The sequence below is a fragment of the Deltaproteobacteria bacterium genome, from assembly GCA_016874775.1.
Lineage (GTDB): Bacteria > Desulfobacterota > Binatia > Bin18 > Bin18 > VGTJ01.
In genome coordinates this window covers 1-57671 of record VGTJ01000009.1, presented here as the reverse complement: position 1 = coordinate 57671, position 57671 = coordinate 1, and the positions used below count along the sequence as shown (strand labels likewise).

The 57671-nt window shown below is 53.3% G+C and carries 50 protein-coding genes and 3 pseudogenes (1 of these 53 running past the window's edge); 28 read left to right on the top strand and 25 right to left on the bottom strand.

Going from position 1 to position 57671, the window contains the following annotated elements:
• Positions 1 to 415: the 5' portion of a class I SAM-dependent methyltransferase gene (locus FJ147_02685; GenBank protein MBM4254783.1), read on the bottom strand. 362 nt of this gene lie to the left of the window's left edge; only the first 415 of its 777 coding nucleotides appear in the window; its start codon is at positions 413 to 415; its stop codon lies beyond the left edge, outside the window.
• A 103-nt stretch (positions 416 to 518) separates the two neighbouring features.
• Here FJ147_02685 and FJ147_02680 point away from each other — a divergent pair, with 103 nt between their 5' ends.
• Positions 519 to 1166: a class I SAM-dependent methyltransferase gene (locus FJ147_02680; protein ID MBM4254782.1), complete on the top strand. Its 648-nt coding sequence runs from the start codon at positions 519 to 521 to the stop codon at positions 1164 to 1166.
• Here FJ147_02680 and FJ147_02675 read toward each other — a convergent pair.
• Complete coding sequence (locus FJ147_02675; GenBank protein ID MBM4254781.1) at positions 1163 to 2365, bottom strand: hydroxylase; 1203 nt, start codon at positions 2363 to 2365, stop codon at positions 1163 to 1165. The two genes, FJ147_02680 and FJ147_02675, sit on opposite strands and share 4 nt — an antisense overlap.
• A 223-nt stretch (positions 2366 to 2588) precedes the next feature.
• Between FJ147_02675 and FJ147_02670 the strand changes: the two genes are divergently transcribed.
• Entirely contained in the window at positions 2589 to 3176 is a 588-nt protein-coding gene (locus tag FJ147_02670) for an OsmC family protein (GenBank protein MBM4254780.1), read from the top strand.
• A gap of 19 nt (positions 3177 to 3195) precedes the next feature.
• On the opposite strand, the gene FJ147_02665 is transcribed toward FJ147_02670, so the two are convergent.
• Complete coding sequence (locus tag FJ147_02665) at positions 3196 to 3486, bottom strand: hypothetical protein (protein MBM4254779.1); 291 nt, start codon at positions 3484 to 3486, stop codon at positions 3196 to 3198.
• A gap of 616 nt (positions 3487 to 4102) precedes the next feature.
• On the opposite strand from FJ147_02665, the gene FJ147_02660 reads away from it, so the two are divergent.
• Genes FJ147_02660 through FJ147_02650 form a run of 3 tightly spaced genes read left to right on the top strand, consistent with a single transcriptional unit; the run spans position 4103 to position 6890 of the window.
• A complete protein-coding gene (locus tag FJ147_02660) occupies positions 4103 to 4480 on the top strand; it encodes a VOC family protein (protein MBM4254778.1) in 378 nt (125 codons plus the stop codon).
• Positions 4481 to 4486: 6 nt separating this feature from the next.
• The gene (glpK, locus tag FJ147_02655) at positions 4487 to 5989 is read left to right on the top strand and encodes a glycerol kinase GlpK (protein MBM4254777.1); all 1503 of its coding nucleotides are present in this window, start codon (positions 4487 to 4489) and stop codon (positions 5987 to 5989) included.
• Positions 5990 to 6023: 34 nt separating this feature from the next.
• Positions 6024 to 6890, top strand: coding sequence for a dienelactone hydrolase family protein (locus tag FJ147_02650; GenBank protein ID MBM4254776.1), 867 nt, complete (start codon positions 6024 to 6026; stop codon positions 6888 to 6890).
• A 159-nt stretch (positions 6891 to 7049) separates the two neighbouring features.
• On the opposite strand, the gene FJ147_02645 is transcribed toward FJ147_02650, so the two are convergent.
• On the bottom strand, positions 7050 to 8138 hold the full coding sequence (locus FJ147_02645) for a hypothetical protein (protein MBM4254775.1): 1089 nt from the start codon (positions 8136 to 8138) through the stop codon (positions 7050 to 7052).
• A 306-nt stretch (positions 8139 to 8444) separates the two neighbouring features.
• Here FJ147_02645 and rfbA point away from each other — a divergent pair, with 306 nt between their 5' ends.
• The 6 genes and pseudogenes from rfbA to FJ147_02615 all read left to right on the top strand — a co-directional run bounded on the left by rfbA (position 8445) and on the right by FJ147_02615 (position 17728).
• Positions 8445 to 9338: a glucose-1-phosphate thymidylyltransferase RfbA gene (gene rfbA / locus FJ147_02640; protein MBM4254774.1), complete on the top strand. Its 894-nt coding sequence runs from the start codon at positions 8445 to 8447 to the stop codon at positions 9336 to 9338.
• Entirely contained in the window at positions 9325 to 9891 is a 567-nt protein-coding gene (rfbC, locus tag FJ147_02635) for a dTDP-4-dehydrorhamnose 3,5-epimerase (GenBank protein MBM4254773.1), read from the top strand. Before rfbA ends, rfbC begins: the two co-directional genes overlap by 14 nt.
• 167 nt (positions 9892 to 10058) lie before the next feature.
• A pseudogene (locus FJ147_02630) lies at positions 10059 to 10804 on the top strand (ABC transporter permease).
• A pseudogene (locus tag FJ147_02625) lies at positions 10794 to 12213 on the top strand (ABC transporter ATP-binding protein). The pseudogenes FJ147_02630 and FJ147_02625 overlap by 11 nt, the downstream one beginning before the upstream one ends.
• A 2433-nt stretch (positions 12214 to 14646) precedes the next feature.
• Positions 14647 to 16253, top strand: a pseudogene (locus FJ147_02620) (glycosyltransferase family 2 protein).
• Positions 16254 to 16264: 11 nt separating this feature from the next.
• The gene (locus FJ147_02615) at positions 16265 to 17728 is read left to right on the top strand and encodes a hypothetical protein (GenBank protein ID MBM4254772.1); all 1464 of its coding nucleotides are present in this window, start codon (positions 16265 to 16267) and stop codon (positions 17726 to 17728) included.
• Here FJ147_02615 and FJ147_02610 read toward each other — a convergent pair.
• The 6 genes from FJ147_02610 to FJ147_02585 form a co-directional block, all read right to left on the bottom strand.
• Positions 17725 to 18453 carry a class I SAM-dependent methyltransferase gene (locus FJ147_02610; protein MBM4254771.1) on the bottom strand — a complete coding sequence of 243 codons (729 nt, stop codon included), beginning with the start codon at positions 18451 to 18453 and terminating at the stop codon, positions 17725 to 17727. The two genes, FJ147_02615 and FJ147_02610, sit on opposite strands and share 4 nt — an antisense overlap.
• A gap of 2 nt (positions 18454 to 18455) precedes the next feature.
• Complete coding sequence (locus FJ147_02605) at positions 18456 to 19439, bottom strand: glycosyltransferase (protein MBM4254770.1); 984 nt, start codon at positions 19437 to 19439, stop codon at positions 18456 to 18458.
• Between the two features lie 67 nt (positions 19440 to 19506).
• A complete protein-coding gene (locus tag FJ147_02600; protein ID MBM4254769.1) occupies positions 19507 to 19992 on the bottom strand; it encodes a hypothetical protein in 486 nt (161 codons plus the stop codon).
• On the bottom strand, positions 19989 to 21410 hold the full coding sequence (locus FJ147_02595; GenBank protein ID MBM4254768.1) for a hypothetical protein: 1422 nt from the start codon (positions 21408 to 21410) through the stop codon (positions 19989 to 19991). Before FJ147_02595 ends, FJ147_02600 begins: the two co-directional genes overlap by 4 nt.
• Positions 21411 to 21476: 66 nt before the next feature.
• On the bottom strand, positions 21477 to 22052 hold the full coding sequence (locus tag FJ147_02590; protein MBM4254767.1) for a hypothetical protein: 576 nt from the start codon (positions 22050 to 22052) through the stop codon (positions 21477 to 21479).
• A gap of 45 nt (positions 22053 to 22097) precedes the next feature.
• Entirely contained in the window at positions 22098 to 22613 is a 516-nt protein-coding gene (locus tag FJ147_02585) for a hypothetical protein (protein MBM4254766.1), read from the bottom strand.
• Positions 22614 to 22898: 285 nt separating this feature from the next.
• Here FJ147_02585 and FJ147_02580 point away from each other — a divergent pair, with 285 nt between their 5' ends.
• Together FJ147_02580 and FJ147_02575 are read left to right on the top strand one after the other, a co-directional pair.
• Complete coding sequence (locus tag FJ147_02580; GenBank protein ID MBM4254765.1) at positions 22899 to 23231, top strand: hypothetical protein; 333 nt, start codon at positions 22899 to 22901, stop codon at positions 23229 to 23231.
• Positions 23232 to 23456: 225 nt separating this feature from the next.
• Complete coding sequence (locus tag FJ147_02575; GenBank protein ID MBM4254764.1) at positions 23457 to 24455, top strand: aldo/keto reductase; 999 nt, start codon at positions 23457 to 23459, stop codon at positions 24453 to 24455.
• Between the two features lie 283 nt (positions 24456 to 24738).
• On the opposite strand, the gene FJ147_02570 is transcribed toward FJ147_02575, so the two are convergent.
• The 3 genes from FJ147_02570 to FJ147_02560 form a co-directional block, all read right to left on the bottom strand.
• Entirely contained in the window at positions 24739 to 26166 is a 1428-nt protein-coding gene (locus FJ147_02570) for an amino acid decarboxylase (GenBank protein ID MBM4254763.1), read from the bottom strand.
• 202 nt (positions 26167 to 26368) lie between these two features.
• Entirely contained in the window at positions 26369 to 26767 is a 399-nt protein-coding gene (locus FJ147_02565; protein MBM4254762.1) for an Hsp20/alpha crystallin family protein, read from the bottom strand.
• A gap of 36 nt (positions 26768 to 26803) precedes the next feature.
• Positions 26804 to 27253 (bottom strand): Hsp20/alpha crystallin family protein, encoded by a 450-nt coding sequence (locus FJ147_02560; protein MBM4254761.1) that lies wholly within the window; start codon positions 27251 to 27253, stop codon positions 26804 to 26806.
• 232 nt (positions 27254 to 27485) lie between these two features.
• On the opposite strand from FJ147_02560, the gene FJ147_02555 reads away from it, so the two are divergent.
• The 3 genes from FJ147_02555 to FJ147_02545 are packed head-to-tail and all read left to right on the top strand — an operon-like array spanning position 27486 to position 28562.
• Positions 27486 to 27800 (top strand): type II toxin-antitoxin system Phd/YefM family antitoxin, encoded by a 315-nt coding sequence (locus FJ147_02555; protein MBM4254760.1) that lies wholly within the window; start codon positions 27486 to 27488, stop codon positions 27798 to 27800.
• Positions 27797 to 28057 carry a hypothetical protein gene (locus tag FJ147_02550; protein MBM4254759.1) on the top strand — a complete coding sequence of 87 codons (261 nt, stop codon included), beginning with the start codon at positions 27797 to 27799 and terminating at the stop codon, positions 28055 to 28057. The genes FJ147_02555 and FJ147_02550 overlap by 4 nt, the downstream gene beginning before the upstream one ends.
• Positions 28058 to 28070: 13 nt before the next feature.
• Positions 28071 to 28562: a hypothetical protein gene (locus FJ147_02545; protein ID MBM4254758.1), complete on the top strand. Its 492-nt coding sequence runs from the start codon at positions 28071 to 28073 to the stop codon at positions 28560 to 28562.
• On the opposite strand, the gene FJ147_02540 is transcribed toward FJ147_02545, so the two are convergent.
• From FJ147_02540 to FJ147_02525, 4 genes are all read right to left on the bottom strand, one after another.
• A complete protein-coding gene (locus FJ147_02540) occupies positions 28559 to 29167 on the bottom strand; it encodes an arylamine N-acetyltransferase (protein ID MBM4254757.1) in 609 nt (202 codons plus the stop codon). The genes FJ147_02545 and FJ147_02540 overlap by 4 nt on opposite strands.
• Positions 29142 to 29459: an arylamine N-acetyltransferase gene (locus tag FJ147_02535; GenBank protein MBM4254756.1), complete on the bottom strand. Its 318-nt coding sequence runs from the start codon at positions 29457 to 29459 to the stop codon at positions 29142 to 29144. Before FJ147_02535 ends, FJ147_02540 begins: the two co-directional genes overlap by 26 nt.
• A 326-nt stretch (positions 29460 to 29785) precedes the next feature.
• Complete coding sequence (gene boxB, locus FJ147_02530; protein MBM4254755.1) at positions 29786 to 31210, bottom strand: benzoyl-CoA 2,3-epoxidase subunit BoxB; 1425 nt, start codon at positions 31208 to 31210, stop codon at positions 29786 to 29788.
• Between the two features lie 149 nt (positions 31211 to 31359).
• The gene (locus tag FJ147_02525) at positions 31360 to 33045 is read right to left on the bottom strand and encodes a benzoyl-CoA-dihydrodiol lyase (GenBank protein MBM4254754.1); all 1686 of its coding nucleotides are present in this window, start codon (positions 33043 to 33045) and stop codon (positions 31360 to 31362) included.
• A gap of 252 nt (positions 33046 to 33297) precedes the next feature.
• Here FJ147_02525 and FJ147_02520 point away from each other — a divergent pair, with 252 nt between their 5' ends.
• The 6 genes from FJ147_02520 (at position 33298) to FJ147_02495 (ending at position 37872) form a co-directional block, all read left to right on the top strand.
• Entirely contained in the window at positions 33298 to 34845 is a 1548-nt protein-coding gene (locus FJ147_02520) for a benzoate-CoA ligase family protein (GenBank protein MBM4254753.1), read from the top strand.
• 21 nt (positions 34846 to 34866) lie between these two features.
• Complete coding sequence (locus FJ147_02515) at positions 34867 to 35607, top strand: tetratricopeptide repeat protein (GenBank protein MBM4254752.1); 741 nt, start codon at positions 34867 to 34869, stop codon at positions 35605 to 35607.
• A 123-nt stretch (positions 35608 to 35730) separates the two neighbouring features.
• Positions 35731 to 36939 (top strand): cytochrome P450, encoded by a 1209-nt coding sequence (locus FJ147_02510; protein MBM4254751.1) that lies wholly within the window; start codon positions 35731 to 35733, stop codon positions 36937 to 36939.
• Positions 36940 to 36952: 13 nt separating this feature from the next.
• Positions 36953 to 37174, top strand: coding sequence for a ferredoxin (locus FJ147_02505; protein MBM4254750.1), 222 nt, complete (start codon positions 36953 to 36955; stop codon positions 37172 to 37174).
• A 152-nt stretch (positions 37175 to 37326) separates the two neighbouring features.
• Positions 37327 to 37572 carry a hypothetical protein gene (locus tag FJ147_02500; protein ID MBM4254749.1) on the top strand — a complete coding sequence of 82 codons (246 nt, stop codon included), beginning with the start codon at positions 37327 to 37329 and terminating at the stop codon, positions 37570 to 37572.
• A 45-nt stretch (positions 37573 to 37617) separates the two neighbouring features.
• The gene (locus FJ147_02495; GenBank protein ID MBM4254748.1) at positions 37618 to 37872 is read left to right on the top strand and encodes a hypothetical protein; all 255 of its coding nucleotides are present in this window, start codon (positions 37618 to 37620) and stop codon (positions 37870 to 37872) included.
• A gap of 7 nt (positions 37873 to 37879) precedes the next feature.
• Here the strand turns inward: FJ147_02495 and FJ147_02490 are convergent, their stop codons facing one another.
• The 5 genes from FJ147_02490 to FJ147_02470 all read right to left on the bottom strand — a co-directional run bounded on the left by FJ147_02490 (position 37880) and on the right by FJ147_02470 (position 45160).
• On the bottom strand, positions 37880 to 39079 hold the full coding sequence (locus tag FJ147_02490) for an efflux RND transporter periplasmic adaptor subunit (GenBank protein ID MBM4254747.1): 1200 nt from the start codon (positions 39077 to 39079) through the stop codon (positions 37880 to 37882).
• Positions 39080 to 39293: 214 nt separating this feature from the next.
• Positions 39294 to 40469, bottom strand: a complete 1176-nt coding sequence (locus FJ147_02485) for an ABC transporter permease (protein MBM4254746.1) — start codon at positions 40467 to 40469, stop codon at positions 39294 to 39296.
• A gap of 118 nt (positions 40470 to 40587) precedes the next feature.
• On the bottom strand, positions 40588 to 41763 hold the full coding sequence (locus tag FJ147_02480; GenBank protein MBM4254745.1) for an FtsX-like permease family protein: 1176 nt from the start codon (positions 41761 to 41763) through the stop codon (positions 40588 to 40590).
• Positions 41764 to 41847: 84 nt separating this feature from the next.
• Positions 41848 to 42549: an ABC transporter ATP-binding protein gene (locus FJ147_02475; protein MBM4254744.1), complete on the bottom strand. Its 702-nt coding sequence runs from the start codon at positions 42547 to 42549 to the stop codon at positions 41848 to 41850.
• Between the two features lie 106 nt (positions 42550 to 42655).
• Positions 42656 to 45160, bottom strand: coding sequence for a hypothetical protein (locus tag FJ147_02470; GenBank protein MBM4254743.1), 2505 nt, complete (start codon positions 45158 to 45160; stop codon positions 42656 to 42658).
• Positions 45161 to 45629: 469 nt separating this feature from the next.
• On the opposite strand from FJ147_02470, the gene FJ147_02465 reads away from it, so the two are divergent.
• From FJ147_02465 to FJ147_02445, 5 genes are all read left to right on the top strand, one after another.
• Positions 45630 to 46760, top strand: a complete 1131-nt coding sequence (locus FJ147_02465; protein MBM4254742.1) for a VCBS repeat-containing protein — start codon at positions 45630 to 45632, stop codon at positions 46758 to 46760.
• 141 nt (positions 46761 to 46901) lie between these two features.
• Entirely contained in the window at positions 46902 to 47273 is a 372-nt protein-coding gene (locus tag FJ147_02460; protein MBM4254741.1) for a hypothetical protein, read from the top strand.
• A gap of 90 nt (positions 47274 to 47363) precedes the next feature.
• Entirely contained in the window at positions 47364 to 48866 is a 1503-nt protein-coding gene (locus tag FJ147_02455; protein ID MBM4254740.1) for a fibronectin type III domain-containing protein, read from the top strand.
• Between the two features lie 164 nt (positions 48867 to 49030).
• Entirely contained in the window at positions 49031 to 50422 is a 1392-nt protein-coding gene (locus FJ147_02450) for a hypothetical protein (GenBank protein ID MBM4254739.1), read from the top strand.
• Positions 50423 to 50636: 214 nt separating this feature from the next.
• The gene (locus tag FJ147_02445) at positions 50637 to 52319 is read left to right on the top strand and encodes a right-handed parallel beta-helix repeat-containing protein (GenBank protein ID MBM4254738.1); all 1683 of its coding nucleotides are present in this window, start codon (positions 50637 to 50639) and stop codon (positions 52317 to 52319) included.
• Positions 52320 to 52412: 93 nt separating this feature from the next.
• On the opposite strand, the gene FJ147_02440 is transcribed toward FJ147_02445, so the two are convergent.
• Positions 52413 to 52802 carry a nuclear transport factor 2 family protein gene (locus FJ147_02440; GenBank protein MBM4254737.1) on the bottom strand — a complete coding sequence of 130 codons (390 nt, stop codon included), beginning with the start codon at positions 52800 to 52802 and terminating at the stop codon, positions 52413 to 52415.
• 162 nt (positions 52803 to 52964) lie between these two features.
• Positions 52965 to 55031, bottom strand: a complete 2067-nt coding sequence (tkt, locus tag FJ147_02435) for a transketolase (GenBank protein MBM4254736.1) — start codon at positions 55029 to 55031, stop codon at positions 52965 to 52967.
• A gap of 411 nt (positions 55032 to 55442) precedes the next feature.
• On the opposite strand from tkt, the gene FJ147_02430 reads away from it, so the two are divergent.
• Positions 55443 to 55880 carry a hypothetical protein gene (locus tag FJ147_02430; protein ID MBM4254735.1) on the top strand — a complete coding sequence of 146 codons (438 nt, stop codon included), beginning with the start codon at positions 55443 to 55445 and terminating at the stop codon, positions 55878 to 55880.
• Positions 55881 to 56520: 640 nt separating this feature from the next.
• On the opposite strand, the gene FJ147_02425 is transcribed toward FJ147_02430, so the two are convergent.
• Positions 56521 to 57501: a radical SAM/Cys-rich domain protein gene (locus FJ147_02425; protein ID MBM4254734.1), complete on the bottom strand. Its 981-nt coding sequence runs from the start codon at positions 57499 to 57501 to the stop codon at positions 56521 to 56523.
• Positions 57502 to 57671 lie beyond the last annotated feature (170 nt).

The following is a 57671-nucleotide window of genomic DNA, read 5'->3' as shown; positions in this document are numbered from 1 at the left end:
CCGACCATTTCTCTTTTCGTCCTGGCACTGCGACCAGGACATGCCCACCAGGGCGGACGAGCGAGGCAAGCTTTTGCAAAAATGCCACATCGTCATGGATATGTTCCATGACCATCATACTGAGGCTCAGGTCAACGTGCTCTTCGCTAGCGGCGATACTCCACACGTCGCCGTGGATGAGTTGGTATCGTCGCGCGGCAATGAAGGGACGTAAGGTTTCCGTAGCGAGGGCGACGGCCTCAGCAGAGAAATCGTAGCCAACGCCTGTGAGCCCGCGTTCAACTAATTTGTATGAGAGCCCACCAGCACCACAGCCAACCTCGACGAACGTACGTGCGTGCAAGCGATCAACCATATCGAACACTGCTTCGTAGAAACAGAAGGTGCCAGGTGGATCAATTCTGACCAGTTTCATGGCGACGATTGTGGACTGCTAGCCCTTTCTGACTTGATAATCAGTGAAAGGTGCTTTAAGAGACTCCTTTGCCAAAGTCAAGAATTGTTCGATACCAATGAGTATGAGTGGTCAGCGACACGCCTTGCTACAGCAAGTTGAAGCCTATTATACGGCGAAGGTTGTAGAACATGGACCGACGGCGCGAGGAGTTGATTGGAACTCCGAAGCGTCACAGCAGCTTCGTTTTCAACAACTCCTCCGGGTGCTTGATAGCGAACGAGGCCCTTTTTCTTTTAACGATATTGGCTGTGGCTTTGGCGCGTTAGCCGCATACCTGCAGACGAATTGCCAGGTGCCGTTTCATTATCACGGATTCGATCTTGCGCCGGCGATGATTCGCTACGCCCATGAGCAGTATGGACACCTGGCAAATTGTCGGTTTTCTGACGCGCCTGCATCGCTCACCACGGCGCACTATACCGTTGCGAGCGGGATCTTCAACGTAAAACTCTCAACCGAGCTGGAAGAATGGCGCACCTACATGCTTGATACGATCGAGCAAATGGCTCAGCTCAGTACGCGTGGCTTTGCTTTCAATGTGTTGACCAGTTATTCCGACCGCGAGCGGATGCGTCCAGATTTGTACTATGCCGATCCCGGTTTCTTATTCGATTACTGCCAGCGTCACTATTCTCGTTGGGTAGCGATTCTCCACGACTACGGATTGTATGAATTCACCGTGATAGTTCGTAAAGAGGAAAGAGGTTAAAGCATCGATGTTTCCGTTGGCTGTCCGATGAACACGCGCCCTGTCAGTTCATAGATCGGTGCGCTGAGGATGGCATGTTGGGTGACGACGTGGACATCGCGAAAGTAGCGCTGTAACGGATTGTGTGCCCAAATCGAGCTGGTCCCTGCGGCGTGATACATAAGGTCGATCGCCTGAGCGGCCTGGGTTGTGGCCTGGGTTGCGGCTAACCGTAAAAGGGCGCGTTGTTCCAGGGTCGGGGTTTCCTGGGCCAGAAGGCTATTCCATACGTGCTGTACGGTGTCGAACAGAAACGCGCGCCCGGATCGTAAAAGGCCTTCTGCCTGCGCGACCTGCATTTGCACGACCTCGCGTTCCGCCATACGCTTGCGGGTGGTGGTAAGGCGTTTCTTTGGGGCCATTTCCCGTAAGGTGTTAATTGCACCTCGGGCAATGCCTAACGCGACACTGGCAACAGAAACAGCAAGTAAGCCAAACATCGGAAAACGATAGAGTGGACCATCATGAAACGGATGGTCAGAGACAAGCGAAGCGTGGTATCCATTAGGAACGAAAACATCATTGGCGACGATGTCGTGACTACCGCTGCCACGTAACCCAGAGACCAGCCACGTATCTATAATTTCTACGTCGGTCGCCGGAAAAATCATCATCGTTGAGATCGTTTCCCCATTCTTGCCTTTTCTCGGTGTATCGCCATCAAAAATGATGCAGGTGCCCATGAGCCACGAACAATGCTGGCACCCACTGTTGAACTGCCAGTGGCCAGTGACACGATAACCACCGTCAACAGCGACGGCCTTGCCAGTTGGGGACAGCGCGCCACCCGTAATGACCTGAGGATCGCTACCATAGATGGTCCATGCAACCTGAGGAGCCAAGTAGGCGCTGACCAAGCCACCAGTTGCACCGATCATGATGCTCCAACCAACAGAGCCGTCGACTTTAGCCATTTCTTCAAAAACCTGCAGCGCGGTGACAGCATCGGTTTCCAGTCCACCGAGAGCCTGTGGAATCAATAAACGAAACAGACCAGCATGGGCGAACGATTTGACTAACGCAGGAGGAAGGCGACGATCCGCCTCGATTTGTTCATAGACTAAGCGAATGCGCGGGGCGAAACTCTGTGCGGTTTCCAGTAGAGAAGTTGGAGAGAGAGGTTCAGCGGACAGGGAGAGGGAGATGTCTGCGGCGGGCATGATAAGCTCCTTTACGACAGCACTAACGGCACGAGGGTGCCATGACGGGCGACGAAGTCAAGCAAGTGGATGACCGGAATTTCCCCTACTGTCCCTTCTGTAGTATAAAAACGCCCGACAGGGAGAGAGTCAGGTAAGGAGTTCAGGCGTAAATGTCCCACAAAAGGACTGTCATTCCCTGCCTCAGGAACAAAACCGGGCAGTTACGCGAAAGGAGCAGGCGATGAAAGAGCAACAGACGTATCCCGAGTATATTGGTGTAAGCGATGTCACAACTCGTTCCTTTGACCTCATGCGAGTTGAAGGATACATGGACGGACAGGCTTCGATCCTCTTTGATGAACCAAAAGGCTTTGACATCGGCAATCCGCCGGAATTACAAGGCCAGAGTCGCGGCTGGACACCGGTGCATGCGCAACTCGCGGCGCTCTCAGCGTGTACGTCGATCACGATTGCTGTCGCGGCGCGAGATCTGCGGTTTGCCTACAAAGGACTACGCACCAAGATTCGTTCGTTAATCGACATTCGCGGCTTTATGGCTGACTTCGATCGCCAGCCTGAATACTGTCAGGTCAACTACGATCTCTATCTTGATACCGATCAACCAAAGGAACGGATTCAGGCCTTGGCTGAGGAAACCGACCGCCGCTGTCCGCAACTCGGGCTGTTCCGCCGGGCACGTATTCCGATGATCATCTCATGGTATCGTGAAGGGGCGAGTGCGCCTGAATTTGTCCAGCGCGTGTATATTCCTGAAGGGGGGAAGACCCCAGAGGAGATGCTGGTGGCTGCGACTCAAGCTACGACGTAAGATGACGTGAGCGGAAAGCCTACGCCCGAAACGCCAAACGGATGGGGCGCACCTCGATATCGACCCATACGCCACCTGTGACATATGGATCGCGTGCCAGCCATTGGTCGAGCGCGGCACGAGTGGGAAAATCCATGTAGAGGGTAGAGCCGATCATTTCGCCGTTGTCATCGAGGATGGCGCCGCCGTTAATAAAAGTGCCGGCCTTTTTCATGTCCTGCACGCCATCGAGATGTGCCTGGCGTACGCGCAATCGGCGCGCTTTGGCGTCTGGGTCTTTGCCGTCATAGGCGATGACTAAGAATTCCATTGTGTCGCTCCTCAACGAAGGGGGAAAACTATAATGGTTTGTATTTGGGTGCAACTGCTTTTTTAGGTCGCAGGATTCTCGTGTGCGTCGGGGCGGCCTGATGTGGCCGTCCCCAACCGGGCAAGCACATTAGGTTGCTCCTACACTCTGGGCAATCAATAGTGTTCGGCACAAAACTTGACCAGCGACAGGAGGCTGCCAATCCTCATAAGGGTAGGTTTTTTATCCAAGCCTCAATTGGCGCAGATTTCCCGTCGTTAGGAGCCGCGTGTTCGTCATGCCCGCGCAGACGGGCATCCAGGAGCTTCACCCCTGAACGATTGCGTATTCTCCCTGGATTCCCGCATTCGCGGGAATGACGTCTCGTCGTTTCTCAGCGTAAAAGCCTACCCCCAAAAGGAGGGTTAGGGTGAGGGTGATGCGCGACGCAGTCAGTCACACCCATGCTTTCTCCCCTCATCCTGTCCTTCTCCCCTGCGGGGAGAAGGGACCCTTCTTCATACAGGCAGAGCGAGAGCCGAACAGTATTGTTGGGCAACCACATCGGGTTGCTCCTATACCATGAGATTGGTTCACCGCGCTTCTCGTGTGACTGTGGCTGGTGTACGATGCCGCCATGCCATCACTGATGCTTGATCACTTCGGTCTTGATGTTGCTGACCTCGATCGTGCCGAGCGGTTTTACACTGAAATTCTTGGGCTGACGACGGTACAGCGTTTCGGTCACCATCAAGTGCTGTTACAGTGTGGATCGTTGAATCTTGCGCTGTTCGAGCGACATGATCTGCCGCCACGCATTACTGATCATATTGAGAACCCGCTGGGCAAAGGGCATCATGCGTTCAAACTCAGTCGTAGCGAGTGGCAAACGACCTGTTCGCAGTTTGCCGCGCGTGGAGTACCGACCTACGGCCCTATCGATTGGGGAGATCACGACTGCCTGTATTTCCTTGATCCAGATGGCAATCTGCTCGAAATCGTTTCCTATCGGTAAATGCCTATGCGTGCTCGTTATGTTGCTGCGATCGATCAAGGTACTACCAGCACCCGCTTTATGGTGTTCGATCACTCAGGACGAGTCATTACGAGTGCTCAGAAAGAGCATCGGCAAATCTATCCGCAACCAGGATGGGTTGAGCATGACCCGCGAGAAATCTGGCAATGTACGCTCGACGTCATTCATGCCGGGCTTGAGCGTGAAAAAGTTACCACAGAGGACATTGTCGCACTTGGCATAACCAATCAGCGGGAAACCACGGTGGTGTGGGATCGCAAGACTGGCGAACCCGTATGCAACGCCATTGTCTGGCAGGATACGCGTACACTCGATCTCTGCAAACGCTTGCACTCGCAAGGAGTGGAAACGTGGCTTCGCGCACGAGCCGGTTTACCGCTCGCGACCTATTTCTCGGGCCCGAAGTTGCGCTGGATGCTTGAGAATATCCCTGGAGTGCGAGCGAAGGCTGAGCGTGGAGACATTCTCTTCGGCACGATCGATACTTGGCTGATCTGGAATCTCACTGGCGGTGTTCGTGGTGGAATACATGTGACTGATGTCACCAATGCGAGCCGCACCATGCTGATGAACCTTGCCACGCTGGACTGGGACCCCGAAGCCTTAGACGTCTTTGGGGTGCCGCGGGCTATGCTGCCGGAGATCGTCTCCTCGAGTGAGACTTCTGGCCTCTGTGGTGCACCACTGCCGCAGATTCCCATTGCAGGAGTCCTTGGCGATCAACAAGCCGCACTCTTTGGCCAGGCGTGTTTCTCTCCTGGAGAAGTAAAGAGTACCTACGGTACTGGTTGCTTCATGTTGATGAACACTGGACAGGCGATCGTTCCGTCCTCCGCCGGGTTACTGACAACGGTGGCCTATCAACTGGGGCGGACGCCACCAGTGTATGCGTTGGAAGGCTCGATTGCGGTAGCAGGGGCACTGGTTCAATGGCTACGCGACAATCTGGGACTCATCCAGAACTCAAACGAGATTGAGACCCTTGCTCGAACCGTTACTGACAACGGAGGCGTGTACTTCGTCCCGGCTTTCGCCGGATTATTTGCACCCTATTGGAGAAGCGATGCGCGGGGCGTGATTGTCGGCTTAACCGGTTATGTCACAAAAGGACATCTGGCCCGCGCGGTGTTGGAAGCGACCGCCTGGCAGACGCGTGAGGTGCTAGATGCCATGAATGTTGATGCTGGTATTCTGCTGCACGCAATGAAGGTTGATGGTGGGATGGTGCACAATGAGTTACTTATGCAATTTCAGGCCGATATTCTTGGCGTACCAGTGATTCGACCCACCTGTGCGGAAACGACGGCACTAGGAGCAGCATATGCGGCGGGGCTCACCGTTGGTGTATGGCGTACCACCGATGAACTACGGGCGAATTGGGGGAAGGATAAAGAATGGGCTCCGAGTATGGAGCCGAGCGCGCGCGAGAAAAACTACCACCACTGGAAACGGGCAGTGACACGAACGTTTGACTGGATCGAGGATTGACGCTGCTCGTTCATCAATGAAAGGAGGGGAGAGTATGAAGAAGACGCTCGATGTGCTGAGGGAAGGCCCGCATCTCACTCGCCGTGAATTCGTGTTAACTTCGCTGGCGACCGGCTTCGCGTTAGCCGTCCAACCCGTATCAGCGCAAACGATGATTATGACAGATACGGGCGGGCTCGACGCTGGCGAGGTCAAGATTCCGGTATCTGACGGACAAATTCCCGGGTATCACGCAATGCCAGCGAAGGGTGGTCCGTTTCCTGTCGTATTGGTCGTACAAGAAATCTTCGGCGTACACGAACATATCAAAGATATTTGCCGTCGTTTTGCCAAGCTCGGCTATTGTGCAATTGCTCCCGAAATGTACGCTCGACAGGGCGATGTGTCACAAATCTCAGATATCAACGAGATCATTGGTAAAGTCGTGTCGAAAGTGCCGGATAGCCAAGTGATGGCTGACCTCGACGCGACCGCGACCTGGGCGGAGAAATCTGGCAAGGGCGATGTTAATAAGCTAGGGATCACTGGCTTCTGTTGGGGTGGGCGTGTTGTCTGGTTGTACGCCGCGCATAGCCCACGATTGAAAGCGGGAGTTGCGTGGTACGGTCGACTGGTCGGACCCATGAACGACTTGACCCCTAAGCAGCCAGTTGATCTGGCGGCGCAATTGAAAGCTCCGGTCTTGGGGCTCTACGGTGGTGCGGACAGCGGTATTCCCAACGAGACCGTCGAGCAGATGAAGAAGGCCTTGCACGCGGCGAAAAGCCCGTCGCACATCGAGCTTTATCCCGAAACCCCGCACGGGTTTCACGCGGACTACCGCCCGAGTTATCGTCAAGAACCAGCGCGAGATGGGTGGAAGCGGCTGCAGGAGTGGTTCAAGAAGAATGGGGTGGTGTGAGGGGTAGAAGCGGAGAAGGAAGATCCGGAAGTTAGGAAATGGCAGTCATTGCGAGGAGCGGTACGCGACGAAGCAATCTCTGCAGGGAACAAAGATTGCTTCGCTGCGCTCGCAATGACATTCGTGTTGCAATTCTTGCTCTTGCTCTCCGATGACAGCTTAGCGTTTCGCACCAGCCTGCGCACGTTCGAGCGCTTCGACGCGCGCAGCCAAAGCCGCCAGTGCGTCCTGCTGGGCTTTGTTTGCCTGGCGTAACACGACAATGGTCTCGGTTTGGGTAGTAATCGTCTTTCCCTGATTTTGAATCGTGTCTTCTTGCTGGATGGTGTACAGCGTCAGTTCTTCAACTTTCTGCAACAGTGTCATCTGCATCTCACTGAGATTGATGCCATTGGCTTTGATATCGCGAGCCGAGGGGACAGAGGGCAGATGTTTCTCTTTTTCGATGTACATTGCTAACTGTTTGAGGGGAAGGAGTTTGTAGTCTGGTTCAAAAACATAGTCCGGGACATTGAGCTGAACACCGTTAGAGAAAAAGTTCCCTTCGGCAAGGATATTGCCCTGCACATGGAGTTTCTGTGTTGGGGTACCACCAGCAGAGACTCCCACCACCGCACCAAACTGGCCAATCCCGACATTGCCGTTACCAGCAACGATCATGGCTTGGGTATTATTCACTGCAAAACGGAGCGAGGGGTTAGGAAGGGCTGCGGAAGCATCAGGGCGTACGTTGAAGAACCCAGAACTGCGGCCAAAGCTCGAGCCGGAGTAACCGAAGTTAAACGCAGGACCCGCATTGGGGTTTGGGCCAATACCAGAGAACACGTCTGCCGTCACTGGACCGAAAATATGAATACTGGTGCCGTTACCGATAGGGGTTCCGGTACCAAATCCAACCGCTTGTGGACCAATGTATAGTGAGTTGCTCGGCGAACCTTTCTCAATACCAAAAGGGAGCGTAACGGCGGTCATATCAAATACTGAGAAGGTATCAATTGGGGGAGTACGTCCAATGTTACCGGCCAACCCCCACTGGGTTTTGGTTGGAGCTGGCGCGTCTTCAAGTTTGATCAGTGGCGCAGCATCCTTAATCTTAAAGTTGACGCCGGGAAAGAAACTCTCTCCGGTGACGCAACCCGCGCTGCCTGCGCAGAGTGGCCCCTGGATGATCAGCGGGGAACTACCAGGAAGAATGGTTTCTGTATCTGGGGCTGTTACTGGACCGAGACGGCTTGTCGCATATGCCACGGGGATTGTTCCAACACCTACGAACACTGCAGCGAGTGCAACATACTGCAGGAATGAAAAGGGACGACAACGGAAACGACGCGTAATTCCTCCTGAGCAAAATAAAAGCAAAAGTCGCGCATCGCTACTTTTGCTTTATTTGTCTATCATTGCGTGCTGAGACAATGGAAACAAGGGGGAGGTATGCTGTGTTTTGTTAGCTTTCACCGCTGTGGCATGCTATTCTCGCCCTTTGCTCGCCTGCTTCTGCCTTGACAGAGGAGACAGAGGAACATACAAACGGGCGCAACAACGTACAGGTTTCTTGTGATTACAAAAGGGATCATTCTTGCCGGTGGGTCTGGCACACGTTTGTATCCGCTCACTCACGTTGTGAGTAAGCAACTCATGCCAGTGTACGACAAACCGCTCATCTATTACCCGCTGTGCACGCTCATGGAGGCCGGGATTACTCAAATCCTGGTCATTACGACACCGCAGGACAGTGCGGTTTTTCGCTCGCTACTGAAAGATGGAACGCAATGGGGAGTCCGCATTCAATACGCTGTCCAACCGAGTCCTGATGGCCTGGCGCAAGCATTCATTATCGGACGCGAATTTGTTGCTGATGACGGATGCGCACTCATACTGGGTGACAACATCTTTTATGGACAAGGACTCTCGGAGCGATTACGTCGTGCAGCAGCCTGCGAGCGTGGCGCTACGGTATTTGGCTATTGGGTGCACGACCCTGAACGCTATGGGGTAGCGGAATTCGATGCGCACGGCAACGTGCTGAGCATCGAAGAGAAGCCCGCCCACCCGCGATCGAATTATGCGGTGACAGGGCTCTATTTTTACGATAATCAGGTAGTGGATATTGCTGCACGATTGAAACCGTCAGCGCGGGGGGAGTTGGAAATTACCGACGTGAACAAACAGTACCTGAAGCAACGGGAGCTCCGTGTCGAACGTCTTGGCCGTGGCGTCGCGTGGTTAGACACCGGAACACCAACGTCACTCCTGCAAGCCGCGAACTTCATTGAGACGATTGAACAGCGCCAAGGGCTGAAGATCGCCTGTCCCGAAGAGTTTGCTTATAGCCTCGGACTTATTGGTGATACGCAATTGGAAGCGTTAGCCTTGCCGCTGCAGAAAAGCGGTTATGGGCAGTATTTGCTCGATCTCCTGCGTACCGGGCGGCCGCATGAACGTGAGTAAGACCCCGCTGCCTGGTGTGTTACTGATTGAGCCACGAGTGTTTTCCGATGCACGTGGCTTCTTTCTGGAAACGTGGCAACAAACCCGCTATCGCGAAGCTGGGCTTCCATTGCAGTTTGTTCAGGATAATCTTTCCTCTTCAAGTCATGGGACCTTACGTGGGCTCCACTTTCAGTATCCGCGTGCACAAGGCAAGTTAATTTATGTTGTGCACGGTACAATCTTCGATGTTGCCGTGGATATTCGTGTGGGGTCACCGACGTTTGGTCAATCGTATGACGTTGAATTATCGAGTGCGAATAATCGCCAACTCTACATCCCCGAAGGGTTCGCGCATGGATTTTGTGTAGTGAGCGAGCAGGCCATTGTGATGTATAAGTGTACAGATTTCTATGTGCCTACCGACGAAGGTGGGGTACTCTGGAGTGATCCTGATCTCGCGATTCCGTGGCCAGTCCGGGCGCCAACGCTCTCGGATAAGGACCAGCGCTATCCGCTGCTGCGGGACATTCCTGTCGACCGCTTACCTCGCTACGTCAAGGGAAGGAACTAATGGCGGTTACGGTTCACCCGTCGATGTTACAGAGTGAGCCATCTTCTCATCGTCCTCCAGAGATACCCCTGAGCGTCCGCCGTTCCCGCGGAGAAGAGCGAGGTATCGGTCTTCATCCTTTTGCGCCGTTTGTCATCGTGCGGCGCTATCGTGAGTTGCTCTGGCAGATGATCAAGCGTGAGGTGATTGGCCGCTATCGTGGGTCGATCCTCGGAGTGTTGTGGTCATTTCTCACCCCGCTCGTGATGCTGGCTATCTACTCTTTCGTCTTCGGCTTGGTGATGCAGGTACGCTGGCGAGCCGCATCGCAGAGTCAAATCGAGTCATCGTTGATTCTGTTTGCCGGATTGGTTGTCTATGGCGTGTTTGCCGAGTGCGTTACGCGAGCACCAGGCTTGATCGTGAGTAACACGAATTATGTGAAGAAGGTGATTTTTCCCTTGGAGATTCTCCCGTGGGTCAGCATGGGCGCAGCGTTGTTTCATCTGCTGATGAGTCTTTTGGTGATCTTTCTTTTCACTATTGGTGTGTATGGCGCGATTCCCTGGACGATTGTGACGCTACCGATAGTGCTGTTCCCCTTTATGTTGTTCATTGTCGGGTTGTGTTGGTTTCTGGCGTCGTTAGGGGTGTTCCTCCGTGATATTCATCAAACGGTTGGACTCTTGACCAATGCGTTGTTGTTTCTCAGCCCGGTACTGTATCCGATCTCCTCTGTTCCCGTGTCACTGCAAGGATTGCTGTTCCTCAATCCGCTGACGTTTATCGTCGAACAAGTGCGAGGGGCTTTGTTATGGGGTGACCTGCCGCGCTGGTCGGGAGTGGTGTGGTATAGCGTGGGGGGGTGCTGGTTGCGTGGCTTGGGCTGTGGTGGTTTCAGAAGACGCGTCGGGGGTTTGCGGATGTCCTCTGAAGTCATGATTGCTGCCTCGGGCCTGAGCAAGCGATATCCGATTTACCGTCAGCCGCAAGATCGACTGAAGCAAAGTTTGTTTGGTCGCTGGCGACAATATCACCGTGAGTTCTGGGCTTTGAAAGGTGTGTCGTTTTCGATCCGCGCCGGAGAAGTCGTCGGCATTATTGGCCGTAACGGTTCCGGGAAGAGTACCTTGTTGCAGCTTATTGCTGGAACCTTGGCACCTACGACTGGTGAACTCGTGGTCAATGGCCAGGTGGCAGCGCTGCTCGAATTGGGGAGTGGTTTCAACCCGGAGTTCACTGGCCGGGAAAACATTTTCATGAATGGGGCAATTCTAGGGCTGAGCCAACGGGAGGTCGAGTGCTATTTTCAGGACATTGTTGCGTTTGCTGATATTGGCGAGTTTCTTGAGCAGCCGGTAAAAACCTATTCGAGTGGTATGGCCGTGCGGCTCGCCTTTGCGGTGCAAGCGTTCGTGCCGAAAGAGATTCTCATCGTTGACGAAGCGCTTGCCGTCGGCGATGAGCTCTTTCAGCGGAAGTGTTTCGCCAAGATTGAAGAATTCAAACGCCAGGGGGGGGACGATCCTTTTTGTTTCTCATGCGAGTGCGTCAGTGACACAACTGTGTGATCGGGCATTTCTGCTCCACGCAGGAGAGTTAGTGCTGGTGGGACCAAGTAAACACGTTGTGAATATGTATCATAAATTTTTATATGCGCCCGCTGAGCGTCAAGCGGTGCTCCTGGCGGAAATGCGACAGGAGAGTGATCAGGGGTGGGGAGACCAAACTGATCAAGCGCGAGAGCTCGGGCACAACGGTGGAGGAGACACGCCGTCTCTCGGAGGTCCACGGTCGCAACCTCTGAAGCGGAACAGTCAACCTAAAGCATTTTATGATCCGTCATTACAGTCTGTGAGTACCGTACACTACGAATCGCGCGGTGCGCGCATCGGCGCGGCGGCAATTATGACCGAGGAAGAAGAGCGGGTGAACGTGCTCGTGCCTCGTGAGTTCTATGTGTGGCGCTATCAAGTGCACTTTGACCGCGATTGTTTTCAGGTGCGCTGCGGCATGTTGATTAAAACACTGACTGGCATTGAGCTCGGCGGAGCAACGACGGCCCAGGAATTTCAAGGGATTCCCCATGTCAAAGCCGGAACAACGTTGATCGTAGAGTTTACCTTCATGGCGAATCTCAACGCTGGCACGTATTTCCTCAATGCTGGAGTGTTAGGGACCGTGGATCACGGAGAAGTGTATTTGGACCGTAAGGTCGAACTTGGAGTGTGTAAGGTGCTGCCAGAGGAAACGGCTTTGACCACGGCACTGGTTGACTTCCATGTCACCCCGCATGTGCACGTGCAGAGTGAGGCAGTCAGTAACCGTTCAACGACAGAGTAGGCCAACAGGGACGATCGGATGGGGCAAGCTCAACAACATGCTATTTGTGTGCTCGGTATGCATCGTAGTGGGACTTCTGCGATTGCACGCGCGTTAAATCTTCTGGGTGCGTATATTGGTCCGCCAGAAAAGCTGCTGCCTCCTCGGGATGACAATCCGGAAGGGTTCTGGGAGCATGGGTCGATTCTCGACTTCAATGTGCGTTTGTTACGTACCTTGAAACATGAATGGTACAACATTCTGCCCCTTCCTGAAGGGTGGTGGGAACGATCCGACGTGGCCCCGTATAGAGAAGAGCTGCCGGAGTTACTTCACAGGGAGTTTGGTAAGCAACGGTTGTGGATGTGGAAAGATCCGCGTACCTGTCTCTTTCTCCCCTTATGGGCGGAAGCCCTTCGGCGACTCAATGTCGAGCCGTACTATGTGCTATGTTTGCGTCATCCACTGGACGTTGCCGCGTCGCTCCAGCGGCGCGATAGCTTTCCTCAAGAGCGGTCGCTCGCCCTCTGGCAGCTTTATAATCTGTCGTCCTTGTACTGGACGCAGACCTTGCGTCGCCGGGTGGTGAGTTACGATCGGCTGCTTGACAATTGGCAACCGTGCCTGCGCAGTCTGGTCAAAGCGTTTGATCTGGAATGGCCCTCGACTATAGCGTCACAACGAGCGGCGTTGCATCAATTCCTGCAACCCAAGCTGCGTCATGGTCGTTCAGATCTCGACGCATTAGCGAGCGCAGGTGACATCGGCGCAGCGGTATCTCGTACCTATCGCCTGTGTCTTGATGCGGAGCGTGCGCCGAAAATTCTTCAGTCAAAGGATTTTGTTCAACAGATTGATCGTGCGTATGGGGACTATTGTCGTTACGCGAACGTGTTTACACGCGTCGATGATGGGGCGGTCTTGTCCTATACGAGGCATCCTGCCTTGGAAGTCTTTTGGCTGGTGAATGGAGAGTTTTCTCAGGAGGCATCGGCGTCGGTCGATGTGGTCGTCGATGCGCAAGAGCACAGCTATGAGTGTCAGTTCCCATTTCTTCAAGGCGAGATGCTCAGGCTTGATGTGGTGAACTTTCCGGCAGCTGTCGCTATTCGTTCCATAGAACTGTCAGTGAACTCACCCGGCTCGGAGGCCAGTACAACGGTGTGCTCATGGACTGCGGAAAATGGTTTTCCCGATATTATCGTTGGCCCTGATATGACGATTCTCCGCGACCGTGCCGAAGGGTTGCTCTGTGTCTCTTCGAGCGGTGACCCGCAGCTGCTCCTGCACAACATTCCGAAGCTCGATGGTGAAGAACGGCAGACAGTGGCAGTGCTTCGTGTGGTCATGACGATCAGACAAATGATCACCCGACCCCTCGCAGAGGCGTTGGTCAACTGGCGGGATCAGCAACAGCAGGCGGTGGCAGCGACTGCGCAAGCCGCTTTGGAGATGAAAGACCATCAGTTGGAGATGAAAGATCAGCATATTGGGAACGTCGAGCGAGCGTTACAAGAGCAGCGTGCAACAGTGGCGGAGCTCCAACAACTGACGAATGACTTGAAAATACAAAACGGTGAGCACGAGCAAGAGATCGAGCAGTTACACCAGCAGACAAAAACCCTCGCGCGGCAATATCAAGAGGAAGCGCGACTCCGCAGTATCATGGAGCAGTCACCGTCGTGGCGTATGACCGCGCCATTCAGAACCGTGCGGGAGTGGGTGAAATGGGCATGGCGGTTAGTGCGCTGGCGAGAACCGCACTTGGTCGACCTTGCGCCTCTCCGCGACGTCACTGTGGAAAATCGAAACTTTCGCAGTACAGGAGCTGATCCACAGTTTCTCATGCGCTCGTCTCACGGACGCATGCCGACCGGATGGACGTTGCTGTCCTATGTGACGACCTATACCGATCGTCGGCTCACGCCATACCTGTATGTCGATAGTGGTAACGGCTTTATTGAAGAACAGAAAATTCTTCTGCGCCGCCCCGTTAAGGTGGTTGTAACGGCTATAACAGACAGTGAAAGTGGAGAAGCGAACGCTTCTGCTTCTCGCGCAACGGAAATTCGTGCCTCTTTTCTTATTGAACTTCCAGATGTTGTCAATGCATTGCGGTTTGATCCACTATCAACGACAGGTCCCTTCGTGCTGAAGAATGTGACGCTACGAGAAGTGGGCTGGTTTCAGGTAATCGCTATGCTCCTGTGGCGGCATGGACGGCCAGTGTGGTTTCACCCTCAGCAAATGCTGGGCATGATCCGCCAGAGTCGCAACGTGGTACAAGTTGAAGGCCAAGAGACGTTGTGGCGGCGATTCTTTCTCCAAGAATCTGGCCATGTTGCTGGCTACCAGGAGTGGGTAGAAGCGTATGACACTTTGATAGAGGACGATCTCGGTGCCATGCGCCAACGTAGTGAACGCCTGCCTCGGACGCCGCTCATCAGTATACTCATGCCGGTCTATAACACGCCGGAAACGTGGCTCCGTTTAGCGATCGAATCGGTGCGTCGGCAAACCTATCCGCATTGGGAACTCTGTATTGCCGATGATGCGTCGCCCGACATCCACGTCAGAGCCATCCTCGAAGAATATCGCACCAAAGACCCACGCATCAAAGTGCTCTATCGTGAAACCAATGGGCATATCTCAGCATCGTCGAATAGTGCGCTGACACTTGCGACTGGCGAAGTGGTTGCGTTGCTGGATCACGACGATGAGCTACCACCGCACGCCTTGTATATGGTTGCCGTAGAACTGAACGCGCACCCAGATGCCGCGATTATCTACAGTGATGAAGATAAGATTGACGAAACCGGTCGACGGTATGGCCCCTATTTCAAACCCGACTGGAATCCGGCTCTGTTTTTGACGCAGAACTGTATTAACCACCTCGGTGTCTATCGCACAAGTCTGATGCGCGAAGTCGGCGGGTTCCGCGAAGGCTACGAGGGCAGTCAAGATTGGGATCTCGCGTTACGGATTGCCGAGCGAGTTTCTGGGGATCAGATTCGCCATATTCCCCATGTGTTATACCACTGGCGCGCGATTTCGGGCTCGACAGCCTTGGCGATCGATCAAAAGAACTATGCCAGTGATGCGCAACTCCGCTTGTTGCAATCGCATTTCGAACGCATGAAAGTGGCAGCCAAAATTCTTCCTGGTGTCGGATCGCATTGGCGGATTAAATATTCGGTGCCGACCCCAGCACCGCTGGTCTCAATGATCATTCCCACGCGTGATCGCTGTGATCTGCTGCAGCAGTTTTTTGACAGCCTCAGGAAAAAAACTACCTACCCTCGCTATGAGATTATTGTTGTCGATAACGAATCGACTGACCCACAGACGCTTGCCTATCTGCAGCAATTGGTCGAGGAGAAAAAATTCGCGTCATTCGTTATGCTGCGCCCTTCAACTATTCTGCAATTAACAACCTCTCTGTCACACATGCAAACGGAGAAGTGCTTGCCTTCCTCAATAATGACTTGGAGGTGATCTCTCCAGATTGGCTTGAGGAAATGGTCAGCCATGCGATGCGACCTGAAATCGGTGCGGTTGGGGCAATGCTGTATTATCCTGACAACACCATTCAGCATGCCGGCGTCCTCTTGGGATTGCGTGGGGTCGCAGGACATGCGTACGATCACAAGCCGCGTGGGTATTCTGGGCAAATGGGACGCGCACTGCTCACCCAGAACCTTTCTGCGGTGACCGCTGCGTGTCTAGTTATTCAGCGTAAGATTTTCGATCTTGCTGGTGGCTTTGATGAGAATCTATCCATTGCATTTAACGACGTAGATCTCTGTCTTCGTGTTCGTCAAGCGGGATTTCGTAACCTCTGGACTCCGTATGCAGAGCTGTATCACCATGAATCAGCGACGCGTGGGCAGGATGATACCATCGAGAAACAACAACGGTTTCGCCAAGAGATAGACTATATGCTCAAAAGGTGGGGAGAGGTGTTGCCACGTGATCCCGCACTGAATCTGAATTTAACGCTTGAGCGCGCTGATTTTACGCTTGCGTTTCCTCCGCGTGTGACGAAGCCGTGGCAGTTTTGAAAGTAGCCATGATGAGCGAAATAATATCCAAGATTCATGACCCTTTCCTGAAAAACTCGCCAACAACAGCCTCCGATCGCAATACCGATACCGCTCTTCCGTTACCGTATTCTTCTATCGCGATCTTCTGCCTCGGTTTTCTTATCCTCCTTTGCTGGTATTGGCGGATGGATTTCTATTATTATTTCCTTGATGACGCAGTGATGCTGAATAACTTTCGTCACAATGGTTGGGGAGAGGTATGGAAGGCACAAAACGAACATTTCATGCCATTGTATAAATTTGTGCTGTACTCCTACGCCAAACTCTTTGGCAACAATGGATACTGGCTTCATGTTGTTACGGTCCTTGCCCACGGTGTCGTCGTCTTTATCGCAGCGTATCTTGCCTATGTAATCTCACGAAGTTGGTTTTTGGCCGCCTTTGCCCTTGTTCTCTATGGACTCAACCCACTCATCTGGGAAACGCTCTATTCGCAGGGTGGCTTTGGTGCGGCGCTAGTGCTTATGGGATGGCTCGGGTCAGTGTTGTGCCTCTTTCTCTGGTTTCAATATCGCTTGCGCTACCTCTTGATTCTTTCACTGGCGTTGCTTGTCTTTCAGTCTTACACCGGAGGTAATTCGCTCTTTTATCCGTCTTTGTATCTGTTGCTCATATTTATGTCGCAGGAAGTTGTGTCGCGAAAAGTCCTGGGATTTGTCGTTGCCCTCCAGTGCTTTAATCTGCTCTTCTTCTTCCTGTTTATATGGGATAATGCCGCACAGTATCAGCAGCAGGGGTTTAGCTTGCAGACGTTCTGGGCGATGTTCAGCTATTTTCTTTTCGCCAGCTATACCAATATAGGCCGGACAATACTGGTGTGGATCCTTGATCCAGCTCCCACTGTTCCGATGATTATTGGGCCACTGATAGCCGTAGCTGGAATATTAGTAGCACTCTCTATTTTCACGGTTATCCGATCAGCACGATATCGACATCTGGTTATTTTTGGTTGGGTACAGTATTTATTATTTACCGCATTGATTGCTATCGCTCGACATTCATTTCTTCCCCAGCAGAGCCTGTCTTCTCGCTATATCTACCATATACTCCCAGGTGTGTTGTTTGTTGTCTGTGGCCTCTATTTATTCTTGGTCGAACGGTTTCCTCGGGGACGAGCGGCTTTTCCTCTGGCCCTCGTTCTTCCGTGGGTGTTGTTTTGGCGTCAAGCCAACGGGGACCTGGAGAGCAAGAAGGCGTGGACCGAAAGAATTCATGCAGGGCACTACCAAGTCACCCGTTATGGTGTGGAGAGACCGCAGCTCACGTTGACCCTCACGCCTCTGCCTGGCGGTGTGATGGAGTGGGGAGAGATGCGCGACCTTTACCTGTGGCTTGATAGGAACGCAGTTTTTCGCACGTCTCAGCAGCGTCAAGAGCTTGCTCCTCATTTGCAGCTTACACCCGAAGGGTTTCTACCCTATATTGTCCGTTAGGTTAGTCTCCACACGCCGACAATGGTTTTTCCCAGAGCATAGCCGAACACCGCATCGAGGTATGAAGAGACTGGAACCATACAGCGGTCCCACAGGGCAATCTGTGCAGCTGTTGGCATGCTGCTCTTCAAGAGGAGTCGATTTCCGAGTGAAGCTAAAAGTCCGACGCTATCAAGATACTGTACGGTTTCACTGTGTAGCGATGGAGGGATAAGTGCTCCGAGACTCTTCTTGTTGTAGCGTCGATAGTGCCCGATATGCGCATCGAAAGGGGTGAAAAGAAACGGATGCGCAGGGGAGAGGACAATAAGCCTCCCTTCTGCGGCGAGATGGCTTGTGGCGCTGAGGATTTCCCTTTTATCGTTTTCGATGTGCTCAAGGACATCGATGTACAGGATGGTGTCGAAGGTATCGTTTTGCCCCAGGGAGTCGAGAGTTCCACAGTGAATGCGGACCCGCTCTCGTGCAGCATGTTGAGAGAGGGTAGCTGCAATCTGCGCAGCCAGTACCGCATCGGGTTCTAGGCTCAACCAGTGAGTTCCCAATTCAGCGAGGTATTGGGTCGTTCCGCCAATGCCTGCGCCCACTTCGAGCACTCGTCCATGAATGTACGGGGAAAGTTTCGCGCGCACATATCTTTTCCAATGATGGGCCTCCTGGAAAAGAGAGAGTTCATTTCCCCCATAAGAATAACTCTCACTTGGATGTATTGATTCATCCCGCATATTCAGTGTGTATCAATCCGTTCTGTTCGTTCGATGAAATACAGATAATCACGAACTGGGAGGAATCCGATGGTGTTTCTTCCATGCAGGACGATGAAGACAAACACGAACACAAGAAGGAGTGCTTGGAGCAGCACGATAAGCAGGAATCCTGTTGCTGTGGTTGCCCAGCCCGGAATCGCCAGTGTTGTCGTCAGTCTCATCGCCGAAACTGCGAACAGGCCTAGCGCTGCGGTAACTGCGAACAGCGTACTAGCAATAAGGAGGCGCAGTCCAACGATATCGGAAAAAACCGAGATTGCACTCAGACCGTGGGCAACTAAGGCGATGAAGTTCATGTGAGATGAACCAGTAAAGCGATATCCTCGATCAATCGGCACTTGTTCGATGCGCAGACGGGATTTGAAGACTGCTGCGGCAAAGTGGTTCCATAACTCAGGGACGACAGCGAGGCACGAGAGGTGCGATCGAGGGAGAATGCTAAAGTTCCCAACTCGCACATCGGTACCGATGAAGAGTCTGTGAGAGGTGCGAAAAAGGAAATAAAACAACTTGAAGATAAGATTTTCCGTTCGCCGTGCGCGTTGAGCGAAAATTGCAGTGTTCCGCCCTGCGAGGTTGAAACGATCAACCAGAATTCGGGTTCCTTCCGGAGTATCTTCTCCGTCCCCGTCCATGACAATAACCGCAGTGATGTCAGTTTGCGGCAGCAGGTGCATGAGCCCGATAGCAATAGCTCGTTGATGGCCAAGGTTACGACGTAAACGGAGGATTTCGACGGAGGTGGTTGGAGAAGCAACTGAGAGCGTGTGAGGTGGAGGGAGTTTACTCTCATCGTCGATCAGCACGAATCGTAGCGTTTTGGCGCGAGTGCTGAGTGTGTGCTCAATGGCGCCGACGAGTTGCACTGCCGATTCCCAGTCGTTGTAGATCGGCATGAGAATGGCGAGCACGTCCAACGGTGTCGTTTGCGTGTCTAGCGCCACGAATGATTCCCCTCTGGCTCCCGGTTCTGCGTAACGAACAGTGACAACATGAAAAAATCAACCCTCATCATTGGCGGTCTTGTGCTGTACGAATCTCCCCCGTGTCTGGGGCGACAAGAGAAACGTTTGCCGTTTTGCATAGTGTTCCTGTGTTAGTGTCGAATGTCCAGGCTGTTAATTTGATGGGGTTTCCTGTCGCGGGGGGCAACGCAAACGTATGTTCCCATCCCGCGTATAGATAGCGAGGCTGCCTCAGCGTGTGGACGACATCCGGTCGCAGGGTACGGGTCTCTATGACGTCAAGAATGGTCAACGATCCATTTCCGTCCTCATACGCGAGTACGATACCATCTGCAGCTTTTTGCTGCTGTGGAGCAATTCCCCATCCTTTTGCCAGGTAGGTGTGAGGTCCAGTCTGTTCTACCGTTTCAAACGTTCCACACCCCTGAGTTGGCTTGCCATTCGTTGCTGCTGGCCGACCTATAGTGAGACTTTTTCGTAGCGGCGGCGACAACAACCCATTGCGGTTTAGGGCGCCTGTATACTGTTTCAATGCAGCAATGTCAGGAAAGCTGGTTTGGAGCAGGGCTGTCTTCGGGAGAACCTCCACGAAGTGTAAAAAAACTTACCTTGCACGCGATGTCGCCAATCTCTCTCTGCAAGGGTTTTCCAGTGGTTGATTGATATGAGGTGCAGAATGAGAAGAAGCACCCCAAGGACTGTCGGACAGTAATGCAGCCACGGGGCTAGGGGGGACGATTGCTTGCGACGTAGCGTGTGTAACGTGATTGGTACCAGATAAATCAGCGCAACAATAAAGGGGAGTGAGAACGTGCTGTAGCGATATGACAACGCCATCCCCACGCCAAAGCCGAGGCGACCGAGCATTGATATGGCGTCACTACCTAGTGCGTAGCTTCCAAGAGCGAGCCACCCCACAGTCTGATATCTCACCTGCGGATCATCGCGGTACCTCCAGGCAACACTACACGCGACAACAAACAGCGCTGTGAGGCATGTCCCAAGAGCAACGGCGAGATAGAAAGATTGACGATCGAGATTGTTGGTGATGACCGGCGCACCGAGGAAGGCAAGAATATACAAAATGGCGGACAAGGGATCGGCCAACGCTGCAGTAAAACTCGGGTGATGTGAGGGTTTATGATAGTTGTAAAAGTAGAGTCCGATACTGACAAAGCCGCTGATCAGCCACAACAGAACGCCACATTTTCTGTTCTGTCGGTCGGCCTCTGTCTGGACCAGGAGCACAGGGAGCGCCACGAGCCAGCACAGCATGCCGTTCGCGTAGGAGAATGTACTGACGATCGCGAGGAGTATACCCCCGATGAATTTCGCCATTACGGAACATGATGAATACGCCAAGGTGCAAATTGACGAGAGGCAGGCTGCCGGGACAAAAACGATCAATTGCACACCCCAGAGCCAGTTTTCTTCTTGCGCGATGCTGAAGATTGTCACACTGGCAAGAAAAAGGAGAATAATCTCAGCGCTGGGGCTGCCGTGTAGCGTGTGCCTGCCTAGCCGGTACACGTTGTACGTCGTGAGACAGGCAAGCGCAAATGACGCCCACATCTCATAGCGAGCATCATAGTTTGTGAGATAGGCGAGGACAATAAAAAAAATGCGCGGAAAGACGAGGCGAGTTTCGTTTTGATGGAACGTGAGATCTGATAACGAGAGGGTTCCGTCAAAGGCTTTCGCGATAACGTCGGCGACCCCCCATTGGTCCATATACGGCACGTTGACTGCATAGGTACACAATAGATGAGCAATGAGAGCCGCTGGAGGCAGGGTAACGAGAAGCGCTTTGACAGAACCTGGCCAGTTGCTCCAGTCGAGTAACTGACGGTTATAGGTAAGAAACTTCAACGCACTGTCCTCATGCTGCGTGACGGTCGAGTACTGCTTCGCCAGTGCTTGCCCTTCGGAAAGAAGAGATGCGCTCCGCATTGGCGAGGGCAAGAAAAAAGGCCAGGAGTGAGTCCTGGCCTTTTTCTACAGAACAATAGCTCGTCGTTACTCTGGGTTTACCCCTGGAGGGAACGAGAAGAAGTTCGCGTATTGCCGATGGGCAGGGAAGATCGCATCCCAACGTAACTGTGCACTCTGGCTATTCGCCAGCTGTAAGGAGTAGGCCACCGCTTGGATGGGACGATCGGTTGGTGGGAATTGGCTGGTGAGGAAAGGAATGCGGAACCAGCCCCCTGGAGCACCGGGAAGAACGATGCCACCAACGTTGACAAAATTGACCTCATCCGGGAAATTCTGCGTAATCGAGAAGACGTTCTCGTCTTCATCGTATACCGACAGGTTTAACGGCGCCGTGGTTACGCGATCCTTCCAGAGCCAGACTTCGGTTCGTGCCTGCAGCACACTCGTCGTGAGGTAACGAAGAATGAGTTTGAGGCCTGGGGTATCATTCGTGCGGGTCTGGGCGATATCGCCATTGGGCCCGTCGATTCGCTCGAGCGCATCATAGATACACGGAGTTCCGATGTTCTCGATACACCGATTCAAGTAGAAGCCAAACGTGCTGTTGGGAAAGCGAGGAGCGGGTTGACCTTTCGTCGGGACCGTATGCTCAATGCTCACTGCATTAAATCCGGTCGAGGACCCTGCGGGCAGATCGACAATATATTAGTGACCAATAAGGATATTGCAGTCAGCCAGTGGATATCCGAGTTGGCCTGGGAACAGAGATGTATTGGCAGACGTAGTATCGGCAGTCACATACCTTGCCAGGATCGCCTGTCCAGCAACGGTTGTGGTCAGTAACGTTGCTGCCTGTGGGGGAGCTTTGACCGTACCATTGAGGCTCGTGCAACCAATCGACCCAACCAGAAGATCATATAAGCTGCAGGAGAAGACGTCATGTTGGGACAGGAGTGCAGTAAAGTCAAAAACGTGCTGGGAACGAACGTCCCAGACGGTGACGTGAACGTGCACCGCATGGTTGGCAACGTTAGAGACCACTATCAACGTGTCTTGTGCGCTCCCACCGGTCCGTGCTGGGTTTACCTTAAAGAACGGAAACAATAATGTTGCTCCAGGAACATCGTCAGGAATGCCGACCACCGCTTGTGCCGTGCTGCTCACCCCGCTCAGCATAGCTACTGCTACCAGGACGGCGAGTCCTTTCCACAATCGTTTCATACTCTCCTCTCCTTATCGCGGATGTTGGCAAATTTGTGGGTTTCCGCGTCTTTTGCCTCCCGAGATGTCGCAGGTGTATTCAGGCTCCCCGCTAGGGGGCCAAATTAACACGACACTCTGTGAAGAATCAAGATGCGAGTGCCTGAGGTGACCTATGGTTGATGCTACTGCCTGGGCACGCTACGGTCTGAGAGGTACAGGGATGCTTCGTTGATTGAACGAGACGTCAGTTCGGGCTGCAATCAGGAGGATCGTGTCATGACCGTATCGACAGTGAAAAGTGGACTGCTTACGCTGAGTTGCCTCTTCGTCCTGAGCCTCACGAGTTGCACTCAGGAGTCGCAAAACCAACTTGGTCGTTCGATTCAGAATTGGACGGGAACCGATGGCGTGCTCGATGTGTTCGCCGGAGAGAAGATTGCCATGCGCATCATTAAGATCGATAAACTGACCACCGCGCACGGCACGACTGACAACATGCCGCGTGCCTATCGCTTCGGTTATGGTTACGTCGATGAAAATTTTAACTTCCGTGTCGATAACGGTGAGAAGAAAATCTACTTCGAAATTAGTGATTATTCGACCAATTATATTTTTTACGAAAACTACAAAGATTAATCTCAGGATGAGCCATCGCGTCGGCAAATATTCACACGAAGTGAATCTCCCGGTCGCGAGACGGAGTGAGCCATCCTGTGCATGTTCCGAGTTGATGTAGGCTGTTGAGATGTTGTTACATGGCGGCTGGACTTAGGAGGTTTACTTTCCTGGGTGGTGGGATCATCTTATGATCTAATATGGAAAGGGATCCTATCGTCAGGAGATCCGTTGGAGAACATGACTATGGAATATCGACCATTCGGGAACACAGGAATCCACGTGTCAGCGATCGGTTTTGGCTGTTGGGAGATCGGTGGAGGCTACGGCTCAATCGAGGAGGAGCAGTTCATTCAAGCGGTGCATCGCGCATTGGATCTCGGGGTCAATTGCTTTGATACCGCCGAAGCCTATGGCTTCGGCGCATCCGAAAAGTCGTTGGCCAAGGCACTTGGTGCTCGCCGCAAAGAGGCCGTGGTCGTGACAAAGTTTGGCATTGGCTACAAAGAGGCACCAAATTTTCGAGACAGTGGTCGAGCGCGAGCAATGGCGTCGATAGAGAAGAGTTTACAGAATCTAAATACCGATTATGTCGATGTCTACATGGTGCATTGGCCGGATGCAAACACACCGTTAGATGAAACCTTACGTGCTCTCGACGATATCGTGAAACAAGGGAAAGCTCGCGCGGTTGGCATTTCCAACTTTCGACTTGAGCAGATCAAAACGAGTATGCACACGCGCCGAGTTGATGTTGCGCAGTACTGTTGGAACATTTTTGACCAGCGCATGGAGAAAGAGATTTTTCCTTATTGCAAAGAACACAATATTGGCGTTATGGCGTACGGGTCACTCGCGTATGGGCTTCTCACCGGAACTTTATCCGAGAGCACCGATTTTGGTGGTGACGATTGGCGTGCACGTCGCGGTCGCATGGGTGCGATCAATCTCTTCCAACATTTATTTGGGCCAGAATACTTCTCTCAGAACCTCAAAGTGGTGGAAGACCTTAAAGCGCTAGCAGCGAAGTACCAAAAGACCTTGCCGCAATTTGCACTGCGCTGGACATTGTCAAATCCGGTTGTGAGTACCGCTTTGGTTGGCTGCCGGAACGTCAGCGAAGTCAATGACAATCTCGGTGCGCTAGGTTGGTCGATCAGCGACGCTGATATGAAAGCGATCGACGCGAGCTGTGTGAAACATGGCGTCAACCCGAAACCGGATGTGTGGTTGGAGAGGGATTAACTCCCCTTGATGGGCAATGGCACAATATCGTGTTCGGCACTCGCTCTGCATGTATGAAGAGAGGTCCCTTCTCCCCTGCGGGGAGAAGGACAGAATGAGGGGAGAGCGCGTGGGTGTGGTTGACTGTGTAGCGCAGCGAAGTCGAAGGACGCAAATAAACAACTAATAACTCGACGTCATTGTCCTTGATGGGTTCGGAGTGAACAGAAAAGTGGGTATGTCGCTGCCTGCTTTCCGTTCGTGCGGAGCTCGTCGAAGCATGAACGGAAAATCCTGTGCCCGCTTAGCGCTCGCGCTTTGCTGCCTCCCGCAACAATTCCCACACTCGCACCACGTGCTCATGAGTCGTGGCCTGATTGCCAATCGCGACCCGGATCGCATACTGCCCGTTTAATTTGGTGTGAGAAAGGAACGCTTTGCCACTGGCGTTGACTGCGTCGATAATCGCAGTGTTGTGGACTTCGAGATCTGTCTTTCCGGTCGGCACGTGACGAAAACAGACGGTTGAGAACGGTACCGGCGCAAGCCGTTCCCACCCTGGTGTGGTATCAATTTGTGTGGCAAGCCACTGCGCCTCTTTAATGTGGCCTTCAATAATCTGCGCTAATCCATCCCTACCGTAGGCGCGAATCACCATCCACAGTTTGAGCGAGCGAAATCTTCGTCCGAGCGATAACCCATAATCCATCAAGTTGATGACATCTGATTCGTCAGTACGAAGATATTCTGCGACGAGAGAGAAGGCGCGCTTGAGATCGTCAGGTCGACGTGTGTAGAGCAAGCTGCAGTCGATCGGGGTCAGTAACCACTTGTGTGGGTTGACCAGAAACGAATCGGCACGATCGCAGCCCGCAAGCACGTGACGATGAGACGGAACCACCGCCGCTGCGCCTCCATAGGCGGCATCGACATGAAGCCAGAGTCCATAGCGCTGGCAAATGTCTGCTATTGCCGGTACTGGATCGATGCTCGTGGTTGACGTCGTTCCGACGGTGGCAACGACAGCAAGCGGTTTGACGCCAGCAGCAACATCGTCACGAATCGCTTTTTCGAGAAGGTCGGGACGCATACGAAATTCGCTGTCAGTGTCGATGTGCCGGGTCCATTGCCGACCAATGCCAAGGGCGATGGCGGCTTTGTCAATTGAACTATGCGTTTGGGTTGAACAATAGATCGCGAGTGGTAGAAGGTCGTTGCGTCCAGCCATACCGCGTTCACGAATATCAAGATTGGCGGCTTCGCGCGCCGCAGCTAAGGCATACAACGTTGAAGCTGAGGCGGTATCGGTGATCTCGCCGAACCAGTTGGTCGGTAAGCCGATCATCTCGGCGACCCATCGTAACGTACGCTGCTCCAATTCGGTTGCTGCTGGAGAGGTACGCCAGAGCATAGCATTCACATTGAGTGCGGAGGCGATCAACTCACCGACGATACCCGGTCCAGAACCGGTGATACCAAAATAGGCGAAAAACGACGGGTGATTCCAATGGGTGATACCAGGCAAGATCAACCGATCGATGTCTTTGAGAATCGTTTCGAATGACTCTCCCTGCTGTGGGGCGGATTGTGGTAGTGCTCTCGCAATTTCACCTGGAGTGACTCGCGACAGCACTGGCAGTTCTCCAACGTGCTCAAGATACGAAGCGACCCAATCGCTCGCTTCGTGGAATGCCTGACGTAATGCTTGTGGGCTCGGACCGATCTGGCTCATAGTACCTCTGTTGTTCTGGCGAGAGTGGCAGGCACTGTAGCACAGGAAGGGAGCTTTTAGAGGGAGGTTTTTATGATGGAAAAGACGAGCTCGCGTAGCCAGCTATGGTATTCGTGCACACAGCGCATGCTAAGGATTCGGGAATATCGAGAGATAAGAAAAGGAAAAAAGGGGGCGTCTCGTAGGAAACGCCCCGAGGGATTTAACTGGCCGAGATGGCGATCCGGCGCGGTTTGGCTTTCTCGGCTTTCGGTAATTCGAGTTCGAGTACGCCGTTTTTCATCCGCGCACTGATGCGTTCGGTATCGATGGTGTTCGCCAACGTGAACCGACGGGAATAGTTACCGACATTGTATTCCGTGTAGACCGGAGCAAGATTCTCGTAGTCTTTCACCTCAACTTGCCCTTCGATCGACAGCACACCTTCGTTCACATGGACCTCAATCGACTGTTCGTCGACCCCGGGCATATCTGCTCGTAACCACAAGCTGTCAGCCGTCTCATAGATGTCGACCTCTGGAACATACGTCCGTCCTGGACGCGTCGGTTCATTGTCTGTCATCTCTTGTTTTTTATAGGTAGAGAGTTTTTTGTCTGTCATAGCCTACGTGCCTCCTGCTTCTCTGTTCTGCATTCGTTACGCAGCTTTAATTTCAATCTGGCGTGGCTTTGCCTCTTCCTTCTTAGGAATACGCACGGTCAACATGCCATGTTTACACGTTGCCTCTGCCTTTGACAGGTCGAGATCGCTGGGCAACTGGAGCGAGCGAGAGAATTCCCCGCCGCTGCGTTCATGGCGATGGAAGCTGGCTCCTTCGGGTGCAGCCGTCTCGCGCTTGCCGCTGATGGTCAGGGTTCGTCCGTGACCTTCAATCGCCAGCGCCTCGGGCGCAATACCAGGGACTTCCATGCGGACAATGTAGCCTTCTTTATCGCTGAAGACGTTGGTTGGCGGAAATACCCCTCGACCTGATACTCCAAGATCAAAGCCAGCGGTGGGGCTTTCAAATGCGCGGTCGAGTTCGCGCTGGAGACTCAGCAATGCATCGAGCGGACTGAAGCGTGGAGAGAAGCGAATAAGTGCCATGTAGTGACCTCCTCATTTTCTTACTGTAACTGCCGGCGCCGGCGCTCATTGTTCCTGAAGGAAATGTAAGATCGATTCATTGAGCGTCAAGCTCTCAGTGGAAAAATTTTTTTCTCTATCTGTCGCAGCCCTCAGCGCTGAGGTTCGATACCAATGTGGAAAAGTATGGATTGTGCGATCTTTTGCTTATGTCTATACTCATGTACATAAAAGTGTGCGGAGAGACATAGCTATGGATCGTTACTTGAATGTGACCGAAGCCCGTCGCGAATTACTCGACTTAGTTGAACACCTCCAAGGGGCAGATCGCGTTGTGATCACGAAACATGGGCAGCCACGAGCGGTACTGGTCAATTGTGAACGCTATGCACTGCTCGAAGACTTAGCCTGGGTGTTACAAGATCCTGGCCGCCGTGCGGCGTTGCAACAAGGCTGGAATGAGGTACAGCGGGGACAACTGCTCCGCCCATCTCAATCATCTCTGCTCTCTGCCGCTTCGCTCCGTACTTTTACGAAGACATCTGCTCGGCGAAAGAAAAAAGCATGAGCACTTATACGCTCACGCCGCAGTTTACTCGAGACTTTCAAGCCTTGGAGCCCGATATGAGTCCAGCCGATCTGGAAATTTTCGATGCCTTACTTGCTGCTATCATTCGTAACCCACAGGCGGTACAACGCGTGCAAAGTTTCTACGATCCTCAGCATCCGAGCTGGTTGTGTCGCTCGGGACCGTTTGTTATCCACTATGCGTTTGATTCGCAGGCTGATGAAGTAACTTTTATAAACGTCTTTCGTCGTCGTTAGGAATGAGTGCGGAATGGATCTCCCAACGCTTATCCATTCGATCCTGAGCCACCTGACGCCAGCAGAACAGGCGATCTACCTGCGTCTCTGGCATCTCAGTGGAGGGCAGGGGACATGTGCTGTGCGTTACGACGACCTTGCCGCTTCGGCTCATGTCTCACGTTCGACATTGAAACGTTCCCTCAAAAGTCTCACGCGACGAAAGCTTGTGATTGTTACCTTCCAAGCAAAACGGGCAAGCATTTTCGAAGTGTTCGAGCGAGCACTGACGCCAAAACCTGCGACATTAGGAATCCACCGCCCACGTTTATACGATCTTTTTACGGAGGAAGATCGCAGTCTGTTTCTCACCTATAAGCGCAGCCTGTCTCCTGTGCATCTCAAGCAGTTAGAGGCTGAGTGTGATAACGATCCGCATGAACTGGATCGCCTCTTGTTTCATCAAGCCTTCGGTCCTGATCGTCAAAGCAAGTACGCCCATCTCTTGGAACAGGAGCCCACTTAGGGCTGTGGCAGAGGGCGGATCGCTTCGTATGGCACTTCGAGTTCAATGCCGAAGAAGGTTTTTAAAGCGCTGAGGTACGGTTGGCCTTCGCTAAGTAGTTGGTCGTACTCGTTCTCAGGAGTGAGGTGGGTGAGGGAACAGTTAAACAAGGCCACGCGACCGTTTGGACGAGGCAGTGCAGCAACACGGGCGAAGGTGAAGAACGATTGGGGATGCGTCGACGTGAAGTGATTGCCCAGGGCAACGTCTGCGGGAAAAACATGGCCTAAATCGAAACTGTAGAGATTGATCCACTGGCCATCTTTCTGTGATTGCAACATCATGCCGTAGGGACCAGCGTCAACCAGCTGGAAGGTCAGGCCGTCCTGGGTCGTGGGGTGATTCAGCTCGAAAGGAATGGGCGCACGCAGACCAGGACCACCAAATCCGACATCAGCGATCCATTGTCGTCCGTGAGCAGTGACGAGGATGAGTTCATGGGTGCGAGCTGTAGGTTCCCCACGTAAGTGTACGCGAGCGAGGAGAGGGCGTGCGTCGAAGCCAAAAGCCTGCAAGGCCATGAGGAACAAACCGTTCAATTCAAAGCAGTAGCTGTCGAGTCTCATGACATCGCGTACTCATTTTTGTGCAAAAATCCAAGAAATTCGACGAATTCTTAGTGCGCGATGTTATGAGACCTGACAAGTAGCCACCGCGTTGGTGGCGGACCAGTTTGTCGAATAGGGCAGTCGGATCGAGGTTGATGCCACGTCCCAATAAGATATCGAAGTTCTCGAAGGGAATGGTATACGCCTGGGCACGATGGAGAGCTTCGAGGCGATCTTCGGTTGCCTGGACTGGTCCGGTGTAGTGCAGACGTTCTAAGTACGGGTCAAGCGCGAATACTTCTTTGTTCATATCGTTTCCGTTCTATTTTTTTCTTTCCCTCGCCAGTCCTCAATCAGACCTGAGAACATTCGTACACGTTACACTCCAGACTCCACATCGTGTCATTCTAAGCGCAGCGAAGAATCTCTCAGAGAGACCCTTCGTTTCACTCAGGGTGACAGCGCGAGGGTGCCAATCTTTTATGGTCCGATTTAGTACCGTGTCTCATAACTTCGTGAGCAGTCGTAGGGTGTGCGAAGCGCGCCAACTGACTGGCGCGTGGTACGCGCCCTACGATTTCACCACTAATGAACTTGCGAGACACGGTACGAGAGAGGGCCAGGGGTGAGGTCCTCCTAATTGAACCGCACATACTCAAAGTCCACGGGCTTGCCTTTGATGCCAGAGGCCGGTGGCGCAATCCAGTTGGCAAATTTTCCAGGCGCAACGACACGCCCCATCAGCGAGGTTGCATATGCACGGTCTTCGTCAGTTGGCAGCCAGTTCCTGGCGTTTGCATTCCATTCAGCATCTGAAACCACGCGTCCGTCAGGTGCGATGCGTAAAGACGCGAAACTACCGATGCGTCGATTGAAAGCTTTATGTGGGACCTGCAAGCGAGTCTCAACCCCATTGCGTTCCAATACTTTATTCCAGCGTGTCACGCCGCGAATCGAATCTTTGATAAAGTCGTCGCGTAGCCGTTCGTTGAGCGACACGAGCGCTGGTACGTGTTTTTCAACGAGCTGACCGTTCACGACATCAAGAATCGGATAGGTCGCATCCTTTAAGAGATGATCATCACTGATCTTGGTTTCGTCGTAACGCCCTTTGATGCCGCTGGTGTAAAAGGTGGCAGCGTTTGACGATTGGTCAGCACCGAACAGATCGAGCGTGACGCTGTAATGGAAGTTGAGGTAGCGTTGCAGCGTTTCGAGGTCGATCACGCCTAGCGCGCGCAACTTATCTGGCGCGTCGGTCGCGTGTTGGCGCATAACTTCACAGGTGCGTTGCACCACTCGGGCAATACCGGACTCACCAACGAACATGTGATGCGCTTCCTCGGTCAACATGAACTGGGTGGTGCGTGCGAGAGGGTCGAATCCTGATTCGGCGAGAGCGCAGAGCTGGAACTTGCCGTCACGATCGGTGAAATAGGTAAACATATAAAAGGCTAGCCAGTCCGGCGTCTTTTCATTGAAGGCACCCAAGATGCGAGGATTGTCGGCGTTGCCGGAGCGTCGTTCAAGCAAGGCCTCGGCTTCTTCGCGCCCGTCACGGCCAAAGTAACGGTGTAATAAGTACACCATCGCCCATAAATGGCGGCCTTCTTCGACGTTTACCTGAAAGAGGTTGCGCAAGTCATAGAGCGAAGGTGCGGTCAGGCCGAGATACCGCTGTTGTTCAACCGAGGCGGGTTCGGTATCACCCTGAGTGACAACGATGCGACGAAGCGTTGCCCGATGTTCTCCTGGTACATCCTGCCAGGCGGGTTCGCCTTTGTGTTCGCCAAAGTTGACTTTCCGATCCTCCTCCTGCGGCGCAAGAAAGATTCCCCAGCGATACTCCGGCATTTTGACATAGTCGAAGTGTGCCCACCCAGAGGCATCAGCGCTCACGGCCGTGCGCAAATAAATATCATCTTGCTGTGCCCCTTCAGGACCGACCTCTTGCCACCACTTGAGATAGTTTGGTTGCCAACGCTCAAGGGCGCGTTGCAAGGTCTTGTCCGTTGAGAGATGAACGTTGTTCGGAATTTTTTCGCCGTAATCGATGCTCATGGTAAGCTCCTAAACAGTTTTCCGTGGTCAGTATTCAGTCGTCAGTAGAAAAAGACATTGCACTTTCTCGGACTCCGAACTTCGAACGATTTGCGACTCTGAACTTTTCTAGACCCTGGACCCTGGACTTCCTTGGACTCTGGACTGCTTTAAACACGTTCCCAACTAAACTTTGCCTTATTCCCAGTCCCATACACTTTCAATGCACCCAACTCGCCGACGGCATTGGGGCGAAGGAAGATCCAGTTCTGCCAAGCCGAAAGGCGACCAAAGATACGCGACTCCATGGTCTCTGCTCCGCCGAAGCGTAGGTTGGCTTCCATACCAGTAAGGGCATCCGGCGAAAGGCTGGCACGTTCTTCGAGCGCAATACGAATCTCGTCATCCCAATCGAGTTCATCGGGTGCCGCTGTGACTAAGCCAAGTTCTGAGGCTTCTGTTGGATCAAGCGGGTGACCAATTGCAGCACGAGCCTGGTCGAGCACAACGGCATCGTAGCTGAAGCGGCGCTCTAAGCGCGACTGATGTGTCACCATTGGATAGGTGCCAAAGTTTAGTGGTGAAAGATGAAGATGCGTAGCCGAACCTTCTTCTTCGCTATTCAGCATGTAAATACGATCGGCTACCAGGGCGAGTTCTAGTAACGTACCCGCGAAGCAAGAACCTGGCTCAACCAAAGCGAACAATGTGCGTGACGAGACCTCGAGTCGAGCTAACGTGCGTCGCAGCATGCCAATCACTTCGCGAACGAACCAATGCGCTCGATGTTGGTCAAGCGTCGCATCAACTGCCAGAGCGTGTTCAGCATCTCCTTGCGTTTTCAGGAGCCAGGTCCCAATTTCTAATTCATTCGTCCGCAGCATGAGGATCGCATCGTCCAGTTCTCGTGCCATCTGTAACGGCCACCAGGTTGCCCCTTGTACCAGAATAGCGGCTAGCTCGGTTGGTTGTTGCTCGCGTGGTGCACTGACAGTGATCATCGCTCGTCGGCTGTTACGATCGATCTGCACGTCAACATATTCATAGTGTAGCCCTTGTGAGTCGATCGTGCGTGACAGGGGGGAAAGTGCCACGCCTTGCGCCTCGCTCGGGCGGTCACTGAACGCTGCCAGTTCAAGTGCTCGTTTTTTTGCCGAATCAACAAACTGTGCGGGCTTGGCAAGATGGTCGATTAAGCGCCACTCTTTGGCGCGTTGACCACGAATACCTTCTGAGGTCGTGCAAAAAATATCGGCATGATCATGGCGTACTTTGCGTTTGTCAATCAGACGAGTCAATCCGCCAGTACCAGGAAGGACACCCAGTATCGGAACTTCCGGTAGGCTCACGGCTGACGAACGGTCATCGACCAGCAAAATCTCATCGCAAGCGAGCGCCAACTCATACCCACCACCAGAGGTTGTCCCATTACATGCGGCGAGAAATTTGAGGCCTGAATGACGACTTGCATCCTCGACTCCGTTGCGGGTCTCGTTGGTAAATTTACAGAAGTTGACTTTCCACGCATGAGAGGATTGGCCGAGCATGAAGATGTTGGCACCCGAACAGAAGATGCGATCTCGCGCGCTGGTGAGGATAACCGTCCGTACTTCTGGATGTTCAAAGCGAATGCGCTGCAAAGCGTCATGCAGTTCGATATCCACGCCGAGATCATAGGAATTCAACTTGAGCGTGTATCCTGGTCGAAGTCCGGCGTCCTCTTGAACGTCCATCGTTAAGGTTGCGATCAGGCCGTCAAAGCTCAGTCGCCAATGCCGATAGCGCTCCGGATGAGTTTGATAATCGACAAACGGTGGGGACGACTCCACCGGTACTTCCTGTGCTGCAGTTCCCATGCGGTTTCTCCTGTTGTTACGTAAAGCGTAAAACGTAAAGGGCAACAAAAGCTCTGTTTCTCCCGTCCTTTTACGTTTTACATATTTACGTTTTACGCTTTACGTCCCGCGTCAGGCATAACTACGGGGAATTATATTTCTCACCGGCATATTCTGCCAGTAGCATCGTCGGGCATAGTTGTGATTTGGCTGTTGCTTGTCTAAAGAAGGAGGGGCTGAAGCTCATGGAGAGAAACTGTGCAGGAGGGTAGGGTGCCTATTCCAGACATTCCGGAGTCATTCAACGCGACGACAGCGTTCGTCGATCGACATCTCAGCGCAGGTCGCGGCGACCACGTGGCGCTGTGGACGGGTGAACAGAAAATTACCTACGCGCAGCTAGCGGAGAACGTCAATCGCGCAGGGAATGCACTGCGTCGACTCGGCGTGCGGCCTGAGGAACGCATCTTATTGGTGGTGTTGGACTCACCAGAATTTGTCTATGCCTTCTGGGGGGCGATCAAGATTGGTGCGGTTCCGGTGCCAGTTAATACGTTCATGCGTGGCGATGAGTACGCCTATATGCTCGACGATAGTCGTGCCTCTGTCGTACTTGCCTCTGGGGAGGTGTGGCCTAGTGTCGCTCCAGTTGCAGCCCAATCGCGGTGGCTCCGACATCGTGTGGTCATTGGTGCCGCTGAGGGAGCACTCTCGTTTGCTGAGCTGATGAGTCGCGAGTCTCCGTCACTTGCAGCAGAATTCACTCATCGGGATGACCCAGCGTTGTGGCTCTATAGCTCTGGCTCAACAGGGATGCCGAAGGGAGTTGTCCACCAACATCGCGACTTGGTGTTCTGTTGCGAGACGTATGGGAGTGAGGTGCTTGCTATCACTTCAGATGATGTGACGTTCGCTGCGCCGCGCCTTTTCTTTGCCTATGGGCTTGGTGGGGGAATGTATTTTGCCCTGTATGCGGGAGCAACTGCAGTATTGGTGCCTGAACGTCCAACGCCTGATAGTGTATTTGCCGCTCTGAGTCGGTATCGACCGACGCTTTTCTTTGGGGTCCCGACGTTATATGCGGCGATGCTGCAGGCCTCAGAGAGTGAGAAACAATATGACCTTTCCAGTCTGCGGCTATGTCTCTCTGCAGGCGAGCCGCTACCGAGCGAGCTCTTCTTGCGTTGGCGCGAGCGCTTTGGGGTAGAAATCCTCGATGGCATTGGTTCGACGGAGATTCTGCATATCTTTCTGTCCAATCGTGCCGGGCTCGTTCGACCTGGCAGCTCAGGAACGCCGGTCCCTGGCTATGAACTGCGCGTCACTGATGATCAGGGGGCAGATATCTCACAAGGTGAGATCGGTGACCTTTTGGTCAAAGGCGGGAGTATCACTTCTGGTTATTGGCACAAATTGGAAGCGACGCGTCGGGCACTGCAAGGCGAATGGATTCGCACCGGCGACAAATACTACTGTGATACCGAGGGAGTCTATTGGTATTGCGGTCGTTCCGACGACATGCTTAAGGTGTCAGGGCAGTGGGTCTCGCCTGCAGAAGTTGAAGGGCTATTATTTCAACATCCAGCAGTGCTCGAAGCCGCAGTCGTCGGCTGGGAAGATGAGCATAAGTTGGTGAAACCGAAAGCGTTTGTGGTGCTGAAACACGGGCAGACTGCTTCTCTCGCACTGGCGCAAGAGTTACAAGTCTTCGTGCGCGAGCGTACCCTACCACACAAGTACCCGCGCTGGGTGGAGTTTGTTGCTGAGTTGCCGAAAACGGCGACCGGAAAGATTCAACGGTATAAGTTACGGACGACGTAAGCGTCGTGAGATCAGGATGTTATGAAAAGTCGTAAGAACGTAGGGATATGGAGAGTCCTGGTTGCTACCATCCTCATGAATTTTGTGGCTTCAGCAGGCGTTCTTATTGAGGAATGGGATAGGATGGCTTTCGCGCAAGTGATCTCTGATGAAGCCCAGAAAAAGATTCAAGCGCGCGCCGCGATGGTGACAGCAGAGGAACTTTATGGTCACAAAGAGTATGACAAAGCGATCGAGCAATGGCGCGAGGCGATCCGGCTTGATCCGAGCCTTGCGCGTGCGCATCTCGACTTAGGGATGGCCTTACGTGGCAGAGGAAAAGTTGCTGAAGCGGTTCCTCTGCTGCGGGAAGCCGTCCGTCTCGACCCGAAGAATGGCAGTGCACATGCTGATCTCGGTGATGCCTTACAAGAGCAAGGAGATCTTGATGGCGCATTGGCTGCTTACCATGCTGCGCTTGCCTTAGTGCCGCGGTCCGCGCCGTTGCGCAATAATCTTGGGTACGTGTTAGTGCGCAAAGGGGACGTGGACGGCGCGATTGCCGAGTGGCGTGAGGCTGCCCGTCTCGATCCCAAATATCCACCGGCCCATGTGAACCTGGCTGAGGCGCTCGAAACGAAAGGTGATATTCAGGGTGCCATTGTCTCCTATGAGCGGTTTCTCGATGTTGTCCCGCTGGGGGCGAATGTTGACGAAGTACGCGAACGTCTGACCAACCTCAAAGCTGGAACCAAGTCACAACCTGCACCGGAAAAGCGGTAGCCACTCTCATCTCGCAGTACTCGTTGTATCTGATGGAGGCCAGTCTTGCTCTCGGACCGGAGTTTCCTCGTTAGAACAAGGTATGTACACTGCGGGAGATATACAAAAGAGGAGACGAACTCGATGCCAATTCATGACAACCTGTCAGCTCCTGACGTGATTGCCGACCCATATCCGTACTTTCATCAACTCCGTGCTGAAGATCCCGTCCATTGGAACCCGCAGTGGGGAGGGTGGATTCTCACGCGCTATGATGATGTCCAAGCCTCTTTCCAAGATCGCCGTCTATCTGCTGATCGCATGTCGCCGTTTATGGCTGGCTTAAAGAAGGCGGAGGCGCAGGAACTGCAACCGAGCTATCAAATCTTTTCCAAGTGGATGGTGTTTACTGATCCCCCCCAACATACGCGCCTGCGGATGTTGGTGAACAAGGCGTTCACCCCACGTCGTGTGGAAGGGTTGCGTCCGCGGATTCAGGCAGTTGTTGATGAGCTGTTGGATCGCGTCATCCCTGCTGGCCAAATGGAATTGATCCATGACTTTGCGTATCTGTTACCGGTGACGGTGATTGCTGAGTTGCTTGGAGTTCCGGCCAGAGACCACGAAAATATTAAGAAATGGTCGGATGAGATTACCCTTTTCATTTTTGGCGCGATTGGCGTACCGGATCGTCGTCAACGAGCCCAGCTCGCGATGGTGGAAATGGCGAAGTACCTCAAGGCGGTGATCGCTGAACGTCGACAGCAACCACAAGATGATCTGATTAGCGCCTTGATTGCGGCGCAGGAGCAAGATGATGCACTGACCGATGATGAAATCGTGAGTACCTGTTCCCTCGTCTTGTTTGGTGGGCATGAGACCACGACCAATTTGATTTCTAGTAGTGTGCATGCGTTATTGAAGAACCCCGCACAAAAGCAAAAGCTGACCGAGAATCCAGATCTCATCTCCACGGCAGTGGAAGAGTTTCTCCGCTACGATGGTCCGTCAAAATCGATGGTCCGGCTTGCGCTCGAAGACTTTGAGCTACGCGGCAAACAGATCAAGAAAGGCCAGCGATTACTGCTGTTCCAGTCGGCGGCCAACCATGACCCTGAGCGGTTTCCTGATCCTGATAGTTTAGATGTTGCTCGTCAGCCCAATCCGCATGTTGCCTTCGGCTATGGCATTCACTTCTGTTTAGGTGCCCCGCTCGCGCGTATTGAAACCGCTATCACCGTCAATACGATTCTCCGGCGGTTACCAAAACTACGACTCGCCACCGACACGCTTGAATGGCACCCGACGATCGTCAGTCGCGCGCTAAAAACGCTACCGGTCGCGTTTTCCTGATGCTGAGGTGTCTATGCGCCGTCTGCGTATTGTAGTGGATCACAACAAGTGTGTGGGCTCGACCATGTGCATCAACATCGCACGGGCAACGTTTGCTCTTGACGGTGAGGGGAAATCCTCGGTGGTCAATTCACAAGGTGACACAGAGGAAAAGATTCTCGAAGCGGCAGAGAGTTGTCCGGTCAGCGCGATTATGATTGAAGATGCCGAGACTGGTGAGTCACTGTTTCCGTAGCAGGAGCATTCAGCTTTCAGCGGCCAACTCTCAGTCAACAGGAGAAGCAATCAGCGACCAGTAGTAAGCCGTCAGCCACGAGAGTAAAACTGGACAATTCTCTAACAAAGCTGAGGGCTGAACGCTGACGTAGTCAAACAGGAGACCCCTCTATGAGCCGCTTAGGCTTAGTTCCGCGTGAGCAACTCGATGCTGAATTGCGGACAACGTTGGAAGCGTTTGAACGGGCCTGTCCGGACTTTAACCCTGCCGTCTTCCAGGCGATGGGCCAGAATCCTGCATTGAGCAATGCCTTTTATCGTTTCTATATTCCGACGCGTCTTCATGGGTTGCTCGACAGTCGCCTCAAGGAATTGATCCGCCTCAAAATTGCCGAGTTGAACGCGTGCCGCACCTGACAACGCTCGCGCACTGCACAGGCTGTGCAGGATGGAGTAACTGACATGTTGGTTGCGGCGTTGTGTGATTATGAAAATCACCCTGAGTTTTCCTCGCGTGAGAAGCTCGCGCTCCGTTTTGCTGAACGGATGGCTCTGAACCATCAGTCAATTGATGACACCTTCTTCCAGGATTTACGACAGGAATTTAGCCAGGCTGAGATTATCGAACTTGGCATGATGACGGGGTTGTTCATTGGCTATGGCCGCTTGCTGGCAGTGTTGGATTTGGAAACAGCGACGACAACAAAACTGAAGTGACAGGGACTTATAACGGCTTTTCTGTCACTTTCACAGGCATGCCGTCACGCAAGTCACCCGGACCTGAGAGCACTAGTGCTTCTCCACCATCGAGACCGTTTTGAATCTGCAGCGTATCCCCAAAAGCTTCTCCGACACGTACAGACACTTTCACTATCTGTTGGTTGCGGACCAGCCAGACGAAGGTTTGCTCGCCACTACCACGGATCGCGTTCTTGGGAATCACGACTCGCGGTGCACTCCCATTATTCTTCATCGGTTCGGCGAGAAAGTTGATGCGAATTGACATGTCGGGACGCAGATACTCGTCCGCTTTCGTCAGCTTCACTTCGACCTTGAGCGTGCCTTTTTGACGATTCGCTTGTGGATAGATTTTCACAACCTGTGCAGGATATTTTCGGTCAGGATAGGCATCAGGTATAATGTCAGTCTTTTGCCCCATGCGCACGTGGCGGAAATCGACCTCGTTAATATCTACTTCGCCGCGTAAGTCATTCAGGTTGGCGATACGGATGAGATCTCCCGCTCCGGCAAACCCTCCTGGAACGGCGATTTCTCCGACCTCCTTGAGCTTCGCGAGCACGACCCCATTCATCGGAGCAATCAGCTTCGTGTAGTCGAGGTTCACCCGTGCTGATGTGACCTCAGCCTCATTTTGGCGAACGGTCGCGTGTGCTACCGCACGTTCGTTCTCTGCGACATCCAATTGTTGCGTGGCGATGAGGCCACGCTCGTGCAGGTCTTTCATCCGTTGCGCCTGCTTGTGTTTGAGCGTGAGATTCGCCTGAGCTAACTCTAAATTTGCCGTTGCTCTCCGTAACGCCGCTTGGTAGTCGCGATGATCAAGACGGACGAGAACTTGTCCTTTGCGTACGACATCGCCTTCCTGCACTTCATACGCGTCGATGCGACCCGGAACACGTACGCCGATTGAGATATAGCGATCACCCGTCACAATATATCCAGCCCCCGAGAGCACCGGACCAGAGACCGGAGTCGTAGCGCCAATAAGTTGGGCGTAGACAACTTGCACTGCTGGTGGCTGCCCGAGCGTCATGCGATACAACCACACTGCGGCACCGCCGATTGTTCCAGCAAGGAGGGGAACAAACACGAGCCACCACACCCACGCGCGCGAACGAGTCTGTCGCGCTGACGGGTCGATGCGCAGGCTGTGCAGGTCTGTCTCAGTGCGAGGAGGTTCCATGTCGTGTGAATGAAAAATTAAAAATTAAGTGTCGAGTCTCATGACATCGCGTACTCATTTTTGTGCAAAAATCCAAGAAATTCGACGAATTCTTAGTGCGCGATGTTATGAGACCTGACAATTAAGAATTAAAAATTTTGGAGGGAAAGACTGAGGCGCGAACAGCAACAGTCAATGGTCTGCTCTTCATCTGCATGCTCAATTCTTCATTGTTTTACCCTCGTCGCAGTGCTTCGGTCACTTGTAGTTTCGCTGCTCGGCGCGCGGGGAAGAAGCCGCCGATGAGGCCCATTGCTACTGCGAGACCGAAGGCGATGAGTAATGACACGGCAGAGACACGTAGGGTTACCACCGCAGTGGAGAACGACGGCAGTTGAAATGCGACGCCCTGCATGAATCGATTCACCAACTCGACGGCTCCTATTCCCAGAATTACGCCAATGACATAACCGAGCAACGCCAGGCATAACGATTCACTGACGAAAGAAACCAGAATAGAACCACGACTGAACCCGAGCGCACGTAGGGTACCAATTTCCGCCGTACGATGAGCGACTGCAGCGAACATCGTATTCATCGCACCGAAGATTGCGCCGGTTCCCATAATGATCGCCAGCAGGATCGTTAGTGCATACAACGCTTTGGCTCCTTCGGCTTGTTCTTCGTAGTAGACGATTTCCGGCTTGGCATCGAGCGAAATACGCGGGTCCTCGGCGATGCGGCGGACCAGCGTTTCCTGGTCTGCTCCGGAAGCTGTGACTAATCGCACTCCTGAGCAACCAGCGGCATTCCCGTCCTTGAATAAATCACCAACATCGATCCACACCTCTGACTCGAAGGCTGAACCGTCAGCGGCAAAGAGCCCGACAATTTTCCATGCCCGATCCCCGAAACTGAGGGTTTCGCCAAGGCCAAGACCTTGATAACGCTGCGAAGCCGCTACGCCTACGACCGCCTCGCGCACTGCTGGAGTTGGTGCCCGGCCCTCAACGATGCGCAAATTATCATGCACCAGGAAACCCATCGGGGTCACGCCCCGGACGAGGACCATTTCTTTTCCGCCCTTTTTGGTGGGTAATTGTGGTTGAGAAATGAACTCGGGGGACACTAACGGTTCTCCCGTTGGGGTCTGGGCGACACCGGGAAGATAGCGCAAGGCTTGCACGGCCTCGCGTGAAACAAAGCTCATGACGTCGCTGGTGGCGCCTTTGCGCATGGCGATCAACTGGTTTGGGTCTCCGGCGGAGATCAACATTTGTCGCAGGCCAGAAACGAGCGAGAGCAGGAGAATGGTGACGAGCACAACTAGTGCGATGCCGCCCGCTGTCGCTAGCGTCGTCATCTTGCGCACGAGTAAGTTACGGAAGTTGTATTTGAGGGGAACACTCATGGCTTCGCCAATTAAGAATTAAAAATCAAGAATGAAGAATGAAGAATGAAGAATGAAGAATGAAAAAGAGTGAGAAGAGAGTTCTCTTCATCTTAGAATTTTACATTTTACATTATCTTCAGGTGATTTGTCGTAATGCTGTCGCTACGTTCAACCGTGCCGCGCCACGTGAGGGAATCACTCCCGACAAGATGCCGACAAACAGAGCGATAAATATGCCCTGAATCATGACCGACACCGGCATTAGAAACAGCGAGAGTGGACCCAGAAACGGAGACCAGGAGCTTTTTCCAGCATTGAGGATGAGGTACGCCGGCAAGGCGCCCAACAGACCACCTAAGCTCGCAATTAAGAGTGCTTCGCTCAGGAGCAAGGAAAAAATCGTGCGCCGAGGAAATCCGATGGTCTTCAGCGCTGCCACTTCGCTGATCCGTTCTCGTACGCTCATCGCCGCGGTGTTCGCAGCAATCAGGATAATCGCGGCGACTACGAGGAAGCGGACGAACATAATCACCTGAATAATACCGTCGAATGAGCTCAAGTAGGCTGCTGTAAACGCGTACTGTGTCTCTGTCAGCGTTGGGTGAGACGAATTGCGAAATTGTTCATCAATTGCAGTGCTCACGCTTGAGAGATTCTCCGGCGCGTCGACCATCACGACCAACTGGCTAATCCAACCAGTTGCGCCCAAGTTTTCATAAGGACGCAGTGCCTCCTCAAAATACTCGCGTTGGAACAGGAAGAGAGTTGAGGACATTGGGCTCACGTCAGGAATGGTGCCGACGATTTTGAAGGTCAAGCTGATGTTAAACCAGACGCTATTACGCAGGGTGACTTCGTCGCCAACTTTCCAGCCGAATTTCTCCATCGTGCGAATGCCAATCAGCGCGCCATTGCGAGTTTTCTGAAATAGGGCCAGTTCTGTTGGATTAAATTGGTACTCACCCAGTGTCTCACCGAAGGTGCTGGTATCTACAGCATAGCTGGGAAAGAAGTCCTTCGCCTCTGTGTAGATGCCCCCGAACCAGGTCAGATGCGTGACTCCCTCGACGTGGGCAATGCCGCGAACACGCTGAGCGTACGCGACTGGGAGATTCTCGTACGCAATCCCATACTTGTGGTGCACAACGAGCCGTCGGCCATGAGACGAGCCTGAAAGAATCGAATCCCGCACTGACGGAAGCGTCATCACCGCGCACACGAGGAAAATAGAAAACGCAATCGCGAGTGTCGTGAGAAGCGTCCGCGTGCGATTGCGCCCAAGATTGCGTCGAATGAGAGTCCAGGTGCTCATATGAGAAAATGCAAAATGGAGAATGAAAACAACGAAAAGAACTAGCGAACAACAAGGCAATGGATATTTTCTGGTCTTCAATTTTTAATTTTTCATTCTTAATTCTTCATTCTTTGCCTCTCCGTTCACCAACACGCCTTTATCCAGGTGAAACGTCTGATCCACATAGCGCTGCGCTCGCGGATCGTGCGTAACCATGACGATGGTCTTATGAAACTCGTTCTTCAAGCGGCGTAACAGGTCGAGAATGTCGTAGGCATTTTTTGCATCTAAGTCGCCGGTTGGCTCATCTGCTACGAGTAGGGCAGGATCGACGACAATCGCTCGTGCAATCGCCACGCGTTGTTGCTCACCACCGGATAGCTGGTTTGGACGATGATGTTTCCGCTCAGTTAGCCCGACGATATTCAAGGCGGTCTCTACATGTTTGCGGCGGTCGGATTTCGACAAGCGTGTGAGGAGCAAAGGCACTTCAACATTCTCGGCAGCACTGAGGACGGGAAGCAAGTTATAGAACTGAAACACAAACCCTACGTGCGCTGCGCGCCACGCCGCGAGTTGGTTTTCACTCATCCCACTGACGTTTTGCCCATCGACGAGAATGTTCCCGGAAGAAGGTTGATCCAGTCCAGCGATGAGGTTCAGCAGTGTCGACTTTCCCGAGCCAGAAGGCCCCATCAGTGCCGCAAAAGTCCCATCTGGAATCTGTAAGTTGACTCCTTCGAGTGCATGCACTTCATCGGCGCCACGACGATAGATGCGCGAGACCTGATTGACCGCGATCATGGCAGAATCCCCTCTATCAACGTCTATACTCGTGTAGCCCTAAAGGTGACAACACTCTTGTTGAGTGTTGTCGACGACAGAGAGGGTAAAGAGAGAAAGGGCGGTTTTACATCCCCCTGTTCGCTTCACTACGGTAACGACATACCGCACCAGTTTCAATCCGTGTAGCGAGATATTGCCCGACGACTGGATTGGCAGCAGCGACTTGCGCAAGCGCACGTTTGACCGCTTTTCTGACTGCCGTACGAGCCCGCTCTGGTACATCAGCAAAGGATCGCGTTCGTCCTCCGAGACCGATGGCACACGCAAGCTCGTGCGTAAGTGTATCAAGTTCGTCTTGTTCTTCCGACAGGAGCACTGGTTGTTGCCTGAGCGTGCAAATGCGTTCCCGTACCGCAGGCAGAGTCTTGGTATCCATAACTTCCTGGCCACCATTGATAGGCGGTGCGGTTCCCTCGTCGATAACGAGCGTGACCGCTGCTATATCCTGATCGGGCGCCGTGACAAGCCGGGCGATATAGCGCATACCAACTAAGTCCGGAACGGTTGCTACGTGTTCGCCCAGTGCGATACGCCAACCGCCTTGTGGTGCAGACGTAACACTGACCGAAGGTATGGATACTGAACGAGTTTCTCGTAAGGCGACCAGGGCCTGCTGCCAGCGTGCAACCAGACCATTCATTCCCAAGGCGGTGCCTTCTGCTATTGCTTCAGTCATGAGCACGCGCCCACGCGATTCATCCCCAGTGCTGCCACGCTGGAGGAGCGCTAATGCGAGTTCCGCTCGAGCTTGCGTTGCCGCTGGTCGATGCCCGAGGCGCTCGTTCGCTGCAATTGCTGACTCAAAGTGTTCTATGGCGAGGTCAATCTGTCCACAGGCTAACGCAGCAACACCTAACGGACGGTGAGCAGAACCGAAGCACACAACCGCCAGGGAAGCCATGATCGGCAAGTCCGCATAGGGCAAGAGTGCAGCATAGGCGGCGTGGGCTATCTGTTTGTCCTTGAGTGCTGCGGCAATGTCGATGATGGCTTGCATGGTCAGCAACCAGGAACTCGTAGGTACGATGCTCTCGAGACCATCGCGCTTCACACGCTCTAATATCGCCCGAGCTTGATGAAGATCTCCTCGCCGTAGCGCGAATAACGCAGCAGCCATAGTAAAGGATTGATCACGCTCGGTGACGACAGGCGAGGCTGCTACTGATGCGGCAAGGTCAGCGAGTTCTGTTTCGCGTCCTTGAAAGAAGCGAATCGCTGCTAAATGTGCGCCATAGTACGCTAACGCATCAGCATCGCCAGCTTCAGTGCCGAGCGCATAACAGGCGGTTGCCGCCTCCTCGGCTTGGGCGAATTGGCCGGCGCGGATGGCAAGCATGACTTCCATCGCCTGCACGATGAACAGAATGCTCTGACAGCGCAACGTGTCTGCACGCAAGCGGAGTTCTGTCAGTGCGATAGTGGCTGAAGGGTCGGCAAGCAAGAATAAATCCGCAGCGCGCCAGCAGAGACCCATCAAGGAGAGGAGTTTGTCGTGAGCGTTTGCGGCTGTAGCGATCAGCTCGTTTGCGACAGCAAGCCGAGGTTTCGCGTGTGCTGGGGTGAGGAGGGTGTGGTGATACAGAGACAAGGCTTCAGCAAGTGCACGGGCGTCACCGGTGCTACGAGTAGCATGTACCGCTTCGCCGACTGCATCTTCTGATCCGCCGCGGTACACACTCTCGGCGGCGAGTCGAACGGAGAGTCGCGCACGGAGCACGGCAGCGTCAGCAGGAAGAGCCTCACACGCACGACGTTGGAGCGCACTGACGCGCTCTGCTTCTTCAGTGAGGCGATGCTCCCGTACCCATACGCCCCCAAGACCTAATGCCGCACGTGCTAAAGTTGATACATCATTTTCAAATTCGGCAAGTTGCGCGGCGCGGTGAAACAGTGGGCGTGCTTCGGCAAGGAGTCCACACGCCAGAACTGCTTCCGCATGCTCGACTATCAGAGTGGAAAATGGTCCTGGGAGTGCGGCTGCATCGTGAAGTTCAATCGCTCGCCCAAGGAGACTCGTCGCTTGTTCGAAGTCATCTGCTCCTTGCAACACCACCGCTGCCTCACGGGCGATGTGGACGGCGGTAAGGGCATCCTCTGTAGAACGTCGAGCGGCAGTGAACGCGTGGGAGACACGACGCAGGACACGGTCTGGTGCTGAGCCAGTCAAGAGCTTTGCAGCGCGAGCGTGCACAGCGAGACTTTCGTGCGGCTCAAGCGTCGTCAGAGTCGTGTTGCGCAGCCGTTCATCAGCAAAACGGAAACGATCTCCGCGCTGCTCGATTAAAATTCCCACGGCCACCGCGCGTGTGAACGTGATAGCGACCTCTTGCGGGGGAATGGTGGCGACACGAGCGACTTCATGCACAGAGACTTCCATGCCAAGCAGTGCCGCGATGCTCAGGAGTTGTTGTTCTGGTTCCGAGAAATGCCTGATCCCACTGGTCATGTCACGAGGTACACGATCGGTTAGCTTCGAGAGAGCAAGGCGGCTGACCTGTTTTGGTGGCGAATGCGATAGCGCGTTACGAGTTGTATCGACTAACCGCTTGTCGTCTTTTGTACGGAACATGAATTGAATTATCCCCCCACGGCTAGCGTGCTGTCGTTGTGCACCTTCAAGCATGAATCCCCCGCACCGCGTAGTCTACAGTGTGATGCTGTTACTGAGAACATCAGAGCAAGGTTGATACCAACTCTACCTTTGCACAAAGTCCTGAAGTAACGCGGATATTTTCTTCTCTTAGACAGAAAAAGACGACACCCCTGTCGCGACAGTTGACACTTCGTTGAGAAGTGCGACAGCCGCCGCCGCCGTCTCTGCGGCACTGTGCCGTCGCATGGCACACCCCCGTCACGCCTAAAGAGCAAAAGTCAGCAGGAGAAGAAGAATGGGCACCTTAGAAACCCGCAGGAGCGTACGAATCCGTTGGCCGTGTGCAGACTGTACTGAAGCAAGCGTCACTGCATGCTGCAGCTCACTATCTGTCTAAGACACCCTCGAACGAACAATCAATCAACCCAAGAAAGGCAAAGTAACTATGAGACTCACGCATCCGATAGCGATGAAACGTGCCGCGCTTGTCATTCCCCTGTTCCTCAGTGTCCTTGGAGGAGCAGTGTCTGTCCAAGCCGCAGCGAAGACCGAACTTGAAAATAACGGCTTTAACTGCGCCCAGGTGGGTGGCCTTCCTGGCATCAAACCGGCCACGAGGTGTGAGAAGTGTGAAACCAATCCGCAGAGCGGCACGGTGAAATGTGATGTCTTTTACTGCGATGAGGGTGGAGCCAACTGCCATCCCCAAGCGACACTTACCACGACTGATCCGCAAGATGCGGACCTTGACCACCCGCTGGTGGGGCTTGGAGACATCAATGCCGATGCGGTGGCTGATATCGCGGTGGGTGACCCTACTCATGGTCAGATCATCGTCCTTTCTGGAGCTGGAAACGGTGTGTTGGCTATCGTGAAGAGTGAAAAGCCAGACCCCCTAATGCCCTTTGGCCAGTGGTTCTCCGGGGTTGAAGATCGCGACGGTGATGGAATCACTGATCTTGTTGTTAAGGAATCAAGCGATGGTCCACTTTCACTATTCTCACCACTTAGTGGAAAGAGACTAAGCGCACGAAGAACTGCAGACCCTCGTTCGGAAGAAGCAGCTTTGACAGAGCCCCTGGGACAAGTTGCCGGTGATACGGTGGTCGGTGACCTCAACAAAGACGGAGTTGCTGACCTTGCGTTGGTTGATGCCACTCAAGGCCAGGTGTTGGTGTTCTCGGGAGCTGATGGTTCGCTGGTGACGATCTTACCTGTTCCTGAGTTACGCGATTCAGTGAGCACGAAGAGCCGCACCTCTACAACCAGTACGACCAGAGCTGCTTTTGCCAACACGTGCGTAGAACGAACCAAGTACGTTCAGTCGGGAAGCTGGCGAACGCTTGAAACGCTGTGGAATGCTGCTGCGCAAGGACGATTCCATACCCCCGCTGGTGCACAGATCAAAGTACGGCGTGGTGCCGGTTGGTTTGGCTGGGACACGCAGAAGCAAACCCTTGATGGCGTTAATACCAAAATTCTCTCAGTCGGCTCGTCGGTGATTCCTTCACGCATGCAGATGAAGGTTTCGCAAAGTATGTATGTCACTTACGGTTACTGCCCAGTTGGGCCGTAACTCTCCACACCGATCAGCGCGTTGCAGCATTTTCTTAGTTCTCTTCATCTACTGCCAGTAACCATGGCAACCAAAAAAACTTCGTATCGGTGTGCTGCTCCGGTAGCGTACCGGGAATAACCAAAGAAAGGAAGAATAGTCATGAAACTCACGAAAACTTTACGGATGTTCGGAATGATCGCAGCACTCATCGGTATCACGACAGTCCAGTCCTTTGCGCTACCCGCAAACGAGATCGAGACCACCTACTATTCTAACGCCAGTATGACGGACGAGGTCGGTTACTCCTTCTTGGGATGTGATGGCAGCAGGGGCAGAACCGGAAAAACCAGCAGTTTTAAGATGACAACGAAACGCGCGTGCCACTCTGGAGGATCAAATCCAGGACAGGGCCCTCTCGGGATGTGTTACACCCAGATGAATAATGGGAGCTCTAGTTGTTGCACCTTCATCTCGGGCGAGTGCCCAACCTTTGAAGGGATCATCATCACCGAAATCGGTCCCCAAAAGTAATCAATCATCACCGGTTCTCACAATAGCTGGGAGCCGGTATCTGCATCCGCTAAAGGAAGAGGGAGACATTTTGTGAACACGTACCTTTCTATGACAAACACCATTACGAGCCTTGTGCTTGCTTATTTGACCTTCATAACATCATTCACCTCGGTCGCGTTTGCAGCCGTGAACCTGCCGAATACCACTACGGTCTCCCAGACGGGAGTACTTATCGGTGGTGGAGGAGCTGGGGGCGGACAGGACCCTGGACCTGATGATCCAGCCAGTAAACCTCGTACGCCAGGGCAGCCTGTTCTGGTTGATCGCACTGCGAGTTCCATCAAGCTCAAGTGGACCGACAACTCATCTTACGAGCAAGGCTATAACCTCTACCGCGGCGCTGGCTATAGCGGTCCGTGGACGCGGATTGCCGTTTTCGGTGCTGTGCCGGGGAACACCTCAGTAATGGAGTATACCGACGTAGGGTTACCGCGAGACACGCGATACTATTACCGAGTCGGTGCGTATAACTTTTTTGGTGAGTCGTTTTCCACACCGCAAACCTTTGCGACAACTGATGGGCGCATAAAGGTCAATCGGCTGCAAGTACGTTTACGTATTGCGAATGTCTCGGACGCTGACACCGATGATGATGTTCATGTGTCGGTGAACGATTTCAATATGAACCACGGCACGTGGCTTGACTATGGGCGAGATGACTTTCAGCGTGGCGATGATTTCACTTTTGAATTGCTGCCCGAAGGTGTGTCCGATCTCAGTGACATTAATGATATCTTTATCTTCAAAACTGGTAGTGATGGTATGTGTCTCGCGGGGTTGTCCCTCCTCGTAAACGGCGGTGAAATCTATACGCAAGACTTTGGTGCGACGTCTTCTACATGCCACTGGATCGACGGCGGGAATGGCGTTGGCAATTACTTTGTGGTTGGACGCAGTACGTTACGCGCGCATCCCCTCTGGCAGAACTTTGTCGCTCCAGTGAAGATCAGTGTTCAGAAGCGAGAACTCGGTGATCTCGTCGAGGGAATCGTGGGTAATATCATTCACGATGACATCTCGCTCGATCTTCCTGTGTATATCGGGAGTGCCAATCCGTACTGGGGACAACTCCACGATGATCGCGCAGTTGAGGTGTTCCGTAGAGATACAAGCTCCGTTCGTGTCAGGTTCAACTTGGGTATTGGTCTTATTGTTGATGATCCCAGTGTGACTATAGGCTTCGCGGCGCGATTTACCGGTGTGTGTCGAACGGCGACGACTCCACCTTCCATACGTATAACTCTTGAGGAGTTCGGCGCTACACCGCGCTTTGGGGTGATTAGCCAGGCGCTTACTATAGGGCTGATCAATCTGGCAGAGAATACCGTGGCGGCCAAAATTGATCAGAGCCTCAAAGGAATGCTCCCGCAGTTTGAGCGAGACTTTCCTATCGACATCAAAGATATTGCCTGCGTCACTCCAAGTGTTGATGCTGATGGAAACGTCAACTTTACTGTCACTCAAGTGCCAAGAACTAGCGGGACGACCACTAGCGGAACGAAAGTGACAGGAACGTTCGGTACCACGGCCACAAAAACTCTAACGAGGTAATCAAGACTCGCAAAGAGTAACGCACGGAGGGTTTGCTACACGGCAAGCCCTCCGTTTTCAAACGCCTCTCCCAGCCAGAAATCCGATAGGGAATTCGCGCCGCGTGTCCTCGATTCCTATCATCAGCTGCAGACGGGGAACTCGACCGAAGGAAGGAAACAGGGATGAACACAAAACTTTCTGAAGCAGCAGCCAAAGCGATTCAGGCCATCGCTTTCAACCTCACTCTTCTCAGCCTTGGGCTGTCGAGTTCGCCCGCGCACGCAATTCCAGCGAACGAACCTCCGCAACAGGAAGATTCGCTTGACTGCTTTAGCGACTTACAGGGCGCTATTTCCAACACCCCGCAGGTCATCAACCTTGGGCAGACCGCAACTCTCCGTTGGAATGTCACGGTTCCTAGTAGCTGTACCGGCAAAGGGGTCAAGCTATATGTCAATAATCAGCTTGTGTCCTCTACCGGAAGCCAGAACATTCAACCGAGCGCTGACACGAGCTATCGGCTGCGTGCTACGTTGCCTGCGGTGCACGGCGGCGGGGAACGTACGCTGGCTACCTCCGCTATTAAAGTGAACCTGCCCCCTACAGACCCCAACCTGTCTTTCTGTCCGTCCTCGATCTATTGGGATGCCGACCGTGATGGCATTAACGACAGCAAAGAAGACTGTCTTTTGAATCACTACGCACCAGTCCTGTATATGCCGTTCGATTACGACTGGATCAAACCGGCCAACGTCGATTGGTATCTCGCGCGCACCACGCTACGCTTTCATCATAATAACTGTAGCGACGATGAGGTCCTCGCGCTTGGTGCGGTTACGCAATCGAGTCTGATTAACCAAGCTCACTCTCCTAAGGAAGGCTTTTGGGATGGGTGCGATCATAAGAATTGGGTAATACAGTCAACGTATGATCGTTTCTTCGACGAAGATCAGCACTTCTTCTTGCAAGCGCCGAACGACGCGACCCACCGCGGCAGCTCAAACCCGACGCAGTGGAAAGTGTACGGACATGTCTACAAGAATTCGATTGGCGGGCTGAACCTCCAGTATTGGTTCTTTTACCCGTACAACGATAACGTCGCATCGTTTAATCATGAGGGCGACTGGGAATCCATTATTGTACGATTAAACGGCGCGTACACAGTCAACGGTGTCTATTTTTGTGGGCATGGAGACTGCTCAACTTACAGAAGTGCAAACAACATAAGTTGGTTTGACAACACGCACCCGATCGGCTGGGTGGCAGATGGCAGTCATGCGACGTACCCGAGCGAACTGGCCTGCGACCTTGCTCCTGTCGAAGAGGAAGGAGAGCCTCTCCTGAACTGTCAAACCAAGGATGCGTACCGCTGGTTCACCTGGGCCAACGGTAAACTGGGACGGTCTGGATACCAAGGCGGAGGTGTTGTGAACGTAGGTGAAAAGAACTTTCCGCTCAATGGTCAGTTGTTCATCCGGTACTACAGCCGCTGGGGCGAACTTGGAGAAACCTCTGTAACATCAGGTCCACGCACTCCTTCGTTTCAGTCAAACTGGAAGTTAGATGCGCAGTAGCGTGTCTACCGTCTAGGCATGGCACCAGTAGAAGTTGCCAAAGTCGAACGCAGGGATTATTTCCTCACTGGCTGTGCACAAGAACGTCTTCAGTAAACACTGATCAGACTCGTAGAGCGGCCAGTTACGGAAAGTTCGCCGCGACAGTGCGCATGCAGCATGTTCCGAGATTTTCTCATCTACTTCCAGTATCACACCTCAAAGGAGACGGTTTGTGAACACGAAGTTTTTTGCAAAGCTGATCAACCTTGGCATGGTCAACTCCATGCTTTTCAGCCTCGGGCTGCAGATCACGCCTGTTCATGCACTTCCGGCAAGCACCCCTTCCAGTCAAGAGAAGGCGATTGACTGCCTGGGTGATCTGCAAGGTACGCTCTCCGTCACACCGCAGCCTATCCGTCTTTGGGAGACTGGGGCACTGCGTTGGAACGTTACCGTTCCCACTAGCTGTACTGGGGTCGGGATCAAGCTGTATGTTGATAGCCAGCTCGTTTCACCCACCGGCAGCCGCACCATTCAACCCATTGCCGATACAAGTACGAAGCTGCACGCGACATTGCCCGCTGTGTTAGGAGGTGGGAGGCGTACACTTGCAACCGCCAGTATCAAAGTTGATCTGCCCGAACCTCCGACAATCATCTCCATCTATGCGAACCATATGGAGCCCTTGCTTCTGCAGGCGCTGCGAGAAGGGAATAAGCACATCCGTATTGAAAACCATGTCGAGTTAGATTTGACCGGTTGGGAGGCTCTCCCCATCGCCGGAGGAGTGACCTTAGAGGGTGGACGGACGCCACGACACCCAGGACCACGGCTGTATACGACGATTCGCCCGGCGGTACTATTCGAAACGACCGGCGACAATATCCGTATCACCGGCGTTCGTATCGAAGGACCTGACCACGTCGGGGTAGTGCCCGATGGAGACAACAAAGGGATCGGAATCTTCGTCAGTGGCGATATCAACATTGAGATTGATAACAACGAGATCTACGGTTGGAGTCAGGCCGCAGTGCGGGTGAACGACTGCGATGGGAATGAGGGGTGTCAGCCTGGAGGGAGGATGCTTCCCTCAGAGAACCCGACCGTGGTACGCATCCACGATAACTTCATCCATCACAACCAGCATGAAGGCAGTAACGGTTATGGCGTGTCCGTGAATGCTGGGGCCTTCGTGTTAATCGAGCGCAACGTGTTCGATTGGAATCGGCACGCCATAAAAGGCGCCGGAGAAGCCGGAACCGGATACGCGGCATACCGTAATCTGGTGCTCAAGAATGGCGGATACCACGACACGTATTGCGTTCCACTCTACATTTGTCCTGGTGGAATCCCAGTCTATCATCACTACACTCATCAGTTCGACGTGCATGGCACGGACACCTGCTTTCCAGGGCATGCGAACTGCGGCGACGCCGGGCATTCGATGTTTATCCACTACAACACCTTCCTCTATACCGCTGGGAACGCGATCAAGCTGCGCGGCATTCCCGAAGAAGGGATGTTCATTGGCGCCAACGTTTTTGCCCATAATAACTGGGAGGATGCCGTGGTGGCGACCCAATTCATCGGAACGTACGCGGAACCCGGCAATGTGTTTGGTGTCGATGCCAGTACGGATCTGGGCGTCTGTGATTTCGATGGCGATAGCTTGCCCGATACCTTCATGGCGACCGGAGCGACCTGGTGGTTTTCCAGCGGTAGTGACAGACCCTGGGTGTATCTGAATACGTCAACCAAGCGTCGCTCTGAAGTGACACTGGGCCACTTCGATGGTGACAACCGTTGTGATGTCCTGGCCGACGGAGTCATCTATCCGGGAGGCAAGCCTCAGAAACTGCCGGTGAATCGTGTTCCGCTTGGAGGGGTGTTGACCAGTACGTCTCTGAGCCATTGAGGTTACTTTCATCTGGGGAGCGGTGTACGAACCGCTCCTGGTTCTTCTTTTAGTCTCTTTCCGCGTTTAGATCTCCCTTTGTTTAGCGAGACCTCACTCCTCAAACAACGGCGCTTTGGCTTTGGCGTAAGTAATCTTGCGAATTAGTTTGTCACCCTTAAAATGCAACAGATCGAGTCCACGCCATGAGGTTGGTTGGCCTTTCACTGACAGTGTACAGCGCCAACTGGCCATGACTTTCCCGGTCTCAGCATCGATAAACAGATCTTCATCGAGAAACTGCATGTTGCCAAACGTGCCGGTGAACTGTGGCGTAAACGCAGAACGAATTGCCGCGAGGCCTTGATTGTGTTTACCGTTAAACTCGTCGTAGACCGCGTCAGCGGAAAAAAACGACATGACCGCATCAAGGTCATGCCGATTAAATGCCGCCATGAAACGATTAGTGAGATCGAGGAGATGTTCTCGTTGGGTTTGCATCATACCCTCCTTACTGCAGGCACAATTAGCAATTTTGCGAGATCATGAGGAGGGGGAGTCTGTCATAGGGAGGAGCGAAAAACAGCGAAGCCATCTCTGCATAAAAACAAAGATTGCTTCGCGTAGTTTATCCTGAGCTTATCGAAGGGGTCGCAATGACGCCGGTTACGCCTTGCTCCGCGCCAATTGCTCCTTAGCGGCGGCGATCACATTGGCGGCAGTGAAACCGAACTTTTGCTGTAACTCCTTGAGTGGCGCAGAGGCACCAAACGTTCTCATGCCGATGATCTGCCCGCTCCAACCCACGTAGCGTTCCCAGCCAAAAGTTGAAGCCTGTTCGACGGCAACCCGCGCGGTGATCTCTGGCGGAAGTACGCTGACCCGGTACGCTTGATTTTGGTACTCGAAGATTTCCCACGATGGCATGCTCACTACGCGAGCGTTGATGCCTTCATTCTTGAGCTGCTCGTACGCTTGCAGGCACAACGAGACTTCACTCCCGCTTGCCAGGAGAAGCACGTCTGGTTTCCCGTTTGGCGCATCTGCCAAGACATAGGCTCCGCGAGCAACGCCAGACGCAGCTCCGTACTTGGTGCGATCAACGGTCGGCAATGCCTGTCGACTCAAGACAATCGCTGCTGGCTCGTGATGCTGTTGCATAATATACCGCCACGCTTCGACGGTTTCGTTGGCATCCGCGGGACGTAGCGTAATCAATCCCGGAATTGCGCGGAGTGATGCTAACTGCTCGATCGGTTGATGAGTGGGCCCATCTTCGCCTACGCCGATCGAGTCATGGGTGAAAATGTAAATCACTGGGATTTCCATCAAGGCGCTCAAACGGATAGCTGGGCGCGAGTAATCACTAAAGATCAAAAACCCTGACCCATAGGGGCGGACCTTGGCGAGTGACATGCCGTTGAGGATTGATGCCATGGCATGCTCACGTACGCCGAAATGAAGGTTGCGACCACCGTAGCTCTCTGCCGTGAAGTCCCCAGCCTCAGGAAACGTGAGGCGCGTTTTGGTCGAAGGGGCGAGGTCAGCGGCGCCACCGATGAGCCATGGGACGTTCTGTGCCAGCGTGTTGAGGATCTGCGCTGAGGCATCACGCCCAGCGACGCCTTTGGCATCAGTTGGAAAGGCTGGCAGATTTTTATCCCAGTCCGTTGGCAGCTGGCGACGTTGCATCTTGTAGAGTTGATCTGCCAGGTCAGGGTATCGACTTTGATAGTCCTTGAACTTGGCCATCCAGGCCTCGCGCTGTTCACGTCCACGATTGCCGATCCCTTGCTGGAAGTGGTTGTACACGCCGTCAGGGACAAGAAATTTCGCGTCTTCTGGCCATTCATAGTTCCGTTTGGTGAGTTTGATTTCTTCTTCGCCGAGGGGCTCTCCATGCGCGGCGCTGGTGTCTTGTTTGTGCGGAGCGCCGTAAGCAATGTGGCTGTCAACCATAATGAGTGTTGGACGGTCAGTGGTTTTTTGAAAAGTGGTGAACGCACGGGCGAGCATCTCCAGGTCGTTAGCATCGCCCACGCGCGTGACATTCCACCCATAGCCAATAAAACGGGTGGCGATATCATCACTGAATGCCCAACTGGTGTTACCTTCGATGGTGATCCGATTGTTGTCGTAGACCCAGCACAGATTTGATAACTGCAAGTGACCAGCGAGCGAAGCTGCTTCCCCTGAGACGCCTTCCATCATGCAGCCATCGCCGCACAGGGCATAGACGTTGTAATTGAACAGATCGAAGTCCGGACGATTGAAATACGTCGCCATCCACTTGCCAGCGATGGCCATGCCAACACTCGTGGCGACGCCTTGCCCGAGTGGACCTGTCGTGGTCTCTACACCCGAAGTCCAGCGATATTCTGGGTGGCCAGGTGTTTTACTATCAAGCTGGCGAAAGCGCTTGATGTCATCGAGCGTCACTGAGAGTTGGCCGAGTGTTTCGTATTTGGGATTGACCGCTTTCACCCCTGTGAGATGCAGCATGGAATAGAGCAACATTGAAGCGTGGCCGATGGAAAGAACAAAGCGATCGCGGTTCGGCCAGATTGGGTCATTTGGGTCGAAGCGCAGAAACTGCTGCCACAAGCTGTAGACGACCGGAGCCATCGCCATCGCAGTTCCTGGGTGCCCGGAGTTGGCCTGTTGGACGGCGTCCATTGACAGCGTACGAATTGTATTGACGGATAACTGATCGAACGATTGTGTTGGTGCCATGAGTCCCCCTTCCTCACTATCCTTTAATTATAGCAATTTGCTACGCGCTGAGTCCAATTCATGCTGTGAGAAAAAATAACTTGCCAAACGCCACCGCTGCAGCGCGATTCACTGTATGTAATTTCCAATACGAGGTGCTTGTCAACCCAACGTTCCATCCGCTAGGGTGCAACGCGAAAAAAGGAGGGACCGTGCTACACGATCATCGCGTACCACCATGCGGGCACTCTCGCTCAACGATGACGTGGAAGAGATTGCTTCACTTCGACTTGTACGTAAGTGCTGACTGATTCTTTCAAGGAGAATACATGTTTACACTTCTACCTATTGCTTCACGCATTGTTCCTGCTGTCGTCGCACTGACTTGTCTCGTCCTTGGTTCGCCAACCTTATGCGCATGGTATCGTGTTGGTGCGTAATGTGGTTTCTGGGGCACCACGGTATATCCATCAAATGGATCGCATCCGTAATAATGTTGAGGTCTTTAAGATTGCCCCGCCGTGGGGCAATCTCGATTCCCGTCACGAAGGGACGTACGACCTGACGACGACCGGTGCTTGCGGGACAACGCTCGGTGCGACCACCAGTAACGATCCCACACCAGACCTTGGCGATTTGTCGGTCGGAGGTGTTCCTGACGGGAAGCGCATTTATGTTGCCTTGCGGGGGCCATTTCCGCTGACCGTTGCCCACGCCGCAGATGGGAGTTGCCCAGGATTGGACATCATTACGCTCTCCGCAAATCGTAAGAGAGGTGCACTAACGCATGTGTTACCGACGACGGTCCTAAACTTCGGTGCAACACGAAACCTCAGCGATCCGCATGCGGCGATTGTACGTATTAAGTGACTCTCCGGTTAACGACAAAACGGAGGATCAGGAATCAGAAAACGAATGGACGAATGGGTGATTCGGTGTCAAGAGTGTTCGGCACTCGCTATGCACGTATGCAGAGGGGGCCCTTCTCCCCGCAGGGGGAGAAGGGCAGGATGAGGGGAGAAAGCGTGGGTGTGGCTCGCTGCGTAGCGCATCATCCTCACCCTAGGCCCTCTCCCTGGGAGGGAGAGCTCATAAGGGTAGGTTTTTTATCCAAGCCACAATTGGCACGGATTTCCCGTCGTGAGGAGCCGCGTGTTCGTCCTGCCCGCGCAGGCGGGCATCCAGGAGCTTCACCCCTGAACGATTGCGTATTCTCCCTGGATTCCCGCATTCGCGGGAATGACGTCTCGTCTTTTCTCCGCGTAAAAGCCTACCCCTAAAAGGAGGGGAGTGGCAGCTGCCGCCTGTCGGTGGTCAAGTTTTGTGCCGAACAGTATTGGATTCGGTGCAGGCTGGGATAAGCCTGTCCTGAGCCTGTCGAAGGGGCTGCAGGCCGTTCCCAGTATGATCCGCCGGGAACGCTGCGTTTATTCCGGCCTACTTTCTTGAGGTCGTGTGTCGGGTGGGCAGTGCTCTGCCACCCGACAAAAAATTCACAACTCACAACTTGCTACGACTGCAAACTTCCTCCACAACTCGATCCTGCTCCAGCCGTGCATCCGTAACAGTGAGAGTCAACCAAAATCGCTCTCTTCTGCAACGCTTGCATCAGTTCAGTCGCAGGCTTTTCACCTAAGCGAAACGGTCTGCCATTCCCGACCTTCATATCGAGCATTTGGTTGAAGTCGCAATCATAGAGATACCCATCCCACGAGATACTGACCTGGCGCCGACACATGAGGCCGTCAAGAGTTGTCGGATTAAAGGAATGCGCTAGCAATTCCATATAGGCTTCGGCTTTCCCCTCACGTTGCAGCGCATGCGCAAAGCGCGAGATGGGCATGTTGGTAATCGTGTACAGATGATTGAAAGCAATGCCAAAATTGCTGCCAAGTTCGCGTTTATAGTCCTCTTCGAGTTTTGCTTGCGGCGGGGGAAGGTGGGCTCCAACGGGATTGTAGACCAGGTTCAGCGTCAGCCCAGAGCCTTCTGAACCGTAACCAATACGGTTCAGGCGTTTTAACGCGTCAATGGATTTTTCAAAGACGCCCTGACCACGCTGCTTGGTTACGTTCTCCAGCGAATAGCAGGGTAAACTGGCGACGATTTCAACCTGTTGGTCGGCAAGGAATTGCGGCAGGTCTTCTTGACCCGGCTCAAAGAGAATCGTTAGATTGCAGCGATCAATAACATGGCGTCCTTGACGGCGATTCTGTTCGACCAGCCAACGAAACGAGGGGTTCAGCTCCGGCGCTCCACCAGTGATATCCACGGTTTGTGGCGTAGCCGTGCGGATGAAGTCGAGAACCTGTTCCGCGGTCTGACGATCCATGATCTCCGTGCGTTTCGGGCCAGCCTCGACATGGCAGTGCAGGCAGGCCTGATTACACAATTTGCCAACGTTGACCTGCACGGTATCAATGGCAAGCCGGTGCAGGGGGTTTCCCTGTTGCCGGATGTGCTGGGCAAATGGAGTAACCGTTGAGAACATGCTCACCTCATGTTTGTTATGGTGCCAACGCGATTGATATATCCAGGACTTACGCTTGAGGACCACAAGTATCATTTTAGGGATATGATTACCAAGAAGCAGTACGTCGAATATTTGGTGAGCACGCCGAAGAATTGCACCTGTACGTATCTGGCCGAGCATTTGGAAGA

What these genes read in the sequence shown, in the direction of transcription:
- rfbC (MBM4254773.1), top strand. Translation starts at nt 9,325, where the DNA reads ATGAACGTGAGTAAGACCCCGCTGCCTGGTGTGTTACTGATTGAGCCA.
- FJ147_02425 (MBM4254734.1), bottom strand. Translation starts at nt 57,501, where the DNA reads ATGTTCTCAACGGTTACTCCATTTGCCCAGCACATCCGGCAACAGGGA.
- FJ147_02670 (MBM4254780.1), top strand. Translation starts at nt 2,589, where the DNA reads ATGAAAGAGCAACAGACGTATCCCGAGTATATTGGTGTAAGCGATGTC.
- FJ147_02555 (MBM4254760.1), top strand. Translation starts at nt 27,486, where the DNA reads ATGGATCGTTACTTGAATGTGACCGAAGCCCGTCGCGAATTACTCGAC.
- boxB (MBM4254755.1), bottom strand. Translation starts at nt 31,210, where the DNA reads ATGAGCATCGATTACGGCGAAAAAATTCCGAACAACGTTCATCTCTCA.
- FJ147_02455 (MBM4254740.1), top strand. Translation starts at nt 47,364, where the DNA reads ATGACAAACACCATTACGAGCCTTGTGCTTGCTTATTTGACCTTCATA.
- FJ147_02560 (MBM4254761.1), bottom strand. Translation starts at nt 27,253, where the DNA reads ATGGCACTTATTCGCTTCTCTCCACGCTTCAGTCCGCTCGATGCATTG.
- FJ147_02550 (MBM4254759.1), top strand. Translation starts at nt 27,797, where the DNA reads ATGAGCACTTATACGCTCACGCCGCAGTTTACTCGAGACTTTCAAGCC.
- FJ147_02510 (MBM4254751.1), top strand. Translation starts at nt 35,731, where the DNA reads ATGCCAATTCATGACAACCTGTCAGCTCCTGACGTGATTGCCGACCCA.
- tkt (MBM4254736.1), bottom strand. Translation starts at nt 55,031, where the DNA reads ATGGCACCAACACAATCGTTCGATCAGTTATCCGTCAATACAATTCGT.
- FJ147_02495 (MBM4254748.1), top strand. Translation starts at nt 37,618, where the DNA reads ATGTTGGTTGCGGCGTTGTGTGATTATGAAAATCACCCTGAGTTTTCC.
- FJ147_02615 (MBM4254772.1), top strand. Translation starts at nt 16,265, where the DNA reads ATGAGCGAAATAATATCCAAGATTCATGACCCTTTCCTGAAAAACTCG.
- FJ147_02680 (MBM4254782.1), top strand. Translation starts at nt 519, where the DNA reads ATGAGTGGTCAGCGACACGCCTTGCTACAGCAAGTTGAAGCCTATTAT.
- glpK (MBM4254777.1), top strand. Translation starts at nt 4,487, where the DNA reads ATGCGTGCTCGTTATGTTGCTGCGATCGATCAAGGTACTACCAGCACC.
- FJ147_02440 (MBM4254737.1), bottom strand. Translation starts at nt 52,802, where the DNA reads ATGATGCAAACCCAACGAGAACATCTCCTCGATCTCACTAATCGTTTC.
- FJ147_02450 (MBM4254739.1), top strand. Translation starts at nt 49,031, where the DNA reads ATGAACACAAAACTTTCTGAAGCAGCAGCCAAAGCGATTCAGGCCATC.
- FJ147_02485 (MBM4254746.1), bottom strand. Translation starts at nt 40,469, where the DNA reads ATGAGTGTTCCCCTCAAATACAACTTCCGTAACTTACTCGTGCGCAAG.
- FJ147_02480 (MBM4254745.1), bottom strand. Translation starts at nt 41,763, where the DNA reads ATGAGCACCTGGACTCTCATTCGACGCAATCTTGGGCGCAATCGCACG.
- FJ147_02650 (MBM4254776.1), top strand. Translation starts at nt 6,024, where the DNA reads ATGAAGAAGACGCTCGATGTGCTGAGGGAAGGCCCGCATCTCACTCGC.
- FJ147_02460 (MBM4254741.1), top strand. Translation starts at nt 46,902, where the DNA reads ATGAAACTCACGAAAACTTTACGGATGTTCGGAATGATCGCAGCACTC.
- FJ147_02525 (MBM4254754.1), bottom strand. Translation starts at nt 33,045, where the DNA reads ATGGGAACTGCAGCACAGGAAGTACCGGTGGAGTCGTCCCCACCGTTT.
- FJ147_02490 (MBM4254747.1), bottom strand. Translation starts at nt 39,079, where the DNA reads ATGGAACCTCCTCGCACTGAGACAGACCTGCACAGCCTGCGCATCGAC.
- FJ147_02595 (MBM4254768.1), bottom strand. Translation starts at nt 21,410, where the DNA reads ATGCGGAGCGCATCTCTTCTTTCCGAAGGGCAAGCACTGGCGAAGCAG.
- FJ147_02545 (MBM4254758.1), top strand. Translation starts at nt 28,071, where the DNA reads ATGGATCTCCCAACGCTTATCCATTCGATCCTGAGCCACCTGACGCCA.
- FJ147_02465 (MBM4254742.1), top strand. Translation starts at nt 45,630, where the DNA reads ATGAGACTCACGCATCCGATAGCGATGAAACGTGCCGCGCTTGTCATT.
- FJ147_02660 (MBM4254778.1), top strand. Translation starts at nt 4,103, where the DNA reads ATGCCATCACTGATGCTTGATCACTTCGGTCTTGATGTTGCTGACCTC.
- FJ147_02585 (MBM4254766.1), bottom strand. Translation starts at nt 22,613, where the DNA reads ATGAAACGATTGTGGAAAGGACTCGCCGTCCTGGTAGCAGTAGCTATG.
- FJ147_02505 (MBM4254750.1), top strand. Translation starts at nt 36,953, where the DNA reads ATGCGCCGTCTGCGTATTGTAGTGGATCACAACAAGTGTGTGGGCTCG.
- FJ147_02475 (MBM4254744.1), bottom strand. Translation starts at nt 42,549, where the DNA reads ATGATCGCGGTCAATCAGGTCTCGCGCATCTATCGTCGTGGCGCCGAT.
- FJ147_02665 (MBM4254779.1), bottom strand. Translation starts at nt 3,486, where the DNA reads ATGGAATTCTTAGTCATCGCCTATGACGGCAAAGACCCAGACGCCAAA.
- FJ147_02565 (MBM4254762.1), bottom strand. Translation starts at nt 26,767, where the DNA reads ATGACAGACAAAAAACTCTCTACCTATAAAAAACAAGAGATGACAGAC.
- FJ147_02610 (MBM4254771.1), bottom strand. Translation starts at nt 18,453, where the DNA reads ATGCGGGATGAATCAATACATCCAAGTGAGAGTTATTCTTATGGGGGA.
- FJ147_02515 (MBM4254752.1), top strand. Translation starts at nt 34,867, where the DNA reads ATGAAAAGTCGTAAGAACGTAGGGATATGGAGAGTCCTGGTTGCTACC.
- FJ147_02535 (MBM4254756.1), bottom strand. Translation starts at nt 29,459, where the DNA reads ATGAACAAAGAAGTATTCGCGCTTGACCCGTACTTAGAACGTCTGCAC.
- FJ147_02575 (MBM4254764.1), top strand. Translation starts at nt 23,457, where the DNA reads ATGGAATATCGACCATTCGGGAACACAGGAATCCACGTGTCAGCGATC.
- FJ147_02500 (MBM4254749.1), top strand. Translation starts at nt 37,327, where the DNA reads ATGAGCCGCTTAGGCTTAGTTCCGCGTGAGCAACTCGATGCTGAATTG.
- FJ147_02540 (MBM4254757.1), bottom strand. Translation starts at nt 29,167, where the DNA reads ATGAGACTCGACAGCTACTGCTTTGAATTGAACGGTTTGTTCCTCATG.
- FJ147_02570 (MBM4254763.1), bottom strand. Translation starts at nt 26,166, where the DNA reads ATGAGCCAGATCGGTCCGAGCCCACAAGCATTACGTCAGGCATTCCAC.
- FJ147_02470 (MBM4254743.1), bottom strand. Translation starts at nt 45,160, where the DNA reads ATGTTCCGTACAAAAGACGACAAGCGGTTAGTCGATACAACTCGTAAC.
- FJ147_02675 (MBM4254781.1), bottom strand. Translation starts at nt 2,365, where the DNA reads ATGCCCGCCGCAGACATCTCCCTCTCCCTGTCCGCTGAACCTCTCTCT.